Origin of the sequence: Paenibacillus sp. B-A-8 (genome assembly GCF_048572915.1) — a bacterium.
Classification (GTDB): Bacteria; Bacillota; Bacilli; order Paenibacillales; family Paenibacillaceae; genus Paenibacillus_AQ.
The window spans coordinates 4,440,708-4,498,378 of the sequence record NZ_CP183882.1 but is presented as its reverse complement, the minus strand read 5'-3'; the positions used below and the strand labels follow the sequence as shown (position 1 = coordinate 4,498,378).

The window sequence follows — 57,671 nt, the reverse complement described above, 5'->3', positions numbered from 1 at the left end:
CAGACATAACAGTCCAGTCATAATGAGGAAGCCTCGATTCTTTAATTTGGAGCCGAGAAACAAGATCATGCTCGAGCCAATCATATAACCTAGTGGAATACAGGCTTCCATCAGACCAAACTGAAAGGGGCTAGAATTCCATACTTTGACGGCCATGACTTGCGTTAGCATCAGGGAAGGCATAAAGAACAAAGTGAGCGTGGGGAGCATGATGATAATTGCTCGTGCGAAGGGGTATTTCCAAATATAACGAACGCCATCCGCAAGATCCTGCGTGAATTTTCTTTCTTCCTTAGGTCCGTTATTCACTCGGTTTGGCAGTGGAAGGGAGCGGACAGCAAGAACCAGTAGAAAGGAAACAAAAAATGTAGCTCCATCAAATAGGATGGCATCGGCCGCACCAAAACTTGCTACAAAAATACCTCCAGCTGAAAACCCAATCGTTCGACAGATGTTCTCCGACAAGTTCAGAATCCCGACTGCTTTTTGAACATGCTCCTTGCCAACAACAGTGGTGATAGAAGCTTGATAAGCAGGGGATTGGAATAATGCAGAGACAGTTGTAAGTCCCGTCAATATGGCCACGATAACGAATGATGTTGAAGACATAGATATAGCTAAAGCAAGCGTAACTACTAAACCACAGCTTATCAGATCTGTGACCAACATAATGGTTCTGCGGTTGATCCTGTCTGCCAGTGTACCTCCTATCGATCCGAGGAATGAACTGAGCAATAAATTGATGATCGTAATAATAGCTATCATTTTAGCGCTACCGGTTGTCTGAAGCACCCATAAACTTAAAGCAATGCTGTGAAAGGTATTTCCAAACAGGGAAATGGAATAAGAACTGAGTAGTAGCATAAATCTCCGGTTTCCCCAAAGGGTAGGATGGGATTGAACGGCGGTGGATGCATGTTTTGCTAAAGCGGGATCTGTCATTGGTTACTCTCCTCTCTACTTAAGCGCTTAAGTCAATATCCAAAAAAAATTAATCCACAAAATAACGATTATTCTCTTGTGCGGGGTAGTCAGAGCGATCTAATAACTCTTGCATCAGTTCAAAAGCGGTGGCTGCCTTATCCCCTGTGAATACAAATTTCTGCACATTTTCACCAAGCATTTCTGGGCAATTACAGGTACAAAGAACAGAAAGACGTGAGAATACCCCGGATTTTTCAACATAACTCCCAATAAACTCATTAATAACGATGGCTTCTTTGAAGATCCCCTTGGATAAAATTGTATTCAATTCCTCCAGATTTTGAACTTTGAATATAGCTTTTTCAGATAAAGGAAGACTGTCTTGAATAAAGCGAGTGAGGAGGGAGTTATTGAAGCTCTCCATAATTAAACACACCTCTGAAGGATCCTCCGGCATTACCTTTTGTAGCGCTAAACGATAATTGAAAAGAACTTGCTTAAACAGCTTATCTTCAACCATACTGTCGATCAAAATCAAGGGAACACCTTCTACAAAATGCTTGGAAATCGAGTAGAAGGATTCATCTTGGACATCGATCAGAAAGACGGCTTCGAGTTTTCTTTCGACGATGATATCGAGTGAAGGGTGATCAGTACCAAGAGAGTATAAAAGTGTATGATATCCGGCATCTGTTAATCGCTGTTCCAAAGCACGAATAAATGTGAATTGCGCGTAGAGCTTCCAAGGAGGTAACTGGGTAGAATTATTGACAAGCACGCCTATCAATCCCGTTTTTTTATTGGCAAGTGAACGGGCTGCTAGATTAGGAATGTAATGAAGTTCTTCCGCGAGGAGTAGAATTTGATTACGGGTTTTCTCAGGAATGGTTTGGTTATCGACGCGGTTCAGAACATAGCTCACAGTTGCAACGGAGACATTAGCTCGTAGCGCGATGTCCTTCATTGTAGTCTTTTTCACCAGTAAACGACTCCCTTTTTGTATGATATTTCTAAAGATTAACATTCCGATTCCAAAGCGTCAATCCCTGGAAGGAGCCGAGACTAAAGTATCAAATTTCTCTATATTGAAATAATTGGGAAATTATTGTAGGATTGGCTTAACCGATTAAGCTTATCGGTTTTTTGTCCATCAGAATCTAATAGGGGAGGCGGTTGCGAATGGAGAATGTAGTGTTATATCCCTTTAACAAGATCACTCAAGGGATATTCAGATTCAGAGATTTGACGGATTTTAATGTGACGGCAGTGGTTGATTTTGTCCTTCATAAGGGTTGCGATGTAGGAGAGTTAATCGAAGGCGCAGCTGCGGGTATCCCAATCACGGACAATATCGAAGAAGCGTTTCGGTCAGCGAATACGCTGATCCTCAATGACCCGGGAACCTCGTTTGGTAACAACGAAGGCGTATACGGAGAATTTAATCTTAAAGAGCTTTGGAGAGTGCTAGTACTCGCGGCGCATGAGCATAACATACGAATAATTAGTGTCCACGAGATTTTAGATCAAAACACACTTCAATGGTTGGAAGAGAACCAAATTACAATCGATATTGATGAGCAAATCCCAGATCGATTGGTGAGTAGAATGGTTGATGAGTATGCATTTCCATCTCCTACTGATGAAATAACTACCTATTTAAATTATTTTGAATTGGATACCAAAATCAAAACTTATAATCAAAGGATTTGCAAGGTGGGCATATTTGCGACACGTGGATGTCTAGGTAAATTTACGGCACAAATGTCTTTGTTTAGAGAGCTCAAGAAAGCAGGAGAGAAGGTAAGGACGATTATCACCGAGCCTACCGCATCTCTGTTTAATCAGCCAGGCGGAGATATTATGAAGTTCATCGCTCGTAGACCTCTAAATCAATACCCGTACTATATTAATGCTGCTGTTCGGGATGCGGAGAATGACGGCTGTGATTTTATTATTTTGTCAGGGCAAGGTTCTTTGCTTCCGAATGAGAATTTCATTATTGCTGCTACAAAAATTTCTTATTTGCGGGCTTTCAGTCCTGATTTGACAGTGCTCATAGCTGGGTACGACGATGATGAGCAAATCAGAGATAGTCTTGATATTCTAAGAATTTATGGAAATGGAAGCCGCTCTTTTGCAATCCTTATTCCAGATAAATATGAGGTTGATTTTGGACAATACGAATTCAAAACACCTGAAGAAATGGAGCGGCGAAAACAAGAAATCCGAAGTCGTTTTGACGTAGACCATGTGGAATGCGTACTGGATATCGGCAAATTAACCAGTGAACTGATTAAGCATAGGAAATCCATCAGTCAATAAACTGCGGGGGGCTGTGAATATGAAGAAGGTAGCTCTTTATCCATTCAATAAAATTACACAGGGTCTTATCCGTTTTCGCGATCTGCTGGATGTAGAAATTGTTTCAGTCATTGACTTCGTTTTTCAGGCAGGCTGTGATGCCGGTGAACTTGTTGATGGGACTCTATCAGATATCTTTATTTATGCTTCCCAAGAAGAGGGTCTAGCGGGTGTAGATACGTTAATCTTAAATGATCCAGGTACCTCCTTCGGTGGAAATAAGGGCATTTTTGACGAAAATGATTTGTCTGGATTGTGGCGGAAATTAGTAACCTATGCAGTTTTGAGAGGTATACGTGTTATCAGCGTTCATGATATCTATGATCAGGATACATTGAGCTGGATGAAAGAGAATCAGATTAAGATCGAGGTAATCCACGGATCTCGTGGCAACCTTTTTAAAGACATGGACGCACGTTATGGTACGGAAGGTTCTAACACGGAACGATACCTAAAGCAATTTGAGAATGAAGCCCTCATGTTCTCTATCCCCAAAAAAATTAAAAGAATCGGAATCTTCGCCACTCGAGGCTGCATCGGCAAGTTTACCTTACAAATGAAGCTATTCAAAGAATTCAAAAAGAATGACATTCCAGTAACGGCGTTCATCACTGAACCTACAGGCTTTCTGTTTGGTCAACCGGAAGGCGATATCTTCAAATTTCTGGCACAACGGCCGTTGGAACAATATCCTTATTATATTGATACAGTTGTTGACCATTCTGAACGTAACGGCAATGAATGGATTATCATGGCCGGGCAAAGCTCCATACTTCCTACCTCTAATATTGCATTCAATTCACTCCGCTTTGCTATGTTAAAGTCTTTTAATCCGGATCATGTGTTATTAATCGTTGGATTTAATGATGATGAGCAAATTCGTGTGCTATAGAAATATTGCGAATCTATTCCAAGCGTCCAATCTCGCTGCTGTTACCTGATAAAATAGAGTCCTCCTATGGACAGTACGAAACTTATCCCTATGAGCGGCGGATAGCCCGTAAAGTAGAGTTACAACAAAAGTTTCTAATTCATGTAGACCTAATCGAAGAAGCAGCAGATGTGATGAACTTGTTATTGGAAGCAGAGAATGCCTCCTCTATTGCCGGTAGAGGAAAGTGATATGTTAAATCCCGGACACTCTGTTTATCAGATTATTACGGATCGTTTCTTTGAAGGTGATCCCGGAATTCGCCCCTCAGCAGAACTGTTTAGCTCAGATCAATCCAATCTCCGAAAGTACTTAGGTGGGGACTGGGAAGGGATAATTCGCAAAATTAAGGACGGTTATATTACGGAAATGGGGTTCAAGGCGATCCTGATTTCTCAGCCAGTAGAGAATGTCCATACTTGTATGGGGGATGAAGGAGGTACGACATCGTATCACGGTTATTGGCCTCGAGACTTCCTAAAGGCGAATGCTTACTTTGGATTACTGGATAAATTCAAGGAGCTGCTAGACGTCGCTCATGAGAAGGGGCTAAAGGTGATTATTGATTTCACACCTAATCATACTTCTCCGGCGCTGGAGCTTAATCCCGGTTATATGGAGAACGGTGCTTTGTACCGCAGAGGTCAGTTTATCGCATCTTACTCGGGAGATATGGAGAGGGTCTTTCTCCATAATGGCGGAACGGATTTTTTGGATGCAGAAGACTCTCTCTACCGTAATTTGTATGATCTAGCTGGATTGGATCAAATGAATCCGCAAGTGGATGCTATTTTACGTGAAGGTATTGGATTCTGGCTGGAGTATGGGGTTGACGGAGTACGAATTGATGCGGCTAAACATATTCCGCCAGGCTGGCTGAAATCATTTTCAGGATGTATTCATGCCTACAAGCCAGCATTTGTATTCGGCGAGTGGTTTCTGCATGCCCATGAAAGCCCGAGTGATAATGCCGCCTTAGCCAATGATAGCGGAATAAGCCTGCTTCATTTTATGTTCAGCCATACTTTACGGAGTATTTTTCATGGGGGAGGTGGATTTGAACAGTTCATCGATATGTTAAGCGGATCTGCCAATAGCTACGAACATTTATATGATCAACTTATATTTTTGGATAATCATGATATGACTCGTTTTACTGTTCATGAGAATCCCTCACTTACGGATCTAGCGTTGTCTTTGCTTCTCACTTCAATTGGAATTCCCTTGGTATACTATGGAACCGAACAGTATATGTGCGGTGGGGATGATCCAAATAATCGCGCTATGATGAGTGCATTCAACAGAGAAACTTCAGCGTATCGAATACTGTCTCAGCTTAATCGTTTAAGAGAACGGAACTTCGCCATTGCTTACGGGGGAATAAAGGTACTTTACATGACTAATAGAGTGCTGGTGTTTGAACGGAGCTATAAGCGAGATGTGGCTTTAATCATGCTGAATGTAGAAGAATCTACACATGAGATCCCTGAGATGGTGACTTCACTACCAAAAGGGGAGTACTCCAGCTTGTTGGAACAAGTATTTGCAGGCAATGATATCTGTATTAATAGTGGAGGAAGATTGTCTTATAAGGTACTGGCGCCACAATCTGCTTATGTGTACGCATATGAATCTGAGCAAGAAGAGCCAGTAGCCGTACATTATTATCCTAAAGCAGGCGTACCAGGCAATGAGATTATTATTCATGGAAGACATCTGGGCGATAGAGGAAGTTTATTTGTTGGCGGTCAGTGTGCAAACGTTATTTCTTGGAAAGCTGATGAGATTGTTGCACGTATTCCGTATTTGTCGGCAGGTAGCCACAAGATTATGGGGACAACGGGTCAAGAAAGTGAATTTCTGTTGCCCGGCCGTTTAACAGTCTGGACAGCTCCATTAGTAACAGTGCGCTTCGTAGTAACGAATGCGTTCACAGATTATGCTTCGCAGATATATGTGTCAGGAAATGTGTATGAGCTTGGAGAGTGGGAGATAGATCGCGCGAGGGGTCCGTTTTATAACCATATCGTATACCGCTATCCTTCCTGGTACTGTGATATCAGCTTGCCGGCAGACTGTACTGTGGAATTTATACTTTTTAAGAAAAATAAATCCGGATCGGTGGACAGGGAAAAGGGATTGCCACATAAGTTTACGACCCCGCGAGAAGGTGTATCTGAAATTACGGTAGAATGGCAGAGTTAATGTAAATGTTCGACTGGAGGTATCTAATCTGTATTAGGAGATGCCAAGTATGGAAGAAAGATTGCAGTATGATGGGGAACGATTGACATTTCAGACAGCTCTGGACGAAGGCATGAGAAATCTTATTTCTAGGCATTTTAATGCATCATGGTATGAATTACAGCAGGCGGTTCGTTTAACTACACTTTCAGTAGATAATAAATTCTCACGTTTTCTCTTTCCGGTGAAACAGTCTCTTGGAGAAACAATAGAAATGCGACTCCCCCGTGTGGAAAACCGTTATTTTTATGCCGATTTAGGGATTATTAAAAAAGCGCAAACGTTTGTATCCATTTCGAGATCTAAAGTTTTGCATGTTCTGGAGGATGGTGAAACGCATTATTCGGATTGGCTCTCCTTTCAAAGAGATCATGCCTCTCCTCCGTTGTTGGAACAGAACACATGGTGGGAATATTTTACGGGTTATTCTCTATCTAAAAACTGAGAGATTGGGAGGAAGCATGTATGCCAAAACCCGTGTCCGTCTTAATTTTGTCATGGGAATATCCCCCTCTGATTATTGGAGGGATCGCACCACATGTTTATGAATTGTCCAGGCACTTGAAGGATGAGTGGACAGAGATTCATGTAGTGACCAATTCCGCGCCCCAAAGTCCTATTTTCGAGACGGAAAAAGGTGTGTTCATACATCGGGTGAATTCGTACGAGAACCTGACTGATTTTGAAGATTGGGTCCTCCAATTTAATCTGGCGATTGTGGATTATGTGAAGACCCAGCTTCTTGGTAATGTCAGATTTGACTTCATTCATGCGCATGATTGGCTGGTAGGGTATGCAGCTATTCTTTTACGACATCAGCTTAACCTACCATTAGTTACGACGATTCATGCCACGGAATATGGTAGGAATCAAGGGTTATTCACGCCACAGCAGCAGGGTATCCATTCTATTGAGAATGAACTCGTATCTCTTTCAGACAAGGTTATTGTTTGCAGTTCCTATATGAAGCACGAGGTTTGCAATGTGCATGCGATTGATGAACAGAAAATGGAAGTGATTCCTAATGGCATTGACCTTAGCTCGCTGCAACTTAAGGAGCCTCACACTTTTCAAAGAGAACTTTATGCACAGGCAGAAGAAAGGATTGTGCTGTTTATTGGAAGATTAGTGAAAGAAAAGGGGGTTCAGGTGCTCTTAGAAAGTGCCCGAGAGGTCCTCTTAGTGATTCCAGATTGTAAATTTATCATTGCTGGGCGTGGTCCAATGTTATCCGAGCTGGAAAGTATAGCTTCCGATATTAACTCCCAGGTGCTCTTTACTGGATTCATCAAGAATCAGGAGAAGAATTTCTTGCTTGAAATTGCGGACTTGTGTGTGTTTCCGAGTTTATATGAGCCTTTTGGTATTGTGGCAATTGAAGCGATGGGGAGTGGAACACCTATAGTTGTTTCTGACGTTGGAGGTTTAGCGGAGATTGTAGAGGATGGACGAACTGGGCTGACTAGCGTGCCAGGGGACTCATATATACTTGCCGAAAATATCCTGCGGATTCTTCAAGATTATTCCCTGGCCAGCCGTATTGCTGAAGCCGGCAGAACGGAAACTGAGTTGCACTATGACTGGAGAAGCATAGCTTTGCGGACAAAGGAAGTCTATTCCAAGCTCAGCGGCGTTAAACTGTGACGGGGATATTTCCAAGACAATGGATTCAGTGAGGAACTTTAAGGTCGAATTTTCCAAACTCTATAGAAAAGAGGGCACCGTTATGACGTCTTTTAACACCTTGAAGGAAGAGATTCTTGATCATAATCTCTGCACATCCTGTGGTTTATGTGCCGCCGTATGTCCTAAGGGTCTTCTATCGATGAGTAGTGACTCGGTTCCTCTGCCTATATTTCAAGGTATCGAGGAGCTAGCCATGGATAGCTGCGGAAGCTGTACGCTTTGTACCGAGGTCTGTCCGGGTTATGATACCGGCGTTATGGAATCTGAGCTCCGAATCTTTGGTCGTAACCGCTCCGAGTCGGAACGCTGGACAGGTGTATATATTTCTACTCATCAGTTATCGGCAGCAGATCCGGATATTCTCGGAAGAGCAGCAGCAGGGGGAGCGGGCACTATTTTGGCTATCACGGCCCTGGAAGAGAAAGTCGCGGATGCGGTTATCGTTGTAGGTAGAGATGAAGAAAAGCCTTGGGTTCCGAAGGCGTTTATTGCAGATTCAGTGGATAAAATTATCGAATGTGCGCAAACGAGTTATTGCATCACCCCCAATCTTCACTTGTTGAATGATTCCCGGTATGAGCGAATTGGAATTATCGGTGTTCCCTGTCAAATTCAAGGCATTAATAAATTACTCAACTTACCAAAGGACACACCTACCTCTTTCCTGGCTAGTAAGGTAGCCTTTACGATTGAACTGGGTTGCGCTTCGAATACATCTTTGGCTGGAACCGAACATCTGATTGCTGAAATTCTGGGAGTTCAGCTAGAGGACGTTCTCTTTATGCGCTACCGAGAAGGAGAATATCCGGGACAGTTTGTGGTCAGAACACGGGATGGCAAAGAACATTCGCTGCCGTTTTACAGGTTGGTAGAAGAGTTCAAGAAATTCAAGACATTCCGCTGCTTATCCTGCCCCGATTGGTGGTCTGGAATAGCTGATATTTCCATTTCAGATGGGGACCCGAATATTTTTGATTCCAGCAAAACTGGAGTGTCAGTAAAAGCCTACTCTACGGTGATGGTAAGAACTGCGATGGGGGCAAGGCTGATTGAACTAGCGAGGCGCAGGAATGCGATCGAGCTGGTTGATTACACATTCGATAACAACCTTGGCTTAGAGCGTAAGCGCCAGCGTTACCGTAGCTACGCTGCGCAAGGTGACCGAAAAATCCCGCTTGCTCCTGGAAGAGATATGAAATATTCGCAAATACTCTCGGATGACGAGGTGATTAGGAATGGAATTGGTACGGAACAAAACCGAACTGCCAACAAAATTTGACTTGAGGGTAAGCGCGAAGTTGGACGAGCATTCATTCAAATATGCATCGGTTCCTGGGGATAAATCTATTTCTCAGAGGGCAATTATGATGAACGCCATTGCGGAAGGGAAGGGAGTTATTCATAATGTACTGCGATCTCGTGACATTGAGAGTTGTATCGCTATTTTGCGCCAATTAGGTGTAACGTTTGCATGGAATGGTAATGCATTAACTGTCTATGGATTGGGGCTACAATCATTAAGAATTCCTGATGCCAGACTTGAAATCGGGAATACTGCTACATCTGCGAGACTTATCATGTCTGTTCTGGCAGGTCATCCATTTGCAGTCGAGCTAGCCGGCAATCGACTTCTATCTACTAGGCCTATGGATTGGGTGGCACAACCGCTGATAGAAATGGGAGCGTCGATCACCTATCTCGAAAGCGAAGGCTACCTTCCGCTTGTGATTAACGGTAGGTTCCCATTGAGCCCTATCAATATCGAGGCAACAGTAGCTAGCGCACAGGAGAAATCAGCCTTTCTATTTGCGGGTCTCTATGCAGATGGAACAAGTAGCTATCGACAAATGTGCCAGAGTCGCGATCACACGGAACGATTGATGAAATATTTTGGAATTGATATTGAAATCCAGAATAACGTTACCTCTATCCGAGGTGGTTATAACTTTGCAGCCAAAGATGTGATTGTTCCAGGCGATTTGTCTTCCGCTGCATTTTTGCTAGCAGCTTTTACGATTCGTAGTATGGATCGTAAAAAGGAACTTTGGATCAGAGATGTAGGTGTGAATCCAACTAGGTTTGGATTCGTCAGCGTGCTACGAGAGATGGGGGTGGATCTGAAGCTACATCGGGAAAGGCAGCTAATATCCGGTGAGCCAATAGCGGATCTCTACTGCACTACAGGAAAAACGCTAACTCCCGTACATGTGGAAGGCAACGAAAAAGTACAGAGTCTGATCGATGAGGTTCCATTGTTAGCTGTAGTATCAGCATTCGCTGAGGGGACTACCGTCATTAGGAACTGTAGGGAACTGAAGGATAAGGATACAAACCGATTGGAGACAACTGCCAAGCTATTAGCGGCGTTTGGACTCGAGACTTCTTATAATGAAGATGAACTTATTATCTTTGGTGGTCGTAGTCCTTCGCCTGCAGTCGTGGATAGTTATGGTGATCACCGAATTGCTATGACTGCCGCCGTTCTAGCTAGTAGTATGGAAAAGCCTTCTATTATTCGGAATTGTGGTTGTATCGCTGTTTCTTATCCTGAGTTTCTGAATGATCTGTCTCAATTTGCTGAGATTGAAATTTTGCAGTGACGAGATTTAAGACAACGTATTTAAGGTGGAGCTACCAAGCTAGAGCGGAGCGCTGTGTGTGCTCTAGCTTTTTTTATTTCATTTAACTAGTTGATAAACTGTTAACTTTTCTATGAACATACTCTTCCTTGTGATGTTTTTTATATTTTGGGTAAATAGATTTAAGAACCTAAATAAGTCAGCGAGAAGAGGTGTTCTCATGAAAACAAATTTTAATCCAGACGAGACAGAACAATGAAATCGCTTTATATACTGACACAAATTTGTGAAACCATTCACTTAATTATTAAGAATTTTAATATATAATTAATTTATAATCAAAATTAGGGGGAATCGAAATGAAACTATTTAAAATGATTTTGGTGGCCGGGGTTTCGGTAGCGGTATTGGCTGGTTGTGGAGCAAACGAGGATAAAGCAACTAACTCGGCGGCAACTTCAGCTCCGGCTGCTGAGCAGACAGATGCAGTCACTACTGCCTCGATTGTGAATCAAGCAGATGCATTTACTAAAGCTGTAAGCAAAGATGGAAACTGGATTGTAGCTATTCTAAATGATGTAACGATTCCTGAAGAGGTTGTTGTAGCTGGAGAATTCCATGATAAAGGAGCCGCTGATGGCGACATCTATCGTAAGATTGCCCTTTACTCACAAGACGCTGATCATAAGATCACTGCAAGTTATACACTTACCGTACCTAAGTTTACTGTACAAAGTGAAAATTTGAAAGTTGAAGGCGGAACGATTAAAGGCGATGTTTATGTAGAAGCGAAAGGTTTTACTCTGCCTGAAACCGCAACAATTGACGGTAACCTATACTTCACAAGCGAGGATCTGAAAGCATCTGCAAAGATTGACGGAAAAGTGACTGGAACAACAGAAGTTAAATAATTTTGTAATCATCTCATACGTAGAAGCCAACCCATAGACTATGGGTTGGTTTTTTCTTATTGAGGTGATGAGATGTATCCCGGTTTAGACGGTTGTGGATAATGATTATGTGATCTTTGGTTGATTTTCTTAATATTGATCTTATAATATTACTACCACTACTAGGAGGAACACATATGTCTAAGGAATATTCACGTACGTATATTGAGAGTGTAAAGCTTGAAATGTTAAATAGATTGGGATTGAAGCAAGTGTTCTTTAAGGAGCAAATAGGTGACGCTTTGATTTTTGAAGCGGTGGGATTTGATAAAGGAAGCAAGCATCGTTTTTGTGTTAGACCGAAGACGAAAACGATTGACGAATTCATTTCAGGAAAATGGATGAAGGTCCGTAGCTTTGTAATCAAAAGCGTAGAGATGTAATTTTGAACTCTAAAATGGTAGTTCCGTTTATATCGGAGTTACCTTTTTTTGCAGTTACCTAATACTGTGAACGTTTCGTGGGGCTTTTTTTCAAAGATAATGTGAAGTATCGCCGTAGAGATCAATGGTAGTATGATGGTCAGTTAGCGTTACTTTACATAAGGCTGTGGAGAGAATATCCGGCATTTCCCCTAACTCTTGCAATGATTTATTGAGAAAATGAGCCATTATAACTTTTAACGTTATCCGATGAGTGACAATAAGCACCTCAAGTCCTTCGTTATCGTTAATGATACGCTCTATAGTCGGCGTTACTCTTTGTTCAAGCTGACTGTAGGTTTCACCTGAAGCTAGAGGGAGATATAGATCAGGTCTGGTGAAAAAATGAGAGTATTGTAAAGGATAATCTTGTTCAATCTGATCCGTGTTCATTCCTTCCCAAATGCCCATGTTAATTTCCATTAAAGAAGCATCCTGTTGAATGGATAAACTCCGCTTTCCCCGTAAAATCTGCGCAGTATGCAATGCTCTTGGGCTAGTACTAGAATAAATTGCACTTAAATTTTCGCCTTCCAAACGATCTCTCAACCATTCAGCCTGCTGCTCACCTAACGCTGTAAGTGCCGAATTTTGATGCCCCTGCATCCGTTGTTGCAAATTCCATTCGGTTTGTCCATGCCGGGTTAAGAATAATACTGTCTCCTTCATTAACGAAACCTCCCTTATGAATAGTTGTAAGTATAGGATAAAAAAATATAAATAAACAATATATAATAGTTAGGATCCATAATGTATGGTTATAGTAAGAAACGAAGCTTCTTGAATAATGATTTTATTTTATATGGTTAGGAAGATATCACGATGAACTTTCATGTATTAAAATTGTTTTACTACGTGGCGATAACAGGCAGTGTGACCAAAGCTTCTGAACGTTTACATATCAGTCAACCCGCTATATCTGCGCAGATCCGTAAGTTTGAACGGGAGAATCAAATTTTATTATTAGAGGTCAAAGGAAAGAGGATGGTACTTACACCGATTGGAAAAAGACTGATCGATCCCCTTGAGAAGTTATTTGCCATGGGTGAACAAGTACAGCAGATCATTGAGAATCATCACAAATTTCCTGAGGGTCAAATTCGGATCGCAGGTAATTATCTGGCTACAAGTATCCTCATTCCGAGGTGGGCGTCATTATTCAAACAATCTTTTCCGGAAGTAAAAATTCAAATCACTACTACTAATTCTCAGGAAGTGATGGAACAATTAAAAAGCTTTGAAGCGGACGTGGCGATTTACAGTGATATGGAGTTCCCTTCGCATCATACAGACATATTTGAATATCGGGAGTTATACAAGGACGAGTATGTGTTCGTGGTCGCTTCTAAGCACCCTTTTGCTAAGCAGCAGGTTAGCTTTGAAGAAGTGATGTCTGAAGCATTTATTATGAGAGAGGAAGGCAGTGCAGCTAGAGAGAGACTTGTTCGAATATGTGAAGAAAAAAAGGTACAACAGCCAAGAGTTGAGCTTCAATTTAATGGAGTGAATGAGGTTATTCAAGCTGTGATTGCCGGGTATGGGGTTAGTTTTGTATCCGCTTTGTTAGCTAAGCCTTATCTTGAACAGGGGACGTTAGCCAAGGTTGATGTGGAAAATGTAGTCTCTAATCATTCGATATGGATGGGCTACAGAAAGAAGGAGCTTAAGGTGAGTTATATTCAGTCATTTATTAAGCTCGTCATGAAGCAAATATCAATAAATATATAATCATTTTTAGGAAATTGAAGATAATCTTATGGTAAACTATGGATGAAAAATGGGGAGGGGTTATGATGGATACAATCGTGTTCAAACAAATTGAATTTGTGCGTAGTGTTACTGTTCGTGCAGTTGAAGAGCTTTCCGAGGAAACGCTAGATATCATTCCAGAAGGTTTCAATAACAACATCAGATGGAACTTGGGACATATTTATTTGGTGCAAGAGAAGTTTGCTTTTCATTCCGCTAGGGAGCTTATGCAATTGCCGGAAAGCTTTGAACGATTATTTGCGAAAGGGACAAAACCTGCAGAGTGGAGCGAGAAGCCACCAACACTTGAAGTGTTAATCGAGATGCTTTCGGAGCAACCCAAACGTATCAGGGAAGCTATGAACAATCGCTTAAGTGAGCAAGTGACCCCTCTTACAACCGGTAGTGGATTAACATTAAATACTATCGGAGAATTCATAAATTTCACGCTTTACCATGAAGGGATGCATTTCAATACTATAAAACTATTAAATCGATTTGCAGATTGAAGTCATTAAATCGGATCAACACTAGTGGGATCAGCAACTTGGGGGGGGATTCAATGGAAGTAGGAAGAATCCTAGGGATTGCTTATAATGTGATTCCTGTAGAAGATTTAGAGAAGTCTGCAGCTTGGTTTGTGAAACATTTTGGCTTTAATATAAGAGATCGGAGAGAAGGCAACTTAAGCTTATTTAGGGATAATAGACCGATCCTATGTTTAACTCAAAGTGATCATGATTCGAGAGCTGTATTCGAGGTAAGGGATAAAAAAAGATGGGTGATCACTTTCTTTACAAATGATATCTCAACCCTTCATCAGTATTTAGTTTCAGAAGATGTGAAAGCCGGAAACATTAGCGATGAAGGAGAATATGGGAAGTTTTTTGTCTTTGAAGATTTGGATGGTAATTTATTTGATGTATGGGAACACCATGATTGTGAGCTGGTTTATTAGCTTTTTTAAGGATATCGATGTCTTGTCGATATCTTTTGTTATATATTGGAACAGAAAAATATTTGTAATGAAAACGGTTTTATGATACTCTAATTTATGTAATACATGTAACCGGTTACACATTGGGGGATGAAATGAATGATGACGATTAAAGATGTTGCAAAAATAGCTGGGGTGTCGGTAGCAACCGTTTCAAGAGTTATAAATGAATCTGGTTATGTTAATATCGATACTCGAAAAAAGGTTGAAGCAGCGATCAAAGAAATGAATTATACCCCTAATGAGGTTGCAAGATCTTTGTACAAACGGAAATCCAAATTAATCGGACTTCTATTACCTGACATTACGAACCCATTCTTCCCGCAATTAGCACGTGGGATAGAAGATCGGATGCAGGAGCATGGTTATCGCATTATCTTTGGGAATAGCGATGAGAACGAAGAAAAGGAATTGGATTATATTCAAACCTTTATCCAAAATAATGTCATTGGCATGATCTCATCCACTAATTTTCCTGAAAAAGATATCTACTCTAACTTGAAAATCCCGGTTGTATTTCTTGACCGTACTTCTAATGACAGTCCCTCCGTATACGCAGATGGCAGAAAGGGCGGACGCCTTGCTGCTCAAGAAATCATTGCACGGGGAAGCACTAAGATTACAGTGATGCAAGGACCGGCACATATTAAACCGGCGCAGGATCGATTTCAAGGTGCGATAGAAGTGCTTGATGAGATGGGAATCACTTATCATGTGATCCAGACATCATCGTTCTCCCACACAGAAGCAGAACAATGGGCTGTAGAGTTATTTGATAAATATATAGATACAGACGGTGTAATTGCCAGTAATGACATCGTAGCGACGGCAGTGATTCATGAAGCACATCGCTTAGGTAAAAGAGTGCCACAGGATCTCCAAATTATTGGATTTGATGATATCCCGCTTAGCAGTCTTTTGTCACCTTCGTTATCCACTATTCGTCAGCCAGCACATGACATGGGCCGAGAAGCGGCGGGTTTACTTATTAAGTTAATTGAGCAAGATAAGGTAGAAGATAAAATCATTCAATTACCCGTCAGCTTTGTGGAGCGGGAAACAACAAGAAGTAAAGCATAGATGACGACATAAGAAAGGTTGATGAACATGGCTAAGATTTGTGTCATTGGAAGCTGTTCAATGGATTTGGTGGTGACTTCATCCAAGCGGCCTCATGCAGGGGAGACCGTTCTAGGTGAGAGCTTCGCTACCGTTCCAGGAGGTAAGGGGGCGAATCAGGCTGTGGCAGCTTCGCGTCTAGGGGCCGAAGTTACGATGGTTGGTTGTGTAGGTGAAGATTTCTATGGTAAGGAGATCATGGATAATCTAAAGAGAAATCGGGTTCTTATCACAAATGTGGAACCGGTTACACATACCGAAAGCGGGACAGCCCACATCATTTTAGCAGAAGGTGATAATAGCATTATCGTTGTAAAGGGAGCAAATGATTTCGTTACTCCTGCTTTAGTTGAGCGAGCGCTTGATGTTATTAAAGGCTCTGATATGGTGCTAATCCAACAAGAAATACCTGAAGAAACAGTATCTTATGTAAGTGAGCTTTGCCATAAATTTAATGTACCTATGCTGCTTAATCCGGCACCTGCTCGTCCTATCAGTGACACGATTATAGAAAAGGCTGCTTATCTAACACCTAACGAACATGAATGTACAATTTTATTCCCTAAGATGAGTACTGCTGATGCCTTACGGAAATATCCCAACAAGCTGTTTATCACAGAGGGAAGCAATGGCGTGCGATTTTATGATGGTGAACAAGAAGTTCTGGTTCCTACTTACAAAGTGAATGCTATAGATACGACTGGAGCTGGAGATACTTTTAATGCGGCATTTGCAGTTGCGTTAGCTGAAGGCAGCTCCATTCTGGATAGTGTAAAGTTTGCCAATCGAGCGGCATCTTTATCCGTTACTAAATTTGGTGCTCAAGGTGGTATGCCAACAAGAGCAGAGGTGGAGGCGAATATGTAGCTATGAAGAAACACGGGATATTAAACAGCCATATTTCCAAAGTGCTTACGGATTTAGGTCACACCGATACAATTGTCATCGCAGACGTTGGGCTTCCAGTTCCACCTGGTGTTCCGAAGATTGATCTCGCGATTAAACTAGGGGTTCCTAGTTTCCAAGATATCGTTGATATCATTTCAGAGGATATGGTCATCGAAAAGGTAATTGTGGCAGAAGAATTAGCTACGGACAATAAAGCTACTTCTCAATACTTAAATAATAAGTTTAAGGAAATACCCATAGAAGCGTATTCACATGAGCAATTTAAACAACTAACCCAGCAAGCTAAGGTTATTATACGCACGGGTGAAGCTAAGCCGTATGCAAACTGCATTCTGCAAGCCGGGGTCTATTTTGGATAAGAAGGGGGTTCGAAGTGTATGCACATTACGATGAAAGATATTCATAAGTCTTTTGGCGCTAACCGAGTATTGACCGGTGTGGATTTTGAACTCAAGGACGGTGAAGTCCATGCCCTGATGGGTGAGAATGGCGCAGGTAAGTCTACACTCATGAATATTCTGATTGGTCTGCACCAACGTGACCAAGGAACGATTCGTATAGATGATCAGGAGAAATACTTTACGAATCCCAAAGAGGCAGAACAATATGGAATTGCATTTATCCATCAGGAGCTAAATGTGTGGCCGGATATGACGGTTCTGGATAATCTGTTTATTGGCAAGGAACGAACATCCAAATTCGGCCTGTTAAATAGGAAAGAGATGAAAGCGTTAGCAAATGAACAGTTTGCTAAGCTCTCTGTGACCATTCCTTTGAACCAAGAGGCGGGGGAATGTTCGGTAGGTGAAAAACAAATGATTGAGATAGCTAAAGCGCTTATGACACATGCAAAAGTTATTGTCATGGACGAGCCCACCGCTGCATTAACCGAGAGAGAAATACAGAAACTATTCGAAGTCATTGCCTCACTGAAGAAAGAAGGCGTCTCTATCGTCTATATTTCGCACCGGATGGAAGAGATTTTTACGATATGTGATCGAATCACCGTTATGCGGGACGGGAAAACCGTAGACACGAAGCCCATTCCTGAGACTAATTTTGACGATGTAGTTCGGAAGATGGTAGGTCGTGAATTAACAGATCGGTTCCCTGAGCGAACTTCTAAACCTGGAGGAGTTGTTCTTGAAGTTAAGAATGCTTCAAAGAAAGGCCAATTTAAAAATGCTAATTTCTCAGTACGAGCTGGTGAAATCATAGGATTCTCCGGATTAATGGGATCAGGACGTACAGAAATGATGAGAACCTTATTCGGATTGGAATCACTAGATCAGGGTGAAATCTGGGTGAAGGGACAGAAGGTTACCATTCGAAATCCCAATGATGCTATGCAGGCTGGAATCGGCTTCGTTACAGAGGACCGCAAAGATGAGGGGTTAGTCCTTGATTTCTCGATTCGAGATAATATGGTGCTGACGAATTTATATAGCTTTGCCCCCAAGGGCGTAATCATTGATAAGAAAGAACAAGAATTTGTGGACATGCTCATTAAGCGGCTACACATCAAAACGCAGTCCTCATCGACTTTGGTGCGAAATTTATCTGGAGGTAATCAACAAAAAGTAGTTATCGCCAAATGGATTGGTATTGGCCTCAGTGTTCTTATCCTCGATGAACCTACACGCGGTGTCGACGTAGGGGCAAAACGGGAGATCTATCAGTTAATGAACGAATTAACCGAACGTGGCGTCGCCATTATTATGGTATCCTCAGAACTCCCTGAAGTCCTAGGGATGAGTGACCGCATCGTAGTTGTTCATGAAGGGGAAATCAGTGGAGAACTTACACAACAAGAAGCTACGCAAGAAAAAATCATGACGTTAGCTACAGGGGGGCAATAGTAATGACTACTATCAAAGATGAGAGTGTAAAGAAAGGTTTCCAAATCGGGCAAATCACACAGAAATTAGGGCCATTACTAGGGCTAATCATTCTAATAATTATCGTAACCGTGTTGAACCCAAGCTTTATGGAACCTCTTAATATACTGAACTTGCTTAGACAAGTCGCAATTAATGCGCTTATCGCTTTTGGGATGACCTTTGTTATTCTAACGGGTGGCATTGATTTATCAGTAGGTTCTATTCTAGCCTTATCCAGTGCTTTCACAGCCAACTTGATGTTGTCAGGCTGGGATCCGATCTTAGCTATTATTGTGGGCTGTTTAGCGGGTGGACTGATGGGGATGGTCAACGGTCTAATGATTACGAAAGGCAGAATGGCACCCTTTATCGCTACGCTGGCGACCATGACTATTTTCCGCGGGCTAACGCTTGTATACACAGACGGTAATCCGATCACTGGTCTAGGTGACAGCATGACGTTTCAATTGTTTGGCCGTGGATATTTACTAGGAATACCTGTACCTGCTATCACGATGATTATCGTATTCGCTGTCCTGTGGATTGTACTTCATAAAACGCCATTTGGCCGTAAAACGTATGCCATTGGGGGGAATGAGAAAGCATCCATTATTTCAGGGATTAAAGTAGACCGCATCAAAATAATGATCTATTCCTTAACCGGTATGTTATCCGCATTGGCAGGGGCTATCTTGACCTCTAGATTGAACTCAGCACAACCAACAGCAGGAACATCCTATGAGTTAGATGCGATTGCGGCTGTAGTATTAGGGGGGACGAGCTTAACGGGTGGTCGTGGACGTATTGTTGGTACATTGATTGGTGCCCTTATTATCGGGATTCTGAACAATGGCTTGAACTTGCTCGGCGTATCATCATTTTACCAAATGGTAGTTAAAGGGATCGTTATTGCGATTGCTGTGCTCATAGACCGTAAGAAAGCCGTATAAGGGGGATTCGACATGAAAAAGCTCACATTAATTTTTACTTCCTTACTATTGATTCTTATGACGGGTTGTTCCTTAGAGCCTCCAGAGTGGGCTAAGCCTAGCAGCGGTGGGGGTCCGGGGAATATGAAGATTGGATTATCCATATCTACCCTGAATAATCCGTTCTTTGTATCCGTTAAAGATGGAGTTTTGGCAGAAGCTAAGAAGTTAGGCATGGAAGTTCTCGTTATCGATGCGCAGAATGATTCGGCCAAGCAAAGTAATGACGTTGAAGATTTAATGCAAAAAGGTGTAAATGCGCTGTTAATCAATCCAGTTGACTCTTCAGCGATCTCGACGGTTGTTCAAACGGCGAACAGTTTAAGTATTCCAGTCATTACGTTGGACCGTTCTGCAGATAAGGGAGATATAAAAGCCCTTGTTGCCTCTGATAATGTAAAAGGTGGATCAATGGCGGCAGAATATATTGTTGAGCAGCTTGGAAAAGGTGCAAAGGTTATTGAGCTTGAGGGATCACCAGGAGCTTCAGCCACTCGTGAACGTGGGAAAGGATTCCATGAAATCGCCGACACTGAGCTTGATGTGATTGCGAAGCAAACCGCAGACTTTGACCGTACGAAAGGGTTGACTGTTATGGAGAACCTGCTCCAAGGAAACCCAGATGTACAAGCGGTCTTCGCTCATAATGATGAAATGGCTCTGGGAGCTATTGAAGCGATTCAAAGTTCAGGTAAGAATATCCCTGTCATTGGTTTTGATGGTAATGAAGATGCACTCAAATCCATAGAGGCGGGTAAACTGACAGGTACTGTTGCTCAACAGCCTGCATTAATTGGACAGTTAGCGATTCAAGCAGCGAAAGATGTGTTAGATGGCAAGACGGTTGAACAACTGATAGCCGCACCTCTTAAACTGGTTGTAAAAGAATAAATAAACGGTTATAGAAAAACACTGCATTCGCCAATTTGGTGAGTGCAGTGTTTTTGGTATAAATAAGCTTATTTTTCCTCAATTACTCTATCCGGTAACTGTGTCACATAACTATCTGACAGATGGAGAAGCTTTAAAGCACGTTCGAACTCATCCTCTGTAGTTTGTTGCGTGTGGTTACCATCCCCAGATAAGGTATAATGCTGACCGTCCTCGAAGCCACTGCCAGATAGGAAGAGCTCTTCATTATTTACGAAAGAGCCTGTTGGCAAATAATATCGCTGAGGTAGTAGGTTGTAAGTCGATTGATTTAGTAAATCTTGACCAAAATGAATATGATCCGCTAGAGATACACCCAATAAATTAGATACAGTAGGCAAAATATCCACTTGTCCGCCTAGCTGTTCTTTTACACTTGGCGTTGTAATTCCTGTCGCAGATAGGATAAATGGAATATTAATTAATTCGCGTTCTGTATATTCATGACCCAGGATCTCCTGTAGTAGGACGTGATCATCCTCTTTCAAAGAGAAGATAGGAAGTCCGCGGTGATCTCCGTACAATGCAATCAAGCTGTTATCCCAAACCCCATTTTGTTTGAGTTCGTCAATAAAAAGTCCAAGCGCATAGTCAGCATAATTCTGAGCACGAATATAATCTCCGACTAACGTTCCTTCGAACCGTTCTGGTAGGGTCATTTTGTATTTATCCTCAGGGATTGAGAATGGATTATGCGCTGACATTGAGATGACATGAGAGTAGAAAGGCTGATCATTCTGATCCATCCTTGCTAGCTCTGCAGCAGTTTTCTCATACAATACTTCATCAGATGCTCCGTAAAATACCGTGTCCTCTTCACCATAGTATTCCTTATCGTAATATCGATTAAATCCTAAGGCACTATAAAGCTCTCCACGGTTCCAAAAATCGACTTCATTCGTATGAAAGGTTGCCGTATCATAACCTTGCGCTTGAAGTAACTTAGGCAAGCTTGGAAGTTCTTTTGGTGCATACATTTGAGTGGCTGGACCATCAGGTGGAACATAGAAAGAAGTATTTACAATGAATTCGGCGTCAGAAGTATTTCCTTGTCCTACCTGCTGGTAGAAACGTGGAAAGTAGTAGCTGCTAGCCGCAAGCTTGTTCATATTCGGTGTGATTTCTACCCCGTCAATCTTAAGATTGATTAAGAAGTTCTGGAAAGATTCCATCTGCAGAATGATCAGGTTCTTTCCTTTGGCGGCTCCAAATAAAACTGGATCAGTGGAAGCTTGAATTCCTTTAGTTTCGTCAATTGCTGCTTGTGTAATCTTAGAGACGTCGATTTGTTCTTCCTCTTGATTGGCTAACAGAGAGTAAGCTTCATAATTGAGAATGCCCATCTGCTCTGCTTTTACAGTTTCGTTCATACTGGCCCGGTTAGGGAAAATATTCATTGCGCAAATGATGATGGAAATACAGAATAAGATCGCAACCGCTTTCCGATTACTTTTACGCGACATGGCTTTTTTCCAATCAAGTGCCTTTTGTTTTCTAAACATGACCAAGCTAATGACAATGATATCCACGAAAATAAGCATATATTGCGGACGCAGAACCGAAAAAATACTTTTCTTAACAGCTCCAACTTGTTTGACTTGATCTAATACTTGCGAAGTAGCAATGATGCCAAAATGATTATGATATACAATGAGTGAGAAAAATAGTGTAGTGATCAACACATTGACCAGCATGTAAATGGCAATTTTCCGTTTTGTTGCGAACCATTCAATCAAGCAAAAGACTAGAAGCACAAAAGGGATTTCTTTAAGCCATGTGGTCCAAGTAGGCCCATCTTCGAATAAAAAATACCAAGCAAAATAACTTTTAACCAGCATAATGAGAGAGAAAAATAATAGAGATCTTTTACTAAGTGTACGAGGTTCTTTAAACGGCATCTCTTATGCCCATCCTTTTCTTTTAGATTAGTTCATTCTATTACATTGAAGTGTTTAAAATCAACTAGATTGGGGTATGTGAGAGACTTATTTTCCTTAATATTACATTTGGGTGAATGAAACCGTACATATTATATAAAAATTATTTTTATGCGAAATGAACTTTTTAAGGTACTCCTAACTCTTATAAAGGAGAGAGGTGAAGGTATGGATGTTGCACGTTGGGTGAAAAAAGCCAAAAAGGGGAATAAAGAAGCGTTGCTCCACTTAATAATGTCTGAAAAAGACGTTTATTATAGGCTAGCGTTCAGCTATATGAGGAATACACATGATGCCATGGATGCCATGGAAGAAATGATCGTCACACTGTACGAAAAGATCGATCAACTAAAGAAAGAAGAAGCTTTTTATAGCTGGAGTAAGACGATTTTGGTGAATGTGTGTAAACAACTACTTCATAAGCGCGGGAAACAGGTGCTTTTAGAGGATTGGAGTACCGTTGACGATAGGGATTTAGACCAAGCTGTGAGTAGTGATCCATTTCGCAGAAGTGAGCAGCAAATGGATATTGAGACCTTGTTGCTACAAGTAAATGAGCATCAAAGAGAAGCGATTCAATTAAAGTATTTTCATGATCTCGATTATCAAACGATAGCTGACCTTACAAAGGTCTCGATAGGAACTGTTAAATCAAGAATTTACCATGGAATACAAACGCTCAGAAATCATTTCGGAGGTGATGTTAATGAATAACATCGAGCAACGATTAGCTGATGAGAAGACGCGCATAGCGTCCATTACCGCACCTGAAGAATTAGAAATGAGATTAAGAAAGGCATTGAATTCGGCTCCCGCAAAAAGAACGAAAAGAATAGCGCCGATTTGGAAGGTCGCGGCGGTTGTTGTATTAGTGACAGTGATTTCTGGACAGAACTACAATGCTTTTGCTTATTATGGGAAGCAGCTTTTTGGTTTTGATGAATTGCTTCAAGGCACAACGTTACAACAGCTAAATGAAAAAGGGATGGGACAAAACATCAACAAAAAGACAATGTTAGTAGATGGGACGGAGCTTACCATTAACGGAATTATGGCGGACGCCAATCAATTCATTATGTATTACACGTTAACTAACCCAAATGGATTAGAGGATATGTCAGTTGACGCTTTTAGACCTTCTAAGATAAGTGGTTTTTTAACTGATTCTAACGTAGTAAGTGGGACCTCATTAATCAATGAAGAACATACGGAGATTAAAGGAACGATGTCGTTTGACAGCGTAAATCCATTTTCGAAAAAATTAACACTACACTTTTGGCAGCAGCTAGAAGTGAACGGTCAGATGAGCGAAGGGACTGTTACGTTTCCTTATAACCCGAACGAAGCCATGCAAGCTCAGATTAAACAATCGATCAACAAGAAGGTTAAAGTGGACAAAGGTACGATTACGTTTAAATCGATAACAGCTACACCAACGATGACTGTAATTAAAGGGAAGCTGGATGTCGAGAATTTTGATCGGGTGAATTTAGCATTACATGGGATACAATTAATTGTGAATGGAGCGCCTGTAGAGATCTTGGGGAGTGGCAGTCAATCATCTTTAGGTGGAAGAAACTTTGATATTCGCTTCGATACGTTGCCGAAAGAGCTGCATTCCATGCAGATAATCGTTAAAGATTTTGCTGGATATCAGAAGCTGGACGAAAAGTATGTCCTCCAGACTTCCATAAGTGACAAGCCATTAAAGCTGGGTGATAAAGAACTATGGTTAAAGGATGTATCCAAAACCTCTCAAGGCATTGAAATAACGATTGCTTCTGATGAGGATGTAATGCTGGACGGAGTATCTATAGAAACGAACAACGAGAGTACGCCTTTAAAAACAACAATCAATCAAAAAGAGATCAAGCAAGCGGACGGTAAACTAATGAAAGAACGAACTTTATTATTTGATACACAAACGGAGCCTGAATCACTTCTTATAGAAGGAATGCACTACTTAAAGGCATACAATAAAGAGATTAAGATACCTGTAAAGTGAAAAGAAGTACGATATCCATTTTTTATAACATATGGTAATCTATATGGACGTGAGAAAAGGAGGGGCACATGGATAATACAGGAGTTTATGAGGTGAGTCGTCCTTCTTTAATGTCACTTCTGCTATCAATGATTATTTCAAGTGGCTTACTATTGACAAGCGTCATAAAAAATTCGAACGGTAAAGTACTTTCGTATATCGGATATTTTTGGGTAATCTTTTGTCTGATAGTTGTAATCGTATTGCTCTATAGGATCATTACGATTAGAAGGTTTATTGAAATCAAGATTCTTCCGGACTCGATAATAGTTGGAAATAAAGAAATTGAAGCAAAGCGAATTGAGAATATTTATGTAAAGGGCTATTTCAAGCCGGTAATAGGGATTAAACCTGTTGATCATAAATTTGCTCCCTATAGATTATGTTTTAGTTTTCTTGAACAGGAATACAGGGGAATGAAAGAACTAACCAAATGGGCTGAACGTAATCAAGTTAAACTGTCTCCCAAAAGATTTATGAGATGGCTCTAAGGGGCTTTGGCAATACAAGGGGTTTTCCAAGAGCCTTGAAATGGCTGATGGGGCGCCCCGTATTTTTTTCTCCAAGCACCAAGATGTAATATCCATTTTTTATAACATATGGTAATCTATATGGACGTGAGAAAAGGAGGGGCACATGGATCATATAGGGGTTTATAGAGTAAGGCGTCCGTCGTTAATACCACTGCTGATAAGCATCAGTGTGCTATTGGGTATTCAGTTATTTCAAATTTATAACCTGAACCATCGCTATACAGCTAGCGACGATTTAGTGCTTTCTTGTTTACTTTATGGTCAGGCTATTTTTTGTCTGATAGTCGAAATCGTGTTAGTCTACAGAATATTTACCATCAGAAGGGTTGTTGAAATTCAGATTCAACCGGAATCTATATTAATAGAAGATCTAAGAATAGAAGCAGATCGGATTAATGATATTTATATAAAAGGATATTTTAGTCCTGTAGTTGGGATTAGACCTAAAGTGAATAAATTTGTTCCTTATAAATTATGTTTTAATTTTCTGTCACAAAAAGATGAAGATGAAGTGATGAAACAGTTAAAAGCTTGGGCCGAACGAAATCAGATCAATGTGTCTCATAAGAGTTTTTCGAGATGGTTATAATCTCTTCTAATCTAATAGGTGAAATGAAAGACACTGACTCCTTGTTGGTGTCTTTTTATGTTTAATCGACACGTCATATGACATGTAACAAAGCTAATTGGTGACAGAACGTTTCTAGCTGGAATGACATTCCCTTTGTGATACTCATAACAGGTTAACCATTCACAAATAACATTTTAGAGGAGAATACATTATGAAGAAAAAGACACGCAAGCTCAGCGTCATCGCACTATTATTATCAACAGCAGTATTTACAGCATGTTCAGTACCAGTCTCCAACAACGCAACAAGTTCGAAAGGATCTTTTAATGGAAAAGAAATCGAAGCTTTCGTAGACCCTATATTTGCTCAAAAAATGAAAGAATACAACGTGAACGGATCCAATTTTGTAGTGGTTAAAGACGGAAAGGTGCTCGTGAATAAAGGGTACGGATATGCGGACAAAGAAAAGAAAATTCTTGTCGATAAGAATACCGTCTTTCAGATCGCATCCGTGTCGAAGACATTTACTGCTTTAGCAGCTTTGCAGCTAGTGGAACAAGGAAAGATGGATCTTGATCACGATATCAATGCGTATCTTGGAGGAATGAAAGTACCTAATGATACGGAAACTCCGTTAACCTTAAGAAGTATGTTGTCATACACTACGGGCTTTGATTACCCGGATAAAGCTAACTTTGTTGCACCGGAATATGTAGATCAAGACATCCCCATGAAAAAGTTTATGACGGAGCATATGCCGACGGTCGTTCGGACGCCTGGTGAAGCGTATACCTATGATAATTTTGCCTTTTTACTTACGGGCTATGCGATTGAGAACGTAAGTGGTACCCCGTTTTATAAGTATATGGAGAACCATGTGTTCAAACCGTTAGGAATGAATTCTACTAGTGCACGTTTTACCCCAGAACTATTAAATAGAATGGCCACACATTATGGTCCAGATGGCAAACCACATCCAACATATGGGCATGCTCCTACTGATGGGCCACAGGGCAGCATCCTTTCAACTGGTGAAGATATGGCTAAGTATTTAACTCTTTTTCAACAACAAGGTAATGTGAATGGAAAGCAAATCATTAGTAAAGAAACCACAAAGATGATGCAAACGTACTCCGTTTTTGCGAATGAATTGCTTCCGATGACAACGATTGGTGGATTTGAAGGGTATCGTAATGATCTGATGAATGGTCATCATGTGGTTCTCAAAGGTGGAAATATGCCTGGTCATCAATCCCTAATCGTATTATTGCCAGAGGAGAATACCGCTTTCTACATGTCCTATAACAATGACACGATGATGAGTTTAGATATCTATGAAGCCTTGATGGATCACTATTTTCCTGAAAAGAAAGCTCCAGAGACACCAACGTATCTCCCATTGGATGCATCTGATGCTGCTAAATATACTGGAACTTATTTAAATACGAGATTCTATTTCTTGAAATCGAACTTCACCTATGCTGATGGCAATCTGATTATGGAAACTGGAACTAGCGGTACACATACGTTACGAATGATTAATCCGTTATTGTTCGAAGATGAATTAGGTAACAAATTGGCCTTTAAAAAAGATCATAAAGATCAGATCGAATACTTTTATTATACGAATCCTAATAGCCCAGATTTTGTTTCAGACGCTCGTAAGGTTCACACGAAGCCAGCATTTGCTGATGTATCTGAGGACAACGCTTATAAATCTTACATCTACAACCTGTATTCGCTTGATGTGATAAGTGCTAAATCTGGCAACCATTTCGAACCACAGGGAACCATGACACAAGGTGAGTTTATGGATGCTCTAATTCTTGCTCATGGATGGTACGGGTTTCCTCATTTAATTGAGGGGAATAAAGAATTAACGAAAAAAGGTATTCCTAGTATTGATCGTAATGCTGTCATCACAAGACAAGAAGCGGCCGTTATGATTCAAAATCTAAAGCAAGCTAAGCAAGCTTCAGAAATTACGCTTAAAGGTGATACAGACTCATGGGCCACTGATTCGATCATAGCATTAGTGTCACAAGGCATTGTAGATCCTGATACAAAAGTGAAGTATGATGGGTCTGTCGATTTCCGATCGAAACAGCCTTTACTTCGTCAAGAAGCGAGTGCATTACTTGATCTTGCTTTTGGATACTATACGTTGCCAATCAAACACTAAAAATTGGACACCTCAAAGAGACTCTTTGAGGTTGTTTTTTTAATGATAGGTTTAAGAGCTAAATGAAATTATCGGTAGTATAAGGTTGTTTTAAATGCTAAAATTACCCAAAAGTATACTCTATACAGCAAGGAGGTATTTTTTTGGATTACAAAGGGTCATCGGTGTATGACAATGCGGATTTTTTCTATAACTATTTATTGAGAAGAAACAGAGCGGATAGCCCAAATAACATTATTGAAAAGCCGGTTATATATGATCTAATGGGCGATGTATTTGGGAAAAAGGTGCTCGATTTAGGATGCGGGGATGCTAAGTTCGGATATGAGTTGCTTGAGCAGGGATGTAACTTTTACGAAGGTGTGGAAGGTTCAAGTAATATGGCGAAAGCGGCAAAAGAATTGTTAAATACATCTAAAAGTGAGATTCATCATGCTACTATGGAGAGTTGGAATTACCCAAAAGAGAAATATGATTTGGTAATCTCTCGGTTAGCTATTCATTATTTACAAGACCTAGAACCAATCTTTGATAGTATCCGTAGTGCGCTTATCCCTAATGGTCAGTTTATTTTTAGTGTACAGCATCCGGTTCTAACATCATCCATGAAAAGTGCAACAACTTCAGAAAGAAAGTCGGACTGGATCGTCGATAATTATTTTGAAATGGGTAAGAGAATGGAGCCTTGGATTGGAGAAAGTGTAGTTAAGTACCATAGAACTTTTGAAGAGTATTTTCAGTCACTGAAAAATGTAGGATTTAAAATAGAGGATATTAGAGAATGTACACCAAATCCTCAGTTTTTTGATAGTGAAGACGAGTATATGAGAAGGATGAGAATCCCACTTTTTCTCGTGTTTAAATGTATAAAATAGTTTGTTGAAGTAACGCTAGTCTAATGAGCATATGAATGAAAAGAATTGCAATGAGGAGGTCTACGATGAAACGAATGCCATATATACGCCCCACTGAGCATTATGATCAACAAATTATTGAGATCGATGAGCAGATTTGTGCATTGATAAAACAACGTAAAGAATGCTCAGATAATAATCCAGGATTCCCACCATTTGAGTATATTTCTGATTGGGCGGGAAAGTTTGAACTTTACGAGGATTTTTTGAAATCGGTATTTGGGACATTATATAATGAAGAACATTTTAAGCCGATGGTCGAGCCAACTGATTTTAGAAAACATGTTGCTGTTCTACAATCTATTGAGGCAGATGAGTTCTTCTATACACTGACCTCTATACGACAATACAGTAATGCAAGTGTTATCACGCTTAGTATGGATTGGGATATTACCTCTGAAATATTTGCTAATAAACCTAACCACTTTGAGTTATATATAGATAAATCGTATGATAGTCGAATGACGAATGGTGGAAGTTCATCAGGACATGCAGCCTATAACTACGTAGTATCTCCACCTCTCCCAGATGATATCTCCGGTATTACATTAGTGTTTAAGGAATTTAGTGTACCCTTAAAGAAGGATGGGACAGGCACTGAGATTGTTTTTAAGCTAGAGTAACTATACAAGGTATTTTTAACAATAGAATTAAGCAGGAAGAGGTACGTAATTAATGAATCAAATGATATGGCTGACTGGGTTATCGGGTTCAGGTAAATCAACACTTGCTGAGGAACTGAAAAAGCACATTGAGAACTGCTACATTCTGGATGGTGATACATTGAGGAAAGGAATTAATCAGGATTTACAATTCAGCGAAGAGGATCGATTGGAAGTCGGCAGAAGAATTGGTGAGATTGGAAAAATCCTGCTTGATGCGAACCTGAATGTGATCGTTGCCTCGATCTCTCCTTACCGCTCCACACGTGAAAAGGTCCGTTCTCTCATTGGGGATTCCTACAAGGAAGTCTATGTGCAATGCTCTCTGGAAGTATGTGAGGAGAGAGATCCGAAAGGTCTATATAAACAAGCAAGAGCCGGACAAATCAAGTATTTTACAGGTATTGACTCTCCATATGAAGAGCCTATTTGCCCGGATGTGATCGTAGAGACGGATAAGTATTCCATAGATGAATGCGTATTGAAAATCCTTCAATGCCAATCAGCTATGAAAATTAGAGCGGATGCCTATCCTCCTAATTAATGAATGGAGGTGCTAGAGTTGAACTCATTGAATAATAAAATAGCAATCGTTACTGGAGCAAGCAGATCCACAGGGATCGGTACAGCCATATGCCGTTCACTTGCAAGCCAGGGGGTGGATATTTTCTTTACGCATTGGCATCCCTTTGATGAGACAGAAGGGAATGGTGGAGAAAAAGAATGGCCGGAGCAACTTTGTGCAGAACTGAAAAGCTTGGGAGTCAGGGCGAGTCACATGGAAGCAGATTTTGCCAATCCTGAAATCTCGATAAAGATTATGGATCAGGTGGAAGAGTCATTAGGAAAGGCTTCGATTTTGATTAATAATGCGGCTTACTGTGTGCCGACGAATTATCAGAACCTGAATATCACTTCATTAGATCAACATTATGTAGTGAACAATCGAGGCACGGTTTTACTCAGTACTGAATTTGCCAGAAGATTCGAAAAGAATCATTCAAAGGGGACTCCAGGTAGGATTATTTTTATGGTTTCTAAAGGGCCTGACCCTGATAACCTAGCTTATATAATGACGAAGGGTGCACTAATCGGATTAATTGAACCTCTTTCTGTTGGTTTAGCTCCGCTACATATCACAGTCAATGGTTTTGATCCGGGTCCTACGGATTCCGGCTGGATAACAGATGAGATGAAAACTCACTTTTTGCCTATGTTTCCAATGGGAAGAATCGGCTTGCCAGAAGATGCAGCTAGAGGCATTAGTTTCTTAGCGAGTGATGATTCGCAGTGGATCACGGGGCAAGTGATAAAATCTGAAGGTGGATTTCTAGGAAAATAAAAAGACATAAGTACTTCATCCTGGCTACCGATTGAACGGTAGCCTTTTTTAGCTAGTGGGCAGACTATCGCTACAAAACATGGGAATTGATGATATAATATCCAAACTCAATAATTTAGATATGAAGGGAGAAGCCCAGTATGATTACTCTCAGAAAGATTACACTAGAAAACCGACGTGCCATTTTTAACCTGGAAGTTTCAGATGATCAACGTCGCTTCGTTGCGTCCAATTTATCAAGTATGGCTTCGTGTTATGTCCTTGTAACCAATGGTGGTCATCCAATTCCGTTTGCGATTTACGCGGATGAAGAGCCGGTTGGTTTTGTGATGTTGACTTATGGAATCACTGGATATGAAGTTCCATCATTCGTGAACGATAGCTATTGTATCCTGCGACTAATGATTGATAAACGATACCAGAATCAGGGATACGGTCGAGAAGCCATGAGAAGAATTTTGGAATTTATCCGCACCTTACCAGCAGGTCCCGCACAATATTGCTGGATTTCTTATAAGGCTGATAACTTGCCCGCTAAAAGACTTTATGAAAGCTTCGGCTTCCGTGACAGCGGCGAAATTATTGAAGGCGAGCAAACGACCCTATTGCGACTTTGATTTGCTTTCCACTTGGAGATGTCGAACCGTTTCGTGAAATCATCGTTACTTTGAAGCAGTATCAAATCACAATTCACGTTCGGAGATGGAACAGGCATTGATGTCTGAAAGCAATGAGAGAAACCGCTACTCGAAAATGCTAGTAACGGTTTATACTAATTAGCTATATTCCAACAGTTCAATTACATTGCCAAACGGATCTTCAATGGCGTTATAGATGCCTGGAGGACACTCGCGAGGTTCATCGTATAGCACTTTGATACCAAGCAGCTTATATTGCTGAATAGAAGCGACTAGGTCCTCGACTTGGAGTCCAATTACAACTTGTGATTCTCTTGGATACTGAACTTGAGTATTGAGCTCCACTTGACAGAGTACAATCGGGATAGGTTCGTGCTTCAAGCTAACAAGGCAATCATCATATTGGGTGGAGATTTCGAATCCTAATTTATTACAATAGAAATCAATGGCAGCAGTCATATCTGCTATGTTAATAGAAATAACACTGATATTAGGCATATAATTATTCCTCCAATAGGTTAGAATACGTGCACAAATAAGGGATAGGATCATTTATTGACAGCACAATATTCCTTGACCTGCCTCTAACTTGTTCTTAAGACTTGAAAGCATCTGTGCCCAAGCCTGCTCATGCCAGCTTCTAGCGTTTTGTGACGGTTCAGATTCTGTCCATCCCGAATGACATATCGTAACAAGTGTACCATCGGAAAGAGCTTTCAATTTCATCTCAATCTGTGTTAGATTTGCGGGCTTATTCATGACTTCAGAGAACGGATCAGGACCTTTCCATTCAAAGACGAGTGTATGAGGTGCTTCTATCCGAAGTATTTTACAGCCAGCGGTACTCATCGATTGCTTGTTGCTAGGATCGAAGTAAAGTTCGTATTTCCCGCCTTCCTTCAATTCGACTAATGCTTCTGGTGCAAACCATTCCGATAGACGATCCGCTTCAGTCCATGCCTTCCATACCAAATCTAGATTACTGTTTACGACGATTTGTGATACTAGACTCATCTGGTCACCTCTTATCAGGAAGATTTCTGTCAATTTGATTAAGTATATGTGATTAATCAGCTTGTAAAGTCTTCTAGTTTGCTCGCTTTCGGCTAAATTTCTCAAACAATAACAGCGGCAAATTAACGACGATTGGTGGATCATACGGGAGCGGATCTCTTAATAGGATTTGTACGTGTAACTTCGTTGTAATAGTCACTTCAACAGGTTCATCAAATTTTCCTCGCAAACAAGTATCTAACTTAAAATAGTCAACAGGATTACGACTCCATGGAATACCTGCTGCAAGTATGTAATACGTACCAGGTGAGATATCAGTAAATATGCATTCGCGATTGCGCATATTGAGCGCAGTACCGACGATGGGTTTCTGATCGGGAATGGGGCGTGGAAATAAACCTATAAATAATAGACCGCGAAAATCCGGTGGTGTCTCTAGCTGACAGTGAATGCACATTTGTGGTGAGGATGGCAATATATCAGATGATAAGGGTGTGTGTTCATATTGATTCATATGGGAGAATAATTCAGATGAAGTGGCTGCAAACTTCTTAGGTGATAGGCCGACGAATTGCTTGAACCGATGATGGAAGGAGCCGGCACTTCGGAAGCCTATCGAGAGCATAATCTTCGTTAGCAACGAAGGTTGTTTCAGCAGCGCTTGTTTACCAGATTCTATCCGCAAGGCGGACAAGTATTGGCGTGGTGAAATTCCTGTTGCCTTCTTAAATATTCTAGTGAAGTGATAGGCGCTATAACCGACTAGATGAGCGAGTTGCTCTGAGGTTACTTCTTCATCAAGATGCTCCTTCATGTATTGAATAGCTAGCTCCGTCGCGTGGATATAGCTATGATGTGGTAGATGAGTAGGCTTTACGTTAACCATCTCCTTCATTATCATAGGGGGTTCATAGTGTAATATCAAAAAAAACCTATATATGTAGTATTTTAGGTTTTATTTGAACGCCGCACAATGCTTAGTTGAAAATATGTAATAAGGAAAGCTCGAGGTGTGATATGGACAGAATAGCGAATATAAGAACTGAAGAGAAGAGATATCATGACTTGTGTTACGATAGTTATAATTTGTTCGAGCCAGGTTCCTGGCTACATAGACCCGTAAAGACGGTAATCGATCTATTAGAAGAATACAGAGATCAAGAATACTTAAGTGTATTAGATTTAGGAGCTGGGATTGGTAGAAATAGTATCGCCATAGCGGAATTCATGAAAAATAGAAATGGGAAGATAGTTTGTGTTGATTTATTGGAGTCGGCCATAGAAAAATTGGAAGGTTATAGTCGAAAATTTGGAGTTGAACCATTTATTGTAACAAGACTATCTGACATTGAATATTTCATTATCGATCAAGAGGAATATGACATTATCTTAGCTGTATCTGCCTTGGAACATATAAGTTCGGAAAAAGCTCTGGAAAGTAAGCTTAACGAAATGATTATTGGAACTAAAAGAAATGGAATCAATTGCATTATTATCGGATCGAACATACAAGAGGTAAACCTTGAAAATGGACAAGAACTAGACCCGATGTTCGAAGTGAATATATCTACAGAAAGAATGATGGATTTATTAGTTCAGCAGTACACTGGATGGGAAGTTAAACAACGATTTGTAAAATTATTAGAATATCAAATTGATAGAAATGGACAGCCCGTAAAACTGACAACAGATTGTATAACCTTTGTTGCTAAAAAAATATAATAAACACTAGGAGATTGTTATGCCTTTCACTTTTGCTCATCCTATTTTTGCACTTCCTTTTAAAAATGTGAAACCAAAATACTTTAGTTCTACCGGCTTGATTCTGGGAAGTATGTCACCTGATTTTGAATATTTTATTATGCTTGAGCCCCATCAAAGTATAGGGCATTCTATAAAAGGATTATTAGTACAGGCAATTCCCCTATGTGTGATTATTGCACTAATTTTCCATTTTTTAGTTAAGGAGATATTAATATTGCATCTTCCTTCGAACTATAATATAGATCAACGAGCGTACAATACCTTGAGCAAGTGGAGATTGACCTCTAAGGGCTGGATAGTGTTCATCATATCTGTGATTATTGGTTTCTTTACTCACGTGTTCATCGATGGTTTTACACATTTCAATGGTTACTTTGTAGGTCAATTTCCCCCATTAAGGGATATAGTGATTTATAATTTCACTTTTTATAAAATATTGCAGCATTCGTTTTCCATATTCGGATTACTCATGGTAACTTGGATCATAGTTAGGTCGTTGTATCGCCATCGTGAAACGGTAACCATGATACCAACAGTAACAACAATACAAAAAAGTATTTTCTGGACATCAGTAGTTGTTGTAGCGATAGCAGTAACCAGTATGAAGTTACTTTTTAGTTCGAGCAAGAATATAATTGGTATTCTTGTGGTTTCGCCTATTACAGGTGGATGTTTAGGAATATTGCTTGTATCGATCATAATAAGAGGTTTACAAAAGACAAAATAATCATAATTCGATTCGTTAAATAAATTACGAGTAAGAAAATCATCGCATCATTAAAGCATCCATTGAATGTTTTTTGCAATAAAAGAATTTGTGAAATTTTGAGACTGCGGAGAAATGTGAAATAAATACAATGGATGGTCCTATATTCAACTGCTGGCCATGGGGAGCCCTGTTTTTTATTAAGTACACGCCTCTTTTGGGATGTATAACGGACCGAGTGGACCTTATATCCTCCAGAAATGCATGTTTTAGTCGAGCTTACGGATAAATGTATGCGAAAAACCGAATACAATGTGCCGCAGGTAACGTAACGAGCCAGCGCCGTTATTCGCCCTGATTCACCCGGGATGGGATTGTTGTTAGGGAATAAGTGCAATATGGTCCATCCCTAATATATGTGCTTATTTCATTGAAATAAAGGCTATACGGTTGGTAAGCGGAACCTCACACGGATACGAGTATGGAATTACGGATGTACTCAGCTTGTAACTTTACCTCCAAGGACGTCGTCAGGTGCTTATTTTTATTATTTTTAAAAATGGTTGAGAAATACATAGTTAATAAGGGGAACTTTACTTATAATATTACTTTAGCGTATTTTTCCAGTACGCTGTCTTTTGAGTAACACTAGGCTGAAAGGAAGTTATCCCTTGTTTGAGACTTTGCTTTTGAATTTCTTATTTTTATTGTTTCCAATCTTAATTTTTCTACTTTTCTTTGAGAATCGTGCTTTTGCTTATAATAGTAAGATTCTGGTTCTACTGTCGGCAGTGACCATGTGTCTCTGTATAGCCAAACCTTTTAAACTCGATATGGGCTTTATTTTTGATTTGAGATATATCCCGTTTATCATTGTGGCTCTTTTTGGTGGATACAAGAACGTTCTACCGTTATATATCCTTTTAAATATCTATCGATTTTATGTGGGGGGTGAGGGTACGTTACAATCCTTTCTTTTCGCCACTTCAATACTAATCCTGGTCCCTCTATATAGTAAAAGGTTCTTAAAACTAGATTCTAAAAGTCGCATCATCGCGGCAACATTAATTTCTTTTCTGACGATGGGATTTTATCTAATTATATTAGGTTTTACACAGGGGAGTTTAAATAGAGAATATTGGTTTCTCACCTTGAATGCCTTTACGACGCATGCCGGGGTGATGAGTATCAATATGATTCTAATAGAAAAGATAATTACTAATATTAAGAATCGCGACCGAATTATGCATTCTGAAAGATTAAATGTCGTCAGCGAGCTAGCGGCTAGTGTATCACATGAAATAAGAAATCCACTTACAGTGACCAGCGGTTTTTTACAACTGTTGAATAAATCTAATTCGATCACCCGAGAGGAAAAACAATACGTAGAACTATCTCTGCTAGAACTACAGAGGGCTGAAAAAATCGTGAGTGATTATCTCTCTTTTGCCAAGCCACAGTCCGAAAATATGGTTTATTCTAATATGAAGGCGGAGTCTGAATATACTAAAAATATCATCATGCCTTATGCCACTATGCACAAAGTAGAGGTCAAATTTAGTTTTAATAATTCGTTAAAAAAAAACTATGATCGGAACCAAATACAGCAATGTCTAATTAATCTTTATAAAAACGGAATTGAAGCCATGAAAGAAAAAGAAGGCGGCACCCTGTTCATTGATATTTCGGAAAAAAAACAAAATATTATCATCAGTATTCGAGATACTGGCATTGGAATGACTAAGGAAGAAATATCACGTCTAGGTAAGCCGTATTATTCTACCAAAGCAGAAGGAACAGGACTGGGAATGCTAATGGTCTACAGTACCATTGATAAGGTAAAAGGAAATATTGAAGTCGATAGCGAAAAAGGCAAAGGAACAACGTTTCTTATCACTATCCCAACTTAATCGGACTGTTTATCCTTTATTAGGAAAGTGTAATACCTCTCATGAATGGATTTTGTGTAAAAAGGCTACGAGCCTGTATTAATCCATCAGGAGGTGCGGCTATGGAGGTTTTTATAACTATAGGTGTCAAACTGATCATCAGCTTCTTTGGTTTGTGGATTATTACCTTTATTACTGGCCGCAAGACGCTTAGCCAATTGACACCACTCGATTTCCTGTCATCATTGATTTTAAGTGAGATTGTAGGTAATACGATATACGATGATGAGGTGAAGATCTGGCAGCTGCTGTTTGCTCTATTCGTCTGGACCGCTTTGTCTTATTTGTTTGAAAAGGCGACTACCCATTTTGTGAAGTTCGGGAACATGGCGGAAGGTCGGACAGTGTTGCTAATCGACGATGGTAAAGTAAATCAGGATTTGATGGAGAAATATGATATCGAGTTTACCCAACTGCTGTTTATGCTGCGGCAGCAAAATATATTTTCTCTAAGTGAAGTAAAGTATGCATTGCTTGAAACGAACGGTTCTTTGTCGGTTATGCGAAAGTCTGAAGATGGGCAGCCGGAGCAGTCTTCTGATTTTTCCATTACAATTATAGATAAGGGCAGACTACTGGAAGATTCCATGCGTGGCAGACCGATGAATAAGATACTGATCCACGAATGGATCGAGGAGCAAGGTTATAAACGCATTGAGGATATTGCTTATGCTGAATACAAGGAAGACGGGTCGCTCTATATCATACCTAAAAACAAACGATAAACCTTGTTGTTAATAATATTGTAACGGAGGTTATCATGCTTGTGTTAGTTACGGTAATGTTTCACGCAGGAGCATTATTAGATTTTATCCGACCTAGTGTGCTACAAACTCAACATTTTGGCCTTCACACCACATTATTTGGAGCAGTTGTGATATTAGCCTATGAGGACGGTCGCGGGATAGGAATGTTTATTGGTATAATTGGACTTTTTACGGGCATTTCGGGCTCTTTTAGAGATTCCTCTAAATCGGGTGATAAAAAGAATATCTGATGGTCTTTATATTAGGAAATATTTGAAGGGGACAAATTTCATGGGAATTTCTTTATGTAAAGCAGGCGTAAGTGATGCAGAATTTATTCATCAAATGCAAGTCAAAGCCTTTATGCCATTGCTGGAGAAATATAAGGATTATGAAACGAGCCCAGCCAATGAGTCTGTAGAACAAATGAGAAACCGAATTAATCAGTCTTTTACAGATTATTATATGATTAAGAATTCTGATATTGCTGTGGGTGGGGTCCGAATCGTTAAAAAGGAGAATAAAACTTATCGTGTCAGCCCCATATTTATTATGCCAGAATACCAGGGAATGGGGATTGCCCAGCAGGTTTTTGCAATCATTGAACAGAGATATAGCGATGCAAAAAAGTGGGAGCTGGATAGTATTGAACAAGAGCAGAGGAACTGCTATTTATATGAAAAGGTAGGGTATAAACGAACGGAAGAAACAAAGGTAATAAACGATAAATTAACTTTAGTATTTTATGAGAAACTTATGGATTAAAAAAAAGACAGCGGACATCTTATGTCCACTGTCTTTTTTGATTACAATTAGTAAACTCTAATACGCTTCACAAAAAACGATAAAATCAATCCAATACCTGCAATTGCTGCGATAAATAAGTAAGCATGTGTAATTCCAGCGGTTAAGATTTCAGGCTGTGCTGCTGTTGGATTTGTGTTTGCAAACCGCGTTTGTCCGCTAGACATTAGCGTAACAGCAAACGTTGTACCGAGGGCTCCTGCGATTTGCTGAAGTGTATTCATAACCGCAGCCCCATCCGGATAGTATTTTACAGGCAATTGATTTAAGCCATTGGTTTGAGCGGGCATTATGACCATGGCTAATCCGATAAACATTGCGCAGTGAATGAGAATAAAGGCTAGGCTACTAGTTTCAGTAGAGTTGCCTGTAAATAGAAAACCAGCAATTGTTGCAATGGAAAACCCAAGCGGCAGCAATAATTTCGGACCGAACTTATCAAATACTCTTCCAGTAACTGGAGCCATAGCTCCGTTAATCACACTGCCCGGAAGGAGTAGAACTCCTGCAGCTGTAGCTGATAACAATAAACCTCCTTTTAAATATAAGGGCAATAAAATGGCAGAGGATAAAATGATCATCATTCCTAAAAAGACCATCACCAGACCTATTGTAAACATTGGATATTTAAAAACTCGTAAATTCAGCATCGGCGTTTCTAACTTAAACTGTCTTAATACAAACAGGATTAAGCTGATGACACCAACGATAAGAGGCAGAAAGACAATGATTTCACTTAAAGCATGATCAGCGATGTTGCTAAATCCAAATACGATGCCTCCAAATCCAAAAGTAGAAAGCAGGATGGATAAACTATCTATTTTTGGCTTAGTAATGTTGGCTACATTCTTGATAAAGGTTAATCCAAATCCAAATGTAAATAATAATAAAGGTAAGCTTATCCAAAAGATAAACGACCAACCCAAATGATCCACAATCAAACCGGATAAAGTTGGGCCGATGGCTGGTGCACACATAATCACTAGTCCCATCATCCCCATGACGGTTCCGCGTTTATGTGCAGGGAAAATAATTAGAATAATGTTCGTCATTAGGGGGAGTAATAAACCAGTTCCCAAAGCCTGCACTAAACGCGCAATTAATAACGAGGTGAAATTTGGGGAGAGGGCAGCAATTAATGTACCTACGATAGATAATAGCAAAGAAGCTGTGAATAATTGTCTAGTGGTAAACCACTGCATTAATAGGGCGGATATTGGAACGAGGATTCCCAATACAAGTAAATATCCGGTGGTTAGCCATTGAACCGTTGAGGCACTGATTGAGAACTCATCCATTAAGTTGGTAAAAGCCATATTTAAGGCGGTTTCACTAAATAGCCCGACGAATGCACCTAGCATAAGTGAGAAGGCCATAAGGGCGGGACGTTTAACTTGAACAGCTGCTGTTGATTCCATGATAGGAAGAAACCTCTTTTCAGAAATAGATTCATTTTTTATATAGAATAGATGATATGTCAACTATAGGACAGCGAAAATCATTTATGCATCTCTTACATTATTCTGTACACGCGTTAATAAAGTTTTTAGTGTTGAATATTCCGCAGGAGATAATCCTGTTGCAATAATTTCGTTTAATTGGATAGTCACCTCATTTATCTTAGTTTCTAATTGTCTACCTTCGTCTGTTACAAAAACATTTACCGAACGACGATCTTGCGTACTTGTTACTTTATGAATGTAACCCTTGTTCTCTAAGCTAGCGATCATTCGGGCAACACTGGCTTTGTCCTTCCCAAGTTTATAAGCAATCTCGTTCTGAGATAAACCTTCTTTCTCCAGCAGCAAAGCCATAAGTAAATGTTGTTCAGGAGCAAGTCGAACAGGGGCAAGCAATCTGGTCAAATAATTGGCTATTTCTAAATGCAAATCTCGAATAACTAAACCAAGCGGGTCTTTGGAATCCATATGATCTCTCCTAATTCAAATATAGATGATATATCAACGTTATGGTTTTGTTTATATTAACATAAAGTATCTAATACATGTCAAGTAAATTTATAGTAGTATTATAGACTTAAGTACAAGCGTGAAAACCTCTTCCACAATATATTGTTATAAATACATTGCTGGAGGGGAAATTATGAGAAAAAGAATATCATCAATAAGAAGAGTGAAAAGTTCTATTTCTAAAGGGTCAACAGTGAAACGTACTTCGAGTAAAACAACGAAAAGAGTAGGGCAGTCAAGAATTCATATCAGACAAGCCAATGCATTCGAACTTCAAGTCTTTCGATTAGTTAACGAAGAACGGACGAGTAGAGGAATTGCTGCATTAACTCTTAATTCTCGGCTCACCGATCTTGCAGTTTTGAAATCAAGAGATATGAGGGATAATAATTATTTTAGTCATACTTCTCCAACATACGGTACTCCTTCTCAGATGTTAGATCGATTTGGAGTGGCTTGGCGTGCATATGGAGAAAATATTGCGGAGGGACAAGCAACACCTGAAGCAGTAATGAGATCGTGGATGAATAGTGCTGGTCATAGAGCAAATATTTTAGATCCTCGCTTTACGGATATTGGGGTTGGTTATGTAGGGGGAACAGCTACTAGCCAATATCAACATTATTGGACACAATTGTTTATCCAGAAACCATAAGGATTGTTCTGAGAATCCGCTCTTTAATGAAATGCGCCTCGAACGGTGTTCTACCATAGAGGTGAAGTTCAATTACAGGGTGGGTTCTTTTTTGCGATTTCTAGAACTAAATAATACAATGATTAAAGTGGGTTACTCCAAGACGATACATATGGGGGATTTTATGAATCTAAGTAATCTTTTTTTTCACATTCTGTATTGTAATTATAGATACTTTAATGACCCCAAGAGAAATTGGAGTAAGCTTGTCAGAACCCTTCAGCATCATGAACTTCTCTTAGTGACTGGAGGGAAGGGCAGTTTTATGATCGAACACAAAAGGTATTCGTTTAAAGCGGGTATGTTATTCTACATTTCTCCAGGGGTTAAGCATTCAATAGAGATCGATGCTGAAGATCCCTTATGCTTTCTGTCCGTTCATTTCAACTATGCGAAGGTGAGCATGAACGAAGAGGAATGGGGAATTAATGCTCATGTAGGAACGCTCCATCTTCAACCGGTAAATGAATTGAAGGATTATTATCAGGTAGAAGATATCTTCGGAACAATGATTCAAAGCTGGAATACTAAGCTGCCGGGATATGAATTTGTAGCGAAGACTTTGTTACAGCAGCTTATCATCGCGATTGCTCAAAATACACAAAAACAAAGTCAAAATTATTCCACTTCCTTAAAGGTGGAAAAAATCATTAACTATATGCATCAAAAGCTCAATCATAAAGTGAGCTTGAGTGAATTGTCAGAATTAGTACAGCTGTCACCTGCTTATTTGTCGAGAGCGTTCAAAGAAATCACAGGTTATTCGATCATAGAGTTCTTTAATAAAATGAAAATTGATAAAGCGAAAGAGCTGATTCTCGAAGGAGACATGAAAATCAAAGAGGTTGCGCAAACCCTTGGTTTTACGGATGAATTTTATTTCAGCAGAATTTTCAAAAGAATGACAGGCATCAGCCCCTCGGAATTTCACAGCAAAAATGTCCATGGAGTTTAGAATAATGCATGGTATATAGCCAATCTGACTGTTAATATGAGGTTGTTATTGTTAGCAGAAAGAAGGCTTTTTTTTATGCCCATGTGGAAAAGGAATTTAATTGTTTGCTGGTTCGGTATGTTTGTAACAGGTGTGGGAATGAGTCAGATTGCGCCAGTCTTGCCACTTTACATTAAGCATCTTGGCGTAGATAATGCTGATTCCATTGCTCAGCTTTCTGGCCTTGCGTTTGGGATTACCTTTATTGTTTCAGCTATTTTCTCACCCATTTGGGGGCAGGCGGCAGATAGGTTCGGGCGTAAACCAATGCTTTTACGTGCGAGTCTTGGGATGGCGATCGTTATAAGCTGTATGGGTTTTGCGCCTAATGTGTATGTATTAATTGCTCTTCGATTACTTCAGGGCACAATTACAGGGTATAGTACGGCTTGTACTACATTAATCGCTACTCAGACGGATAAGGAACATGCAGGTTATGCTTTAGGAACACTTTCAACGGCTAGTATTGCAGGTGCTTTGCTAGGTCCTACGATTGGCGGTTTTATTGCAGAGAACATGGGTTTACAAAGTTCTTTTTTTGTTACGGGTGGACTGATGCTCGTTGCCTTCATTACAACTGCTTTGTTTGTGAAGGAGTCTTTTCATCGTGAAGATAAAAAACGCTTAGTATCAAGGAAGTCTGGAGCAGTGTTCCAAAGAAGAGTCTAACGCTCACTTTGTTCGTGACCTTCTTTATTCTAACGGTTGCTTTATACTCTGTAGAGCCGATTATTACGGTATATGTAAGTCAGCTATCCAAGAGTGCTAACCATGTGGCTCTGCTTGCAGGGATGACCTTCTCCGCTTCAGGGCTGGCTAACATCATAGCTGCTCCAAAACTTGGTAAGCTGTCTGATCGAATAGGTGCTCAAAAGGTCATTCTAGTTGCGCTTATAGCTGCAGGGCTTCTGTTCATTCCACAAGCGTTTGTGCAGAATCCTTGGCAGTTAATGGGTCTTCGCTTTCTACTAGGTTTAGCGGCAGGTGGTTTAGTGCCTTCTGTTAATATCCTTGTTAAGAAAATTACGCCGGATGCTCTTACAGGCAGAGTATTTGGACTTAACATGTCGGCAGGTTATCTAGGCACATTTGCGGGCTCGGTATTAGGTGGGCAAGTGGCAGCCTGGTTTGAGATCCGGGATGTATTCTTTATTACGAGTGCGTTGTTGTTGATAAATGCAGGTTGGGTATATTTTAATGTGTATAAAAAACTTAGTATAAATAGGAGAGAAAACAATGGAAGAATTAAAGAGCTCAGAAACTGAATGTATAGATGCAAAAAAAACGGCACTGGTCGTAATCGATTTGCAAAATGGAATTGTTAACATGCCTAATAAGGCACCGCATACAGGTGAGCAGGTGGTTCAGAAAGGCAGTAGTTTAGTTCAAGCCTTCACTGAAAAAGGGGCATTTGTTGTACTTGTTAGAGTATCATCGTTAGATGGATCTGATATGTTAAGACCTCAAACAGATTTGAAGATGAGTGCAGCAGCTTTTCCGGAAGGCTGGGATACTCTTGTGCCTGAATTAGCCAGTTTCAAAAATGCACATGTGATATCTAAACGTCAGTGGGGTGCATTCTTCGGAACAGATCTTGATTTGCAGTTACGTCGCCGCGGTATAGATACGATCGTATTGTGTGGTATATCTACATCCATCGGTGTGGATACGACAGCTAGAGAAGCTTATCAGCTTGGTTACAACCAATTTTTTGTGGAAGATGCCATGACTGCCTCTACTAAAGAGGAGCATGACTATGTGTGTAAAACTATTTTTCCCCGCATAGGTAAGATTCGGTCGAGTGATGAAGTAATTTCCATGTTGAAATAGTATAAAAACCCTCATGACAATCTCTGCGATAACAGGGGACTGACCCCATAACGTGAGACAAATCAAAACACCTTCAAGAGAATGGAACCTTGTCGTAAGATAAGGAGATCATCTTGGAGGTGTTTTTGCATTGGCAACCAGAGTAAGTTATCCCGTGGAAATAAAGATGAAAGCTATAGAAATGAGATTAGCAGGAGTACCTGTGAAAGAGGTTATGGAGCAGCTCGGAATACGGAATAAGACACAGCTAAAGACATGGATGAGATGGAATCGAAATGGTGAACGACATCGTTTGGAGCAGCCGGTGGGTAAACAGTACAGCTATGGCAAAGGTCCGGAGGACTCTTCGGAACTCGAAAAAGTAAAGGCAGAGAACCGATTCTTAAAACAACAATTAGATCTGCTAAAAAAGTACGAGGAGTTGGAGAGGAGGTGGAACCAGAGGCCGTTATTGCCTGGATTGAATCCATTCGAAACGAAGTGACGGTGTCTGAGGCTTGTAGATGGCTCGGAATCGCAAGAACGACTTACTACCGCTGGAAAGCAGGTGTGGGGACAAAGCATACAGACAAACTGGTGGAGAAAATCCGGGAGCTTTGCATCCGTCATAAATTCCGCTATGGGTACCGGAAAATCACGGCGCTCCTTCGGATAGAGCAGAGTATAAATCATAAGCGAGTCCAGCGGATCATGCAGTGTGAGGGGCTTCAGTGCCGCGTGAGGATGAAAAAACGAAAGGTGACTGGGCAATCTGTACACTCCTTTGAAAATCTGCTCAAGCGACAGTTTCATGCAGAAGCACCTCTGCAAAAACTCGTCACGGACATTACCTATTTGCCATTTGCCGGGAAGATGTTGTACTTCTCCAGCATTCTAGACTTGTACAATGGTGAGATTGTGGCTTACAGTATAGCAGATAAACAAGATACCTCTTTGGTGTTGGATACATTAAATCAACTTCCAAAGCAGAAAAAGATGATGTTGCATAGCGACCAGGGCAGCGTGTATACGTCCTTTGCGTACCAGGAAGCTGTAAAAGGAAAAGGCATTACCATGAGCATGTCCCGTAAAGGAACGCCCGCTGATAATGCCCCCATTGAATCGTTTCATTCCACTCTAAAGTCTGAAACGTTCTACCTCGAAGATCTCACATCTACAACGACTGCAATCGTTGTAAAGACCATTCGAGACTACATCATTTACTATAACTCAATTCGAATTCAAGCGAAACTAAATAACCAGTCACCGATGGATTTCCGGCGACTGGCTACTTAAACTTGTAAGGTGTTTTGATCCCTGTCTCACAAACGGGGGTCAGTCCCCAGAGTAATCATGAGGGTTTTTTTGTGGGAATTGTATCCTTACATAAAGATGAGGAGTAGGATTCCCGCCAAGAAGCAGTAATAAGAAAAATACTTCAAATTACCCTTAGCCATAATCCCCATAAACCAGCGCATAGAGAAATAGGTGACGATTAGTGTAGTAATAAACGCAATCAAGTATGGAATCGCCAGCTGCGAGCGGTTAGGATCGTGGGCAATATCAGATACGCCCATGACAAGTCCGCCCAAACTGACAGGAATATAAAGCATAAAAGAAAAGCGTAAAGCAGTTTCTTGTTTCATTCCCACAGCGATGGAAGAGATGACAGTTGCACCAGAGCGACTTATTCCGGGAATAAGAGCGACTGCTTGGGCAAGTCCGACGATAACTGCATCCTTCGCCTTTAAGTCACCATCTTGTTTACGGCCACGCAGGTTACGGATCAACCATAAAGCTACCCCTGTAACAAGCAAGGCAATGGATACGGTATGAACTGACGAGAAGATATCCTCAATCTGATCCTTAAAGAGTAGTGCAACAATTACAGCAGGCAAGGTGCCAATGATGATGTACAAAGAGAATAGAAAATCTGACTTATATTCCTCTTTGCGGGTCAAAATAAATTGAATGAATCCAGTGATCAATCTTCCAATATCTTTTCGGAAAATAAAACAAATCGCAATTAGTGAAGCCGTATTTGTTAAGATTTCAAAGGATAGCCCATTCTGTTTTAAACCTAGCAATTTCTGTGCAATGATCAAATGGCCGCTCGAGGAGACGGGAATTGGCTCAGTTGCCCCTTGAACAAACCCTAGTAACAAGTATTTAAGCCACAGTATAATATCTTCCATTTTACCTCCCAGTATTTTTGTAATCTTACTCATCATATCGCATTCTAAAAAGAAATGACAATAGAACCATCGTGCCATATTCAGTTGAAGGAGTTATACTAATTCATAAGACTATTAAATGAGGTGGAATTATTTGTAGTACATTACTCAAAATTCATCGGCAGGACATTCCGAAAGCCGCCAGTGTGCTGGCAGAAGCCTTCGCAAAGGATGATCCATTGTATCAGCATATTTTGCCAGATGAAACAACCAGGCTCCGCGTTTTAAATATTTTTTTTCATCGTTATATTGAAATGCTGTATCCATATTCGGATTTATTAACGACGTCAACTAATTATGAAGCTGTCGCCTTAGTGTTTCATTCGGAGCGTCAAACGGGGACGTTGATTGCGAACCTTAACTATACGAAACAAATTGGGCTTGCGATTATTAAGTGTTTACCGATTTGCCGAATGATTGGTGTGCGAGGATTTTTTCGAGGGTTATCCATATTGCGCAGTATGAGTTCCTTATGGTTATCCATGTTTGGGGATCAGAAGTATTTGCATTTAGATATGCTTGCAGTGCAAGAACGTTACCGTGGACAAGGCTATGTATCAAAGATCATGAAGCCGCTGCTCGCCGAATGCCGTGAGAAGAACGCATTATGTACGTTAGAGACACAGACACCAAGCAATTTACCCATTTATGAGCACTATCAATTCCGCACGGTTAAGGTTATCCCCTTACCCAACAGTACACTAGAGCAGTATTGTATGGCATGTGCTCCAAGCGTTACTGAGTAGTTATTAAAACGGGGCGTCCCATTCAGCCATTTCATGGCTTTTGGGGCAGCCCTTTTTTTGCGTACTCTACAAGGGGAAGAGGGAAAACCTCCCTATAATTTAGCTGACTTTTTTTGATCATGAACTATATTTCGCAGCAGGGATGATTATTTTTATGGCTGTGCCATAACCTGGCTCGCTTTCAATGTGGATACCATAAGGTGATCCAAAGAGCAGCTGAATTCGATCATGAACATTCTGGATGCCAATCCCTGATAAATGATGTTTTTTGCTTACATTCACCTGCTCAAGAGCGTTCGGCATCCCTATACCATCGTCCATAATTTCGATGATTAAATGCTCATCCCGCTGGGAGATGAAGATTTGAATATTGCCGCTGACGTATCCAGGGAAAGCATGGAAAAACGCGTTTTCCACAAAAGGCTGGATGATCAGCTTGGGGATTAACAGCTCCGTACTGTCTTCAGAAATCTCAAAGTGGACACCGATTTGATCACCGTATCTGATCTGATTGATAAATACATAATGCTTTAAAGTCTCTATCTCCTGTTTTACAGTAATCATATCCTCAGTAGATCCTAAGGTGTTCTGAAGCATGGAGATGAGACTATCGATCGTTTGATCCACCTGTTGGGTCCGATGCATGTTGGCTAAATATTTGATCGAACTCAGCGTATTATACAGGAAGTGAGGGTTGATTTGCATTTGCAGAGCACTGAGATCTGCCTTCCGGCGTTCCTGCTGTTCGTAGACAACTCTTTCGGTATACCGGTCAATTTCTCTAATCAGATGATTGTAGGCTTTGGTTAATACATTAGTCTCGTAGCTGCCATCTTCCTGCAAGGGATGCAATTTCAGACTGTCCCCTTTGGACGTTTTCATCGTATTGACTAACTGATTCAGGGGCTGAATGATTCGTTTACTAAGCCAATAGACAAACAACATGCTAATCACCAGTACAATGCTAACTACTTTGATGATTTCGTTTGAGATTGTATATAGCGGCGCAAATGCAGTTAATTGATCAACCTCCTCCATAATGTAGGCATTAAACTCCGGAAGGAAATACGAAATATAGGTTTGTTTATTTTCTGAATTTGTGACGATACCTCCTTGCTCCACAGCGTTCATGGCATTCAATAGAAGAACGGAATTATACGTGCTTATGGAATCCTTATTGCTGCTGGAGAGAATCGTACCCTCTGCTGAGATAAGCGAGATATGAATGCCTTCCGAAATGTAGGGGCTGTATTTAAGATAGATGTTAAGCTCGTCCATAACAACGGCTGTATATCCGTACATTGAACCGGAAGCACTATCTACCAAAGGTTTCGTAGCAAAAATATAGTTTTTATAGGGTACAGTTTCTTTGAAAAGATCTGAACTGCTATGATATTGAATTCGATTGGGGATAACTCCATTAATCGTCATATAATCCGATACGATTTCATCCGGTATTTTATCCCATTTCAAGTTATTGCTTGAATAATGGCGCCCTCCTTTTCCCGGCATTGCCGAAACAATGATATGGGAGTTGTCGGGACTGAGGTAATCTTTGTAGATATCAATATATCTTCCAAGACTCATGACCAGATTGGTATGCTCAAGTGAGGTCAGAGCCGGCTTGGTAATATAATTTTTAAATTCAACACTACTGTTTATCTGCAGCATCGTATTCACAACCTGGTCATTGTATCGCAGTAAATCATTCTTTACCAAATTCATATTGGCGGATGAATTCTGCACGACTTGATTTAGTAGAATCCGCTCTGAAATTTTCGAGGAGGCCATGGTAAGGATGAAGGAGATTACAAGAATCCCCATTAACATAAGGGTTAGAATTTTGATAAAGATACTATTCTTACGAAGCAAGCCGTTCACCTGTCTTTACTGGGAGATTTGAGTACGGAACTCCACAGGAGTCTTTCCAGTCATTTTTTTGAATACCTTCGAGAAATAATTATGTTCTGAGAATCCGGTTAAACGGCTGATTTCTGATACGGTTAAATTAGGGTCCAGCAGCAGTTCTTTTGCTTTATCTATTCGCACCCTGCTGATATAAGTAGTTAAATTCTCTTGCGTTCGCTGTTTGAAATAAGAGGAGAGGTAACTATAGTTAAGATGCAAGGTATTTGCCATTTCTGATAATGAGATTTCATTAGCATAATGTTTATTGACGTATTCATAAATCTGGTGCAGAATCATCGATTGTTGATCTGATTGTTTCATACTGGATTTCAGTGCATCTAGGAATTGTATCAAAATACTCTCTAATTCATTGATGCTATAGGCTAAATCAATGGTTTTAAATAACTTTAGCCTGGACGAACCAAACTCAGAAATGGGCTGCTTAATATGCTCAAGTGTACTCATTGCCGTATAGATGAGATTTTGACATAAACGTTTCAAGCTATATTCGTCATAGTCCTGTGTAGATAAGATTTTCAGGAAAAACGCTTTCAATTGTTCTCTGGCGTCATCTATAGCCAAAATCCGTAACAATGAAGTAAACTGGTTCAGGTCGAAAGATACCTTTTCGCTAGGAATGAGAATTGCATTTTCCGGAACTACTACTTGTGTTGGGAAATAGATCAGTTTGCCAAGGTATGGTGTTAATCGCAAATGGGCTTCCTTAATCTGTTCTAAACCGGAAAATGGATTGGAAAGAATAAATGAGATATACAGAAGCTTTTCTTTCACGGCCTCAGCTAATGATTGAATGGATGTCGTTATATTTTGAGCTGCAGTCTCTTCATAGTTTAAGAGAATTAGAAATTCAGTCTTAAGGAATATAAAAGAATAGGTTAAGTTGTTAGATAAATGTTGCTTCGCCAATGAAAGAAGGAGCTCCTCCATTTGGTTTTGACTCCACTCTGTTCTGGACAGAAGTAAGCTGTTGCTGGCTTTTGCCAGCATAAAGCAATTTCCTCGGAAATATTTTGTGAGCAAGTCTTTAGATTCTTCATTTGGTAACGCATCATGTTCAAAGCATTGGGCAAGGATCAACGAAATGTCCAGATTAGGACGAATATTACCGGATGTATGTAAGTTCACTGAACCACACAATGTCTGGATTAAAGTTATAAGCTCAGCAGAAGAGACTTTCGGTTTGAGTAAATAATCAGTAACGCCGTATTTAAAGACTTCCCGAACATAATCGTATTCACTGTAGCTGCTTAATACGATAATTTTAATTTCCGGATATTTCACTTTCATAATTTTTGAGAATTCTATTCCATCCATAACTGGCATCACAATATCGGTGATGACGACATGTGGACGAGTGGATTCGATATGGTCGAGCGCTTCTTGGCCATTTGAGACCTGGGAAACGATTTCAATTCCATAATTGCTCCAGTTACATAAATGCATAATCCCCGTTCGAAGGATGGCTTCATCGTCTACGATCATCACCCGATAGGTTGAAACGTTATTGTTCATAGTAGGACACCCCGTTATTTCTCTTGTTGTATTTTTCTCATCATATAACAATCTTTCATATTACGGTAGGGATCTGGTTTGAAAAGCTATATACAAATAAAAAGTGCTATCGACCATAATTTTTACTAGGAAAAAAATAACATTTATTAAATAAACAATAATTAATACTAAGAAAGAACGAATGATTATTATACTTATCATTTTGAATTCTCTAAAATTAGGTTCAAGCGTTAAAGAATGAACCGCTTACATTCAAAGTCAAAAGGGGTTGCAGAAATTGAAAAAATGGTTATCAGTATTGCTCTTAGTATCATTGACAGCAACAGTACTCGCTGCTTGCGGGTCATCAAATTCAGCGGAGAAAAATGAAAGCGGTACTACTAAGAAAAAAGTGATCGCTTGGGCCTGGGACCCTTCCTTTAATGGTGCAGCTTTAAAGATCGCTGAAGATCTTTACAAAAAAGAAAATCCTGATTTTGAGCTAGAGGTTGTTGAAATGGCCAAAACGGACTTGGAACAAAAGCTGAATACTAATCTGGCAGCAGATGTTAAAGACGGTCTTCCAGATATTATTCTGGTAAATGATCCTAATATTCAAAAATATGTAAACTCATATCCAAATACCTTCGCAGATTTTGGTGACAAGATTGATTACACTCAATTCTCTCCATACAAGGTCGATGCACTTAAGGTAGACGGTAAAATGTATGGTGTTCCTTTTGATATTGGTTCAACAGGTATGTTCTACCGCTCGGATTATCTGGAGGAAGCAGGTTTTACGGATGCAGACTTACAGAATATCACTTGGGATCGTTATATTGAAATCGGTAAAATTGTAAAAGAAAAGACGGGCAAATACATGGCGACCATTAATCCCAATGATGAAGCCTTAACCTCCATTCTTCTGCAATCGGGTGGATCGTGGTACATTACACCTGACAATAAAGGAAACTTTGTTAATAACCCTGTAATGACAGAGACCCTTCGTGTATACAAAGCGATATCTGATTCCGGGATTGCTAAGCCTGTTACAGGCTGGAGTAAATTTGTAGGCAGCTTTAATGCTGGTGATGTAGCTACAGTAGTATCGGGAGTGTGGCAGGTATCATCTATCATGGACGCTAAAGATCAAAGTGGTAAATGGAAAGTAGCGCCAACGCCAAGATTAGGAATTGATGGTGGTGTTAATGCATCGAATGAAGGCGGTTCCAGCTGGTTCGTGCTTGATGGCTCAGCTAATAAAGATCTTGCGATTGATTTCCTGTCCAAAACAGTGGGCTCCAGCAGTGAATTCTACGAGCGATTCTTGACGGAAAATGGCGGTGTGGGTTCCTTTATTCCGGCATTCTCCAGTGAGGCTTATGGTCAAACCTCAGAGTTCTTTGGTGGTCAAGCTATCTACAGCGATTTCACGAAATGGTCTACAGAAGTTCCGGGGATTTCTCTGGGAATGTATACACAGGAAGCAAAAGATGCACTTAAAAATGAATTGCCAAACATTCTGAATGGCGCGGATTTGACGCAAAGCTTAGCTAACATCCAAAAATTGTTCGAACAACAGGTGCAATAAATATAAAGTTAGCAGGTGGGGATAGGATATGGAGAAAAAGTGGAATAAATCTACTATCGCGGGATGGCAGTTCGTATTATGGCCTTCACTGATCATAATGCTGTTTAGCTTCTATCCCATGATTCAATCATTACTGTTATCATTTCAATCAGGGAAAGGGACTGTGTACAGTTTTGTAGGGCTCAAAAACTATGTGCGTCTATTCTCTGACCCTATGTTTAGACAAGCGGTCTCGAATACTTTATTATACCTGGTTATTCAGGTGCCGATTATGTTGTTCTTGGGCTTAATCATTGCTTATTTTCTTAATATGCCTGGTTTGCGCTTTAAGGGGTTTTATCGTACGGCGATTTTTCTCCCGTGTGTAACCTCATTGGTGTCTTATGCAGTCTTGTTCAAAAGCATATTCTCTGTAGACGGTATTCTCAACCGTATGCTTATGTCCATTCATTTAGTGAGTGAGCCTGTTGGATGGCTCACTGATCCCCTTTGGGCACGTATTGTTATTATTCTAGCAATCACATGGCGTTGGACGGGTTACAACATGATTTTCTATTTATCTGCTATGCAAAATATTGATCCTAGTGTGTATGAGGCGGCTTCTATTGATGGAGCTTCTAAGACTCGGCAGTTCTTCAGTATCACTACACCAATGTTGAAACCAATTATTTTGTTTACAGCAATTATCTCAACGAATGGTACGCTGCAATTATTTGATGAGGTCGTTAATATTACCAATGGTGGGCCGGGTAACTCGACAATGACGATATCGAATTATATCTATAACCTATCGTTCGTATATACTCCTAACTTTGGTTATGCGGCTACAGTCTCCTATGCCATTGTAATCATGGTAGCTGTGTTGGCATTTCTTCAACTTAAGGTGGGAGGCGAAAAAGATTGAGCAAGTTAAATAAATCAATCATTCATTTCTTTTTAATCATAGCGTCTGTCATTTCTCTATTTCCTTTTGTATGGATGCTTATTGGGATGACGAATACTTCTTCGGATATAGTAAAAGGAAAATTCTCGTTTGGCTCAAGCCTTTCCGATAATGTAAATCATTTATTCGGCTCGACCAACCTTGGCCAGGCGTTCTGGAATTCTGCTCTGATCGCGGTCGTGGGTACCCTCCTAACATTGCTGCTTAGCTCGATCGCAGGGTATGGATTTGAGATTTATCGGACGAAAGGTAAAGATCGCCTGTTTGGTATTCTAATGCTCTCCATGATGATGCCGTTTGCAGCGATCATGATTCCACTGTTCCGGATGTTCAGTAAATTTGGAATTTTAAACACGCCTGTAGCAGTTATTCTGCCTACCATTACAACCGCGTTTATGATTTTCTTTTTTATGCAGAATACCAAATCCTTCCCGCGAGAATTGCTGCAAGCAGGTCGTGTGGATGGGCTAGGTGAATTGAGATTATTCACAAAAGTGTATATGCCAACCATGAAACCAACTTATGCGGCAGCAGCGATTATTACATTCATGAGTAATTGGAATAACTTCCTGTGGCCGTTGATTGCACTCCAAAGTCAGGATAAGAAAACACTACCTTTGATCGTGTCATCGTTAGCTTCGTCTTATAATCCAGATTATGGCATGATTATGGTTTCCATAGTTATCACTACATTGCCGACAGTATTAATCTTCTTCTTGCTGCAGAAACAATTTGTACAAGGGATGCTCGGATCTGTGAAGTAGCAACAAAATGATATAGTAGGGACGGGGGCATTTAATTGTCTCCGTCCTTATAAGATTTTGTTTAACAATAAATAGCACAACCTTCGATGAATTGATATAATAGAAACATATATTCGCGTACTTCAGAACCCTATACGGATGTATACGGGTTTTATTTTTGTTTAGTAGCAAACTAGAACTGATGGCGAGGTTGGCAGAAAGATGAATTGGTCGGATTTTGGCGAACGAAACAAACGATTAAATCCCCTATGGAATCTGGGGGCTGGGATGAACCTTGGCGAAATCCAACCTTACAAAGAAATGGTGTCTTTAAGCATCTTGTTGCAGGTCTATTATTTGGAGCTAGAGTCCAATGAAAGAAGATCCAAGGAAGATATTATAGCGCTGGCTTGGACTGCACTGGAACGCTTTAATATTGCGAATCTCGGGACTACCGAATCCGTAGAACGTTTAGTGGACGGCCTGCTCTGGAGCGGAAATGGCGGAGATTTCGAATCCTACTATTATGATGATGCCGCTCGGCAAATGGCTGTGCAGAAATATAAGTATTTCATGGTGGACGAGGATGCGACCCGCAGTAGCTGGGAAGAGAACGGCAGAACAATCTATCGACTCTCCGAATACGCAATGGAGCTTATTTTTATGAGTCATGAGATTATTGAAGAATTCCAGATCAGCATCAAGCTGCTTGAGATTCAAATGCATATTAAGCATGGACGTGTAACAAGGGCACTTCAGGATGTGAATGAGCTTATCTCCCGGGTCCGGAAGATGACCCATGAGCAGCAGGAATACAGGAATGCATTGCGCCGTAACCCGAAGCATATTTTCAGTGAATTTGGAGTGGCTCGGCATCAGCGACTCGAAGAAATTCATCAGCAGTTCGAGGAAGAACGCAAGCATTTTGATAATATTCATCGTTCTCTGGCCCGGCTTGCCAATGACGAGAAAGATGTGATCGACTTTAACGAGATTCGTATTCTTTCAGAACGTGTGGAGCTCTCAAGGCGAGTACACGATGAACTGGCCGAGATAGTCTTGAACATTTTTGAGGTGGAGACTAATTTAAGATTGAACTTCCCTGAATTATTTTGGGGAGCAGCCGGATTTAACTTCCGTACTCATATCTGGGAGGAATGGGTTAAAGAGGAGGGGCTTCCAAGCGGCGACAGCCTTGAACTGCTTCTTGGCGGTTTGTTTGCTCCGAATCAGGATTTTGTTTATCCGCTTCCCTGGGCTTGGGAGGAGCAAGAGGTTGGTTTTATTCCCGAATTTGTGATGGATGAACTTGATGATGAGATAGATGCGGAGACCGTTCAATATATTCCTAAGGGGATTCCTTGGACGGAAGTCGTTGAACTGTGGAAGCCTGTGTTCAATGCTTTAGCCGAGTGTGGAAGTTTTACGTTTACTAAGGAAGCTTTTACCTCGGAGGAATTAACACGTTGGGCACGCACACCGGATGCTATAGATCTATGGGTGCAGTTTTTTCATTCTGAAATTACAGTACAAGAACAAGCACCAGAGAACAGCAACGGATCCGATGAATGCCAGTTGCTAATTCGGTATGTACTAGAGGATGATCCTCAACTGGAGAGCTTGCGCGGCAAGCTGCTGCGGACGAGCATTGTTCCAGAACCATACCCAAGGGTACGCTGGTCTGGTCTGGACATGAGTCCATATATTATTAAGATCGTGGAGAGGTGAGAGGTTACAAGCATGAGTTATACATTAGAACAGGTACTGCAAGCTTCACGGCTATTTTTTGAATTACTTCGTAAAAAAGTAATTCCTCTCGATGATCCTGCGGCGGCAGAATGCCTGCAGGACGCTGGAACATATGATGCGCTTCAATATGTTGCCAAGGAGGCAGGCTGTCGAGTGATGAATTCCGGACAACGTCTCCATCTGCTCGTCAATCCACTCGGGTCAGTGTTCGCCACCAACTTTACCCAGTTGAAGAATAAATACTCACGAATTGAGCGCAAAACTCATTTACATATCATTAATATTATCATCCTTGTTTTTCTGGCCGAGATGGACCAGGACGAGACTCATTTTAAGTCCGGACAGGACAGTATGTCCTATATACAGATATCCGATCAGGTGTCTTCACTTTTTCAAGCTTGGATACAGATGGATGATGAAGGTCAGTTTAGCCAGCAGTGGCGGTTGGATATCCAAGCGATGTCGAAGGTGTGGACTAACCTCTATATGCAAACTAAGAGTCAGGAAGAGAGCGATCTTCTGACAAGAGGCGCAGGCTCACGAATTGGGCTGATTCATGAAGGTATGAAGCTCCTGGAAGAGGAGAAGCTCGTGTTCATCTCAGAGTCAGAGAAGCGCATATTCCCGCGGGAAGAGCTTTATGAGAGAATGCGGTATTTATATCATGATGTTGACCGGTATCAGGAATTAAAGAAACTCATTGGACGAACTTTAGCTGAGAAAGACGGTGCTACTAATGCCGCGGATTGAACGCATACGAATTACAGGACTTAAATACGAGAAAATGCTCAAGAAATATGATGATATGATTCTGGACCTCTGCAACGAAGAGGGGCCGACCAATACCCTTATAACGCTTATGAATGGCGGCGGGAAGGGCGTACTGCTGCAATCCATATTTCAGTTATTAATGCCCAAAACGCCATGGGGAAAAGACAGTGAGAACCAGGTTGAAGCATTTTTTCATAACCATAAAAAACAACTTAAACCTTACACCTTTCACGTAGCTATCGAATGGCATCTCGACAACAGTGAGCGTAATGAGTACATGACGACTGGTATTGCCATGACAGCACATAATTCGCTGGATCAGCAGGACATAAAAGTAGATTACTTACTGTACGCACTTACAGATTACGGTGAAGCGTCTGAACTTACCCTTTCTACGTTGCCGCTCTTTGATGAAGAGTCTGCTGAACCTACGAGTTTTGAAACGATACAGCAATTTATACGAGATCGGCGGGGAGAAATTGTACCTTTCGGTAGCCACAGCTCGGATTTAAAAAGATATTATGATTTCCTGGCTACTCGGGATATTCATATCGCCGAGTGGCGTAATATGCGGCGAATCAATGGAGAAGAGGGCGGTATTAAAGGTTATTTTAAAAAGAATGATGCCTTTACCAACCATAACTTATTCGAAAAGCTAATTATCCCTGAAATCGGCTCCAGTCTGAATGAGGGACCAAAAGAAGAAGACAATACGCTGCAGCGGATGTTTATTGACACGGCGACAGTAGCTCAACGCCTACCGATGCTTGAACAACGGGAACAAGTCTACACAGAGTTTCTTGGAATGGCTGCGCCATTATATGAGCTGGTGAAGCTAGGAGTTGAAGCAGAGAACGCCGTTCAAGAAACTGAACTGCGTGGACGTCAGATCTATACGGTTATCTATGAAGAGCAGAAAAATGCAGAAGAAGAGCGAAGTAAGGTTGCTAATGAACTGGCTGGGCGTTATCAGGAAGCGAAGCAATTGCGATTTGAGACAGACAATCTCAAGTATTTGCGCAGCAAGGAAGAACTGGAGCTAAAACAGGAAGAGTTCAAAAAGTTCAGTGATGATCAGGGACGTGCACGTGGGCGGCTAGACAATTCCAAGGCTCAGGAGAAAAAGCTAGAAGTGGCTCATTTCTTGGCCAAACGTATGCTCCACACACGACAAATAGAGCAGTGGCAGAAAGAAATTCAAGCCATCGAAGGTTCCTTAGAGATGAAAGAACGTCAAGAGGTCATTCTGGCGGCTAAAGAAAAGCTTCGGAAACAGTGGGATGTGGTGTTTAACCTCTGGCAACAAACGATCAGAGGGTTTGGAACCGCGGAGCGAGCTCTGACGAGTGAAGAAAAAGGTCTGCGCAAGGAGCGGGAGAGCTTTCTGCTGGAGTTAGCAGGTCTGGATATTCAGATTAATGAATTGACGTTATCTATCCGGCAATATACAGAAGAGCTTGGCACATTCGCAGCCCAGCATGGTCAAGAAGCTGCCCATACTCCGGTGGCGGCGCTTCAACGTACGATTTCT

General features: G+C 40.6%; 58 protein-coding genes and 1 pseudogene (2 of these 59 cut by a window edge). 47 read left to right on the top strand and 12 right to left on the bottom strand.

Going from position 1 to position 57,671, the window contains the following annotated elements:
• Both ACN6MV_RS20190 and ACN6MV_RS20185 read right to left on the bottom strand, forming a co-directional pair.
• A protein-coding gene (locus tag ACN6MV_RS20190; protein WP_042129284.1) for an MFS transporter crosses the window boundary here: on the bottom strand, nt 1-942 show its 5' portion. 324 nt of this gene lie to the left of the window's left edge; 942 of the gene's 1,266 nt are visible here — the first part of the coding sequence; it begins with the start codon at nt 940-942; the stop codon falls past the left edge of the window.
• Nucleotides 943-991: 49 nt separating this feature from the next.
• On the bottom strand, nt 992-1,903 hold the full coding sequence (locus ACN6MV_RS20185; RefSeq protein ID WP_042129282.1) for a LacI family DNA-binding transcriptional regulator: 912 nt from the start codon (nt 1,901-1,903) through the stop codon (nt 992-994).
• 200 nt (nt 1,904-2,103) lie between these two features.
• On the opposite strand from ACN6MV_RS20185, the gene ACN6MV_RS20180 reads away from it, so the two are divergent.
• The 10 genes from ACN6MV_RS20180 to ACN6MV_RS20135 all read left to right on the top strand — a co-directional run bounded on the left by ACN6MV_RS20180 (nt 2,104) and on the right by ACN6MV_RS20135 (nt 12,058).
• Complete coding sequence (locus ACN6MV_RS20180; RefSeq protein ID WP_042129280.1) at nt 2,104-3,246, top strand: DUF1611 domain-containing protein; 1,143 nt, start codon at nt 2,104-2,106, stop codon at nt 3,244-3,246.
• Nucleotides 3,247-3,265: 19 nt separating this feature from the next.
• On the top strand, nt 3,266-4,177 hold the full coding sequence (locus tag ACN6MV_RS20175) for a DUF1611 domain-containing protein (RefSeq protein WP_419884714.1): 912 nt from the start codon (nt 3,266-3,268) through the stop codon (nt 4,175-4,177).
• 5 nt (nt 4,178-4,182) lie between these two features.
• Nucleotides 4,183-4,407: a hypothetical protein gene (locus ACN6MV_RS20170; protein ID WP_419884713.1), complete on the top strand. Its 225-nt coding sequence runs from the start codon at nt 4,183-4,185 to the stop codon at nt 4,405-4,407.
• A 1-nt stretch (nt 4,408) separates the two neighbouring features.
• Entirely contained in the window at nt 4,409-6,421 is a 2,013-nt protein-coding gene (locus ACN6MV_RS20165; RefSeq protein WP_052414651.1) for an alpha-amylase family glycosyl hydrolase, read from the top strand.
• 49 nt (nt 6,422-6,470) lie between these two features.
• A complete protein-coding gene (locus tag ACN6MV_RS20160) occupies nt 6,471-6,905 on the top strand; it encodes a hypothetical protein (protein WP_042129274.1) in 435 nt (144 codons plus the stop codon).
• Nucleotides 6,906-6,925: 20 nt separating this feature from the next.
• Nucleotides 6,926-8,104, top strand: a complete 1,179-nt coding sequence (locus tag ACN6MV_RS20155; RefSeq protein WP_042129272.1) for a glycosyltransferase family 4 protein — start codon at nt 6,926-6,928, stop codon at nt 8,102-8,104.
• An 82-nt stretch (nt 8,105-8,186) separates the two neighbouring features.
• Nucleotides 8,187-9,425 (top strand): Coenzyme F420 hydrogenase/dehydrogenase, beta subunit C-terminal domain, encoded by a 1,239-nt coding sequence (locus tag ACN6MV_RS20150; RefSeq protein WP_419884712.1) that lies wholly within the window; start codon nt 8,187-8,189, stop codon nt 9,423-9,425.
• Nucleotides 9,382-10,746: a 3-phosphoshikimate 1-carboxyvinyltransferase gene (gene aroA / locus ACN6MV_RS20145; protein WP_419884711.1), complete on the top strand. Its 1,365-nt coding sequence runs from the start codon at nt 9,382-9,384 to the stop codon at nt 10,744-10,746. Before ACN6MV_RS20150 ends, aroA begins: the two co-directional genes overlap by 44 nt.
• Before the next feature lie 338 nt (nt 10,747-11,084).
• Nucleotides 11,085-11,636 carry a polymer-forming cytoskeletal protein gene (locus ACN6MV_RS20140; RefSeq protein WP_076120717.1) on the top strand — a complete coding sequence of 184 codons (552 nt, stop codon included), beginning with the start codon at nt 11,085-11,087 and terminating at the stop codon, nt 11,634-11,636.
• A 176-nt stretch (nt 11,637-11,812) separates the two neighbouring features.
• Nucleotides 11,813-12,058 (top strand): hypothetical protein, encoded by a 246-nt coding sequence (locus ACN6MV_RS20135; protein WP_042129265.1) that lies wholly within the window; start codon nt 11,813-11,815, stop codon nt 12,056-12,058.
• Between the two features lie 90 nt (nt 12,059-12,148).
• On the opposite strand, the gene ACN6MV_RS20130 is transcribed toward ACN6MV_RS20135, so the two are convergent.
• Nucleotides 12,149-12,766, bottom strand: coding sequence for a histidine phosphatase family protein (locus tag ACN6MV_RS20130; RefSeq protein ID WP_042129263.1), 618 nt, complete (start codon nt 12,764-12,766; stop codon nt 12,149-12,151).
• A 153-nt stretch (nt 12,767-12,919) separates the two neighbouring features.
• Between ACN6MV_RS20130 and ACN6MV_RS20125 the strand changes: the two genes are divergently transcribed.
• From ACN6MV_RS20125 to rbsB, 9 genes are all read left to right on the top strand, one after another.
• Nucleotides 12,920-13,825 (top strand): LysR family transcriptional regulator, encoded by a 906-nt coding sequence (locus tag ACN6MV_RS20125; protein ID WP_042129261.1) that lies wholly within the window; start codon nt 12,920-12,922, stop codon nt 13,823-13,825.
• Nucleotides 13,826-13,887: 62 nt separating this feature from the next.
• The gene (locus ACN6MV_RS20120; RefSeq protein WP_349651462.1) at nt 13,888-14,355 is read left to right on the top strand and encodes a DinB family protein; all 468 of its coding nucleotides are present in this window, start codon (nt 13,888-13,890) and stop codon (nt 14,353-14,355) included.
• Nucleotides 14,356-14,408: 53 nt separating this feature from the next.
• Entirely contained in the window at nt 14,409-14,804 is a 396-nt protein-coding gene (locus ACN6MV_RS20115) for a VOC family protein (RefSeq protein ID WP_042129258.1), read from the top strand.
• Between the two features lie 138 nt (nt 14,805-14,942).
• Nucleotides 14,943-15,923: a LacI family DNA-binding transcriptional regulator gene (locus ACN6MV_RS20110; RefSeq protein WP_042129257.1), complete on the top strand. Its 981-nt coding sequence runs from the start codon at nt 14,943-14,945 to the stop codon at nt 15,921-15,923.
• A gap of 27 nt (nt 15,924-15,950) precedes the next feature.
• Complete coding sequence (gene rbsK / locus ACN6MV_RS20105; protein ID WP_042129255.1) at nt 15,951-16,829, top strand: ribokinase; 879 nt, start codon at nt 15,951-15,953, stop codon at nt 16,827-16,829.
• Nucleotides 16,830-16,831: 2 nt separating this feature from the next.
• Nucleotides 16,832-17,230, top strand: coding sequence for a D-ribose pyranase (rbsD, locus tag ACN6MV_RS20100; RefSeq protein WP_042129253.1), 399 nt, complete (start codon nt 16,832-16,834; stop codon nt 17,228-17,230).
• Between the two features lie 18 nt (nt 17,231-17,248).
• Nucleotides 17,249-18,730: a sugar ABC transporter ATP-binding protein gene (locus tag ACN6MV_RS20095; RefSeq protein ID WP_042129251.1), complete on the top strand. Its 1,482-nt coding sequence runs from the start codon at nt 17,249-17,251 to the stop codon at nt 18,728-18,730.
• Between the two features lie 2 nt (nt 18,731-18,732).
• Entirely contained in the window at nt 18,733-19,701 is a 969-nt protein-coding gene (locus ACN6MV_RS20090; protein ID WP_042129249.1) for an ABC transporter permease subunit, read from the top strand.
• Nucleotides 19,702-19,713: 12 nt separating this feature from the next.
• Nucleotides 19,714-20,631, top strand: a complete 918-nt coding sequence (gene rbsB / locus ACN6MV_RS20085; protein WP_076120710.1) for a ribose ABC transporter substrate-binding protein RbsB — start codon at nt 19,714-19,716, stop codon at nt 20,629-20,631.
• 68 nt (nt 20,632-20,699) lie between these two features.
• On the opposite strand, the gene ACN6MV_RS20080 is transcribed toward rbsB, so the two are convergent.
• Complete coding sequence (locus ACN6MV_RS20080; RefSeq protein ID WP_419884710.1) at nt 20,700-22,568, bottom strand: LTA synthase family protein; 1,869 nt, start codon at nt 22,566-22,568, stop codon at nt 20,700-20,702.
• A gap of 207 nt (nt 22,569-22,775) precedes the next feature.
• Here ACN6MV_RS20080 and ACN6MV_RS20075 point away from each other — a divergent pair, with 207 nt between their 5' ends.
• From ACN6MV_RS20075 to ACN6MV_RS20030, 10 genes are all read left to right on the top strand, one after another.
• Complete coding sequence (locus ACN6MV_RS20075; protein ID WP_042129243.1) at nt 22,776-23,321, top strand: sigma-70 family RNA polymerase sigma factor; 546 nt, start codon at nt 22,776-22,778, stop codon at nt 23,319-23,321.
• Nucleotides 23,314-24,612, top strand: coding sequence for a DUF4179 domain-containing protein (locus ACN6MV_RS20070; protein WP_076120708.1), 1,299 nt, complete (start codon nt 23,314-23,316; stop codon nt 24,610-24,612). Before ACN6MV_RS20075 ends, ACN6MV_RS20070 begins: the two co-directional genes overlap by 8 nt.
• A gap of 68 nt (nt 24,613-24,680) precedes the next feature.
• A complete protein-coding gene (locus tag ACN6MV_RS20065; RefSeq protein ID WP_042129239.1) occupies nt 24,681-25,142 on the top strand; it encodes a hypothetical protein in 462 nt (153 codons plus the stop codon).
• 145 nt (nt 25,143-25,287) lie between these two features.
• Nucleotides 25,288-25,773 (top strand): hypothetical protein, encoded by a 486-nt coding sequence (locus ACN6MV_RS20060; RefSeq protein WP_042129237.1) that lies wholly within the window; start codon nt 25,288-25,290, stop codon nt 25,771-25,773.
• 193 nt (nt 25,774-25,966) lie between these two features.
• Nucleotides 25,967-27,937, top strand: a complete 1,971-nt coding sequence (locus ACN6MV_RS20055; protein WP_419884709.1) for a serine hydrolase — start codon at nt 25,967-25,969, stop codon at nt 27,935-27,937.
• 143 nt (nt 27,938-28,080) lie between these two features.
• Entirely contained in the window at nt 28,081-28,812 is a 732-nt protein-coding gene (locus ACN6MV_RS20050) for a class I SAM-dependent DNA methyltransferase (RefSeq protein ID WP_419884708.1), read from the top strand.
• Between the two features lie 65 nt (nt 28,813-28,877).
• The gene (locus ACN6MV_RS20045; RefSeq protein ID WP_419884707.1) at nt 28,878-29,474 is read left to right on the top strand and encodes a hypothetical protein; all 597 of its coding nucleotides are present in this window, start codon (nt 28,878-28,880) and stop codon (nt 29,472-29,474) included.
• Nucleotides 29,475-29,526: 52 nt separating this feature from the next.
• Nucleotides 29,527-30,057, top strand: a complete 531-nt coding sequence (gene cysC, locus ACN6MV_RS20040) for an adenylyl-sulfate kinase (protein WP_419884706.1) — start codon at nt 29,527-29,529, stop codon at nt 30,055-30,057.
• 18 nt (nt 30,058-30,075) lie between these two features.
• Entirely contained in the window at nt 30,076-30,855 is a 780-nt protein-coding gene (locus ACN6MV_RS20035) for an SDR family oxidoreductase (RefSeq protein WP_419884705.1), read from the top strand.
• Between the two features lie 140 nt (nt 30,856-30,995).
• On the top strand, nt 30,996-31,472 hold the full coding sequence (locus ACN6MV_RS20030; RefSeq protein ID WP_042129225.1) for a GNAT family N-acetyltransferase: 477 nt from the start codon (nt 30,996-30,998) through the stop codon (nt 31,470-31,472).
• 159 nt (nt 31,473-31,631) lie between these two features.
• Here the strand turns inward: ACN6MV_RS20030 and ACN6MV_RS20025 are convergent, their stop codons facing one another.
• The 3 genes from ACN6MV_RS20025 to ACN6MV_RS20015 all read right to left on the bottom strand — a co-directional run bounded on the left by ACN6MV_RS20025 (nt 31,632) and on the right by ACN6MV_RS20015 (nt 33,393).
• Complete coding sequence (locus ACN6MV_RS20025; RefSeq protein ID WP_042129223.1) at nt 31,632-31,991, bottom strand: VOC family protein; 360 nt, start codon at nt 31,989-31,991, stop codon at nt 31,632-31,634.
• A 54-nt stretch (nt 31,992-32,045) separates the two neighbouring features.
• Nucleotides 32,046-32,507, bottom strand: a complete 462-nt coding sequence (locus tag ACN6MV_RS20020; protein WP_042129221.1) for an SRPBCC family protein — start codon at nt 32,505-32,507, stop codon at nt 32,046-32,048.
• 73 nt (nt 32,508-32,580) lie between these two features.
• Nucleotides 32,581-33,393: a helix-turn-helix domain-containing protein gene (locus ACN6MV_RS20015; RefSeq protein ID WP_081954267.1), complete on the bottom strand. Its 813-nt coding sequence runs from the start codon at nt 33,391-33,393 to the stop codon at nt 32,581-32,583.
• A 131-nt stretch (nt 33,394-33,524) separates the two neighbouring features.
• On the opposite strand from ACN6MV_RS20015, the gene ACN6MV_RS20010 reads away from it, so the two are divergent.
• The 6 genes from ACN6MV_RS20010 to ACN6MV_RS19985 all read left to right on the top strand — a co-directional run bounded on the left by ACN6MV_RS20010 (nt 33,525) and on the right by ACN6MV_RS19985 (nt 38,437).
• Nucleotides 33,525-34,229 carry a class I SAM-dependent methyltransferase gene (locus ACN6MV_RS20010; RefSeq protein WP_419884704.1) on the top strand — a complete coding sequence of 235 codons (705 nt, stop codon included), beginning with the start codon at nt 33,525-33,527 and terminating at the stop codon, nt 34,227-34,229.
• A gap of 19 nt (nt 34,230-34,248) precedes the next feature.
• Nucleotides 34,249-34,998, top strand: coding sequence for a DUF4184 family protein (locus ACN6MV_RS20005; RefSeq protein ID WP_042129217.1), 750 nt, complete (start codon nt 34,249-34,251; stop codon nt 34,996-34,998).
• A 650-nt stretch (nt 34,999-35,648) separates the two neighbouring features.
• Complete coding sequence (locus tag ACN6MV_RS20000; protein WP_419884703.1) at nt 35,649-36,887, top strand: ATP-binding protein; 1,239 nt, start codon at nt 35,649-35,651, stop codon at nt 36,885-36,887.
• Nucleotides 36,888-36,988: 101 nt separating this feature from the next.
• The gene (locus ACN6MV_RS19995) at nt 36,989-37,651 is read left to right on the top strand and encodes a DUF421 domain-containing protein (RefSeq protein ID WP_076120694.1); all 663 of its coding nucleotides are present in this window, start codon (nt 36,989-36,991) and stop codon (nt 37,649-37,651) included.
• Nucleotides 37,652-37,686: 35 nt separating this feature from the next.
• On the top strand, nt 37,687-37,923 hold the full coding sequence (locus tag ACN6MV_RS19990) for a hypothetical protein (protein WP_419884702.1): 237 nt from the start codon (nt 37,687-37,689) through the stop codon (nt 37,921-37,923).
• A gap of 40 nt (nt 37,924-37,963) precedes the next feature.
• Complete coding sequence (locus ACN6MV_RS19985; RefSeq protein WP_042129209.1) at nt 37,964-38,437, top strand: GNAT family N-acetyltransferase; 474 nt, start codon at nt 37,964-37,966, stop codon at nt 38,435-38,437.
• Between the two features lie 47 nt (nt 38,438-38,484).
• Here the strand turns inward: ACN6MV_RS19985 and ACN6MV_RS19980 are convergent, their stop codons facing one another.
• Together ACN6MV_RS19980 and ACN6MV_RS19975 are read right to left on the bottom strand one after the other, a co-directional pair.
• Nucleotides 38,485-39,894, bottom strand: coding sequence for an MDR family MFS transporter (locus ACN6MV_RS19980; protein ID WP_419884701.1), 1,410 nt, complete (start codon nt 39,892-39,894; stop codon nt 38,485-38,487).
• 84 nt (nt 39,895-39,978) lie between these two features.
• On the bottom strand, nt 39,979-40,404 hold the full coding sequence (locus ACN6MV_RS19975; RefSeq protein WP_042129205.1) for a MarR family winged helix-turn-helix transcriptional regulator: 426 nt from the start codon (nt 40,402-40,404) through the stop codon (nt 39,979-39,981).
• A gap of 175 nt (nt 40,405-40,579) precedes the next feature.
• Here ACN6MV_RS19975 and ACN6MV_RS19970 point away from each other — a divergent pair, with 175 nt between their 5' ends.
• From ACN6MV_RS19970 to ACN6MV_RS19950, 5 genes and pseudogenes are all read left to right on the top strand, one after another.
• Nucleotides 40,580-41,101 carry a CAP domain-containing protein gene (locus ACN6MV_RS19970; RefSeq protein WP_076121156.1) on the top strand — a complete coding sequence of 174 codons (522 nt, stop codon included), beginning with the start codon at nt 40,580-40,582 and terminating at the stop codon, nt 41,099-41,101.
• A 118-nt stretch (nt 41,102-41,219) separates the two neighbouring features.
• Complete coding sequence (locus ACN6MV_RS19965; protein WP_419886783.1) at nt 41,220-42,095, top strand: AraC family transcriptional regulator; 876 nt, start codon at nt 41,220-41,222, stop codon at nt 42,093-42,095.
• A gap of 75 nt (nt 42,096-42,170) precedes the next feature.
• A pseudogene (locus tag ACN6MV_RS19960) lies at nt 42,171-43,399 on the top strand (multidrug efflux MFS transporter).
• Nucleotides 43,371-43,964 carry a hydrolase gene (locus tag ACN6MV_RS19955; protein ID WP_419884700.1) on the top strand — a complete coding sequence of 198 codons (594 nt, stop codon included), beginning with the start codon at nt 43,371-43,373 and terminating at the stop codon, nt 43,962-43,964. The pseudogene ACN6MV_RS19960 and the gene ACN6MV_RS19955 overlap by 29 nt, the downstream one beginning before the upstream one ends.
• A gap of 130 nt (nt 43,965-44,094) precedes the next feature.
• A protein-coding gene (locus ACN6MV_RS19950; RefSeq protein WP_419884699.1) for an IS3 family transposase occupies nt 44,095-45,239 on the top strand; the annotation gives its coding sequence in 2 pieces (ribosomal slippage) (nt 44,095-44,383 and nt 44,383-45,239; 1,146 coding nt in all).
• Between the two features lie 86 nt (nt 45,240-45,325).
• On the opposite strand, the gene ACN6MV_RS19945 is transcribed toward ACN6MV_RS19950, so the two are convergent.
• On the bottom strand, nt 45,326-46,138 hold the full coding sequence (locus ACN6MV_RS19945) for an undecaprenyl-diphosphate phosphatase (protein ID WP_076121153.1): 813 nt from the start codon (nt 46,136-46,138) through the stop codon (nt 45,326-45,328).
• 218 nt (nt 46,139-46,356) lie between these two features.
• Between ACN6MV_RS19945 and ACN6MV_RS19940 the strand changes: the two genes are divergently transcribed.
• A complete protein-coding gene (locus ACN6MV_RS19940; RefSeq protein WP_419884698.1) occupies nt 46,357-46,923 on the top strand; it encodes a GNAT family N-acetyltransferase in 567 nt (188 codons plus the stop codon).
• Nucleotides 46,924-47,040: 117 nt separating this feature from the next.
• Here ACN6MV_RS19940 and ACN6MV_RS19935 read toward each other — a convergent pair whose 3' ends face one another.
• Nucleotides 47,041-48,795 (bottom strand): sensor histidine kinase, encoded by a 1,755-nt coding sequence (locus ACN6MV_RS19935; RefSeq protein ID WP_419884697.1) that lies wholly within the window; start codon nt 48,793-48,795, stop codon nt 47,041-47,043.
• A 15-nt stretch (nt 48,796-48,810) separates the two neighbouring features.
• Nucleotides 48,811-50,364, bottom strand: a complete 1,554-nt coding sequence (locus ACN6MV_RS19930) for a response regulator (protein WP_375103368.1) — start codon at nt 50,362-50,364, stop codon at nt 48,811-48,813.
• A 277-nt stretch (nt 50,365-50,641) separates the two neighbouring features.
• Here ACN6MV_RS19930 and ACN6MV_RS19925 point away from each other — a divergent pair, with 277 nt between their 5' ends.
• From ACN6MV_RS19925 to ACN6MV_RS19900, 6 genes are all read left to right on the top strand, one after another.
• Nucleotides 50,642-51,934, top strand: a complete 1,293-nt coding sequence (locus ACN6MV_RS19925) for an ABC transporter substrate-binding protein (protein ID WP_419884696.1) — start codon at nt 50,642-50,644, stop codon at nt 51,932-51,934.
• Nucleotides 51,935-51,962: 28 nt separating this feature from the next.
• A complete protein-coding gene (locus ACN6MV_RS19920; RefSeq protein WP_076121149.1) occupies nt 51,963-52,838 on the top strand; it encodes a carbohydrate ABC transporter permease in 876 nt (291 codons plus the stop codon).
• Nucleotides 52,835-53,641 (top strand): carbohydrate ABC transporter permease, encoded by an 807-nt coding sequence (locus ACN6MV_RS19915; protein ID WP_076121148.1) that lies wholly within the window; start codon nt 52,835-52,837, stop codon nt 53,639-53,641. Before ACN6MV_RS19920 ends, ACN6MV_RS19915 begins: the two co-directional genes overlap by 4 nt.
• Before the next feature lie 201 nt (nt 53,642-53,842).
• Nucleotides 53,843-55,348: a hypothetical protein gene (locus tag ACN6MV_RS19910; RefSeq protein ID WP_419884695.1), complete on the top strand. Its 1,506-nt coding sequence runs from the start codon at nt 53,843-53,845 to the stop codon at nt 55,346-55,348.
• A 12-nt stretch (nt 55,349-55,360) separates the two neighbouring features.
• Nucleotides 55,361-56,119 carry a DUF6063 family protein gene (locus ACN6MV_RS19905; protein WP_419884694.1) on the top strand — a complete coding sequence of 253 codons (759 nt, stop codon included), beginning with the start codon at nt 55,361-55,363 and terminating at the stop codon, nt 56,117-56,119.
• On the top strand, nt 56,106-57,671 hold the 5' portion of the coding sequence (locus tag ACN6MV_RS19900; RefSeq protein WP_419884693.1) for a hypothetical protein. 2,916 nt of this gene lie beyond the right edge of the window; the window shows 1,566 of its 4,482 coding nt (coding positions 1-1,566); its start codon is at nt 56,106-56,108; its stop codon lies off the right edge, out of view. Before ACN6MV_RS19905 ends, ACN6MV_RS19900 begins: the two co-directional genes overlap by 14 nt.

Excerpts from the sequence above, each read along its gene's own strand:
- ACN6MV_RS20180 (WP_042129280.1), top strand. The coding sequence starts at position 2,104 with ATGGAGAATGTAGTGTTATATCCCTTTAACAAGATCACTCAAGGGATA.
- ACN6MV_RS20175 (WP_419884714.1), top strand. The coding sequence starts at position 3,266 with ATGAAGAAGGTAGCTCTTTATCCATTCAATAAAATTACACAGGGTCTT.
- ACN6MV_RS20165 (WP_052414651.1), top strand. The coding sequence starts at position 4,409 with ATGTTAAATCCCGGACACTCTGTTTATCAGATTATTACGGATCGTTTC.
- ACN6MV_RS20160 (WP_042129274.1), top strand. The coding sequence starts at position 6,471 with ATGGAAGAAAGATTGCAGTATGATGGGGAACGATTGACATTTCAGACA.
- ACN6MV_RS20155 (WP_042129272.1), top strand. The coding sequence starts at position 6,926 with ATGCCAAAACCCGTGTCCGTCTTAATTTTGTCATGGGAATATCCCCCT.
- ACN6MV_RS20150 (WP_419884712.1), top strand. The coding sequence starts at position 8,187 with ATGACGTCTTTTAACACCTTGAAGGAAGAGATTCTTGATCATAATCTC.
- aroA (WP_419884711.1), top strand. The coding sequence starts at position 9,382 with ATGGAATTGGTACGGAACAAAACCGAACTGCCAACAAAATTTGACTTG.
- ACN6MV_RS20140 (WP_076120717.1), top strand. The coding sequence starts at position 11,085 with ATGAAACTATTTAAAATGATTTTGGTGGCCGGGGTTTCGGTAGCGGTA.
- ACN6MV_RS20135 (WP_042129265.1), top strand. The coding sequence starts at position 11,813 with ATGTCTAAGGAATATTCACGTACGTATATTGAGAGTGTAAAGCTTGAA.
- ACN6MV_RS20130 (WP_042129263.1), bottom strand. The coding sequence starts at position 12,766 with ATGAAGGAGACAGTATTATTCTTAACCCGGCATGGACAAACCGAATGG.
- ACN6MV_RS20125 (WP_042129261.1), top strand. The coding sequence starts at position 12,920 with ATGAACTTTCATGTATTAAAATTGTTTTACTACGTGGCGATAACAGGC.
- ACN6MV_RS20120 (WP_349651462.1), top strand. The coding sequence starts at position 13,888 with ATGATGGATACAATCGTGTTCAAACAAATTGAATTTGTGCGTAGTGTT.
- ACN6MV_RS20115 (WP_042129258.1), top strand. The coding sequence starts at position 14,409 with ATGGAAGTAGGAAGAATCCTAGGGATTGCTTATAATGTGATTCCTGTA.
- ACN6MV_RS20110 (WP_042129257.1), top strand. The coding sequence starts at position 14,943 with ATGATGACGATTAAAGATGTTGCAAAAATAGCTGGGGTGTCGGTAGCA.
- rbsK (WP_042129255.1), top strand. The coding sequence starts at position 15,951 with ATGGCTAAGATTTGTGTCATTGGAAGCTGTTCAATGGATTTGGTGGTG.
- rbsD (WP_042129253.1), top strand. The coding sequence starts at position 16,832 with ATGAAGAAACACGGGATATTAAACAGCCATATTTCCAAAGTGCTTACG.
- ACN6MV_RS20095 (WP_042129251.1), top strand. The coding sequence starts at position 17,249 with ATGCACATTACGATGAAAGATATTCATAAGTCTTTTGGCGCTAACCGA.
- ACN6MV_RS20090 (WP_042129249.1), top strand. The coding sequence starts at position 18,733 with ATGACTACTATCAAAGATGAGAGTGTAAAGAAAGGTTTCCAAATCGGG.
- rbsB (WP_076120710.1), top strand. The coding sequence starts at position 19,714 with ATGAAAAAGCTCACATTAATTTTTACTTCCTTACTATTGATTCTTATG.
- ACN6MV_RS20080 (WP_419884710.1), bottom strand. The coding sequence starts at position 22,568 with ATGCCGTTTAAAGAACCTCGTACACTTAGTAAAAGATCTCTATTATTT.
- ACN6MV_RS20075 (WP_042129243.1), top strand. The coding sequence starts at position 22,776 with ATGGATGTTGCACGTTGGGTGAAAAAAGCCAAAAAGGGGAATAAAGAA.
- ACN6MV_RS20070 (WP_076120708.1), top strand. The coding sequence starts at position 23,314 with ATGAATAACATCGAGCAACGATTAGCTGATGAGAAGACGCGCATAGCG.
- ACN6MV_RS20065 (WP_042129239.1), top strand. The coding sequence starts at position 24,681 with ATGGATAATACAGGAGTTTATGAGGTGAGTCGTCCTTCTTTAATGTCA.
- ACN6MV_RS20060 (WP_042129237.1), top strand. The coding sequence starts at position 25,288 with ATGGATCATATAGGGGTTTATAGAGTAAGGCGTCCGTCGTTAATACCA.
- ACN6MV_RS20055 (WP_419884709.1), top strand. The coding sequence starts at position 25,967 with ATGAAGAAAAAGACACGCAAGCTCAGCGTCATCGCACTATTATTATCA.
- ACN6MV_RS20045 (WP_419884707.1), top strand. The coding sequence starts at position 28,878 with ATGAAACGAATGCCATATATACGCCCCACTGAGCATTATGATCAACAA.
- cysC (WP_419884706.1), top strand. The coding sequence starts at position 29,527 with ATGAATCAAATGATATGGCTGACTGGGTTATCGGGTTCAGGTAAATCA.
- ACN6MV_RS20030 (WP_042129225.1), top strand. The coding sequence starts at position 30,996 with ATGATTACTCTCAGAAAGATTACACTAGAAAACCGACGTGCCATTTTT.
- ACN6MV_RS20025 (WP_042129223.1), bottom strand. The coding sequence starts at position 31,991 with ATGCCTAATATCAGTGTTATTTCTATTAACATAGCAGATATGACTGCT.
- ACN6MV_RS20020 (WP_042129221.1), bottom strand. The coding sequence starts at position 32,507 with ATGAGTCTAGTATCACAAATCGTCGTAAACAGTAATCTAGATTTGGTA.
- ACN6MV_RS20015 (WP_081954267.1), bottom strand. The coding sequence starts at position 33,393 with ATGGTTAACGTAAAGCCTACTCATCTACCACATCATAGCTATATCCAC.
- ACN6MV_RS20010 (WP_419884704.1), top strand. The coding sequence starts at position 33,525 with ATGGACAGAATAGCGAATATAAGAACTGAAGAGAAGAGATATCATGAC.
- ACN6MV_RS20005 (WP_042129217.1), top strand. The coding sequence starts at position 34,249 with ATGCCTTTCACTTTTGCTCATCCTATTTTTGCACTTCCTTTTAAAAAT.
- ACN6MV_RS19995 (WP_076120694.1), top strand. The coding sequence starts at position 36,989 with ATGGAGGTTTTTATAACTATAGGTGTCAAACTGATCATCAGCTTCTTT.
- ACN6MV_RS19990 (WP_419884702.1), top strand. The coding sequence starts at position 37,687 with ATGCTTGTGTTAGTTACGGTAATGTTTCACGCAGGAGCATTATTAGAT.
- ACN6MV_RS19985 (WP_042129209.1), top strand. The coding sequence starts at position 37,964 with ATGGGAATTTCTTTATGTAAAGCAGGCGTAAGTGATGCAGAATTTATT.
- ACN6MV_RS19980 (WP_419884701.1), bottom strand. The coding sequence starts at position 39,894 with ATGGAATCAACAGCAGCTGTTCAAGTTAAACGTCCCGCCCTTATGGCC.
- ACN6MV_RS19975 (WP_042129205.1), bottom strand. The coding sequence starts at position 40,404 with ATGGATTCCAAAGACCCGCTTGGTTTAGTTATTCGAGATTTGCATTTA.
- ACN6MV_RS19970 (WP_076121156.1), top strand. The coding sequence starts at position 40,580 with ATGAGAAAAAGAATATCATCAATAAGAAGAGTGAAAAGTTCTATTTCT.
- ACN6MV_RS19965 (WP_419886783.1), top strand. The coding sequence starts at position 41,220 with ATGATTAAAGTGGGTTACTCCAAGACGATACATATGGGGGATTTTATG.
- ACN6MV_RS19955 (WP_419884700.1), top strand. The coding sequence starts at position 43,371 with ATGGAAGAATTAAAGAGCTCAGAAACTGAATGTATAGATGCAAAAAAA.
- ACN6MV_RS19945 (WP_076121153.1), bottom strand. The coding sequence starts at position 46,138 with ATGGAAGATATTATACTGTGGCTTAAATACTTGTTACTAGGGTTTGTT.
- ACN6MV_RS19930 (WP_375103368.1), bottom strand. The coding sequence starts at position 50,364 with ATGAACAATAACGTTTCAACCTATCGGGTGATGATCGTAGACGATGAA.
- ACN6MV_RS19920 (WP_076121149.1), top strand. The coding sequence starts at position 51,963 with ATGGAGAAAAAGTGGAATAAATCTACTATCGCGGGATGGCAGTTCGTA.
- ACN6MV_RS19910 (WP_419884695.1), top strand. The coding sequence starts at position 53,843 with ATGAATTGGTCGGATTTTGGCGAACGAAACAAACGATTAAATCCCCTA.
- ACN6MV_RS19905 (WP_419884694.1), top strand. The coding sequence starts at position 55,361 with ATGAGTTATACATTAGAACAGGTACTGCAAGCTTCACGGCTATTTTTT.